Source organism: Candidatus Binataceae bacterium (genome assembly GCA_035308025.1).
Taxonomy (GTDB): Bacteria; Desulfobacterota; Binatia; order Binatales; family Binataceae; genus JAJPHI01.
In genome coordinates, this window is the sequence record DATGHL010000021.1 from 1 (window position 1) to 44,405 (window position 44,405).

General features: G+C 62.8%; 35 protein-coding genes and 1 tRNA gene. 20 read left to right on the forward strand and 16 right to left on the reverse strand.

The window, feature by feature from the left end; translation table 11 throughout:
• From VKS22_05840 to VKS22_05850, 3 genes are all read right to left on the reverse strand, one after another.
• Positions 1 to 183 (reverse strand): bifunctional nuclease domain-containing protein (locus VKS22_05840; protein ID HLW70126.1); only part of this gene is annotated, 183 nt, incomplete at its 3' end.
• Between the two features lie 134 nt (positions 184 to 317).
• Entirely contained in the window at positions 318 to 1,730 is a 1,413-nt protein-coding gene (locus VKS22_05845; GenBank protein HLW70127.1) for a VWA domain-containing protein, read from the reverse strand.
• Between the two features lie 146 nt (positions 1,731 to 1,876).
• Positions 1,877 to 2,866 carry a MoxR family ATPase gene (locus VKS22_05850; protein HLW70128.1) on the reverse strand — a complete coding sequence of 330 codons (990 nt, stop codon included), beginning with the start codon at positions 2,864 to 2,866 and terminating at the stop codon, positions 1,877 to 1,879.
• A gap of 204 nt (positions 2,867 to 3,070) precedes the next feature.
• Between VKS22_05850 and VKS22_05855 the strand changes: the two genes are divergently transcribed.
• Positions 3,071 to 3,874 carry an NRDE family protein gene (locus VKS22_05855; GenBank protein HLW70129.1) on the forward strand — a complete coding sequence of 268 codons (804 nt, stop codon included), beginning with the start codon at positions 3,071 to 3,073 and terminating at the stop codon, positions 3,872 to 3,874.
• Positions 3,875 to 4,050: 176 nt separating this feature from the next.
• The gene (locus VKS22_05860; GenBank protein HLW70130.1) at positions 4,051 to 4,428 is read left to right on the forward strand and encodes a hypothetical protein; all 378 of its coding nucleotides are present in this window, start codon (positions 4,051 to 4,053) and stop codon (positions 4,426 to 4,428) included.
• A gap of 223 nt (positions 4,429 to 4,651) precedes the next feature.
• Here VKS22_05860 and VKS22_05865 read toward each other — a convergent pair whose 3' ends face one another.
• Positions 4,652 to 5,443, reverse strand: coding sequence for a class I SAM-dependent methyltransferase (locus VKS22_05865; GenBank protein HLW70131.1), 792 nt, complete (start codon positions 5,441 to 5,443; stop codon positions 4,652 to 4,654).
• Between the two features lie 125 nt (positions 5,444 to 5,568).
• Here VKS22_05865 and VKS22_05870 point away from each other — a divergent pair, with 125 nt between their 5' ends.
• The 8 genes from VKS22_05870 (at position 5,569) to VKS22_05905 (ending at position 14,045) form a co-directional block, all read left to right on the forward strand.
• Positions 5,569 to 6,258, forward strand: a complete 690-nt coding sequence (locus VKS22_05870; protein HLW70132.1) for a CerR family C-terminal domain-containing protein — start codon at positions 5,569 to 5,571, stop codon at positions 6,256 to 6,258.
• Between the two features lie 4 nt (positions 6,259 to 6,262).
• Positions 6,263 to 7,315 carry an HlyD family secretion protein gene (locus VKS22_05875; protein HLW70133.1) on the forward strand — a complete coding sequence of 351 codons (1,053 nt, stop codon included), beginning with the start codon at positions 6,263 to 6,265 and terminating at the stop codon, positions 7,313 to 7,315.
• Entirely contained in the window at positions 7,312 to 8,907 is a 1,596-nt protein-coding gene (locus VKS22_05880) for a DHA2 family efflux MFS transporter permease subunit (protein HLW70134.1), read from the forward strand. Before VKS22_05875 ends, VKS22_05880 begins: the two co-directional genes overlap by 4 nt.
• An 85-nt stretch (positions 8,908 to 8,992) precedes the next feature.
• Positions 8,993 to 10,201, forward strand: a complete 1,209-nt coding sequence (locus VKS22_05885; protein HLW70135.1) for a CaiB/BaiF CoA-transferase family protein — start codon at positions 8,993 to 8,995, stop codon at positions 10,199 to 10,201.
• 107 nt (positions 10,202 to 10,308) lie between these two features.
• The gene (locus VKS22_05890; protein HLW70136.1) at positions 10,309 to 10,677 is read left to right on the forward strand and encodes a DUF4286 family protein; all 369 of its coding nucleotides are present in this window, start codon (positions 10,309 to 10,311) and stop codon (positions 10,675 to 10,677) included.
• A gap of 129 nt (positions 10,678 to 10,806) precedes the next feature.
• Complete coding sequence (gene purD, locus VKS22_05895) at positions 10,807 to 12,132, forward strand: phosphoribosylamine--glycine ligase (GenBank protein HLW70137.1); 1,326 nt, start codon at positions 10,807 to 10,809, stop codon at positions 12,130 to 12,132.
• Positions 12,133 to 12,135: 3 nt separating this feature from the next.
• On the forward strand, positions 12,136 to 12,762 hold the full coding sequence (locus VKS22_05900) for an L-threonylcarbamoyladenylate synthase (protein ID HLW70138.1): 627 nt from the start codon (positions 12,136 to 12,138) through the stop codon (positions 12,760 to 12,762).
• Positions 12,759 to 14,045: a DUF1015 domain-containing protein gene (locus VKS22_05905; protein HLW70139.1), complete on the forward strand. Its 1,287-nt coding sequence runs from the start codon at positions 12,759 to 12,761 to the stop codon at positions 14,043 to 14,045. The genes VKS22_05900 and VKS22_05905 overlap by 4 nt, the downstream gene beginning before the upstream one ends.
• A 23-nt stretch (positions 14,046 to 14,068) precedes the next feature.
• On the opposite strand, the gene VKS22_05910 is transcribed toward VKS22_05905, so the two are convergent.
• The 6 genes from VKS22_05910 to VKS22_05935 form a co-directional block, all read right to left on the reverse strand.
• A complete protein-coding gene (locus tag VKS22_05910; GenBank protein HLW70140.1) occupies positions 14,069 to 15,085 on the reverse strand; it encodes a zinc-binding dehydrogenase in 1,017 nt (338 codons plus the stop codon).
• 7 nt (positions 15,086 to 15,092) lie between these two features.
• Positions 15,093 to 15,500, reverse strand: coding sequence for a lactoylglutathione lyase (gene gloA, locus VKS22_05915; GenBank protein HLW70141.1), 408 nt, complete (start codon positions 15,498 to 15,500; stop codon positions 15,093 to 15,095).
• Positions 15,501 to 16,214: 714 nt separating this feature from the next.
• Positions 16,215 to 17,312 (reverse strand): GNAT family N-acetyltransferase, encoded by a 1,098-nt coding sequence (locus VKS22_05920; protein ID HLW70142.1) that lies wholly within the window; start codon positions 17,310 to 17,312, stop codon positions 16,215 to 16,217.
• Positions 17,313 to 17,387: 75 nt separating this feature from the next.
• Positions 17,388 to 17,693, reverse strand: a complete 306-nt coding sequence (locus tag VKS22_05925) for a hypothetical protein (GenBank protein ID HLW70143.1) — start codon at positions 17,691 to 17,693, stop codon at positions 17,388 to 17,390.
• A gap of 112 nt (positions 17,694 to 17,805) precedes the next feature.
• Positions 17,806 to 21,456: a UvrD-helicase domain-containing protein gene (locus VKS22_05930; protein HLW70144.1), complete on the reverse strand. Its 3,651-nt coding sequence runs from the start codon at positions 21,454 to 21,456 to the stop codon at positions 17,806 to 17,808.
• Between the two features lie 17 nt (positions 21,457 to 21,473).
• Positions 21,474 to 24,683 carry a PD-(D/E)XK nuclease family protein gene (locus tag VKS22_05935; protein HLW70145.1) on the reverse strand — a complete coding sequence of 1,070 codons (3,210 nt, stop codon included), beginning with the start codon at positions 24,681 to 24,683 and terminating at the stop codon, positions 21,474 to 21,476.
• Positions 24,684 to 25,040: 357 nt separating this feature from the next.
• Between VKS22_05935 and VKS22_05940 the strand changes: the two genes are divergently transcribed.
• On the forward strand, positions 25,041 to 25,508 hold the full coding sequence (locus VKS22_05940; protein ID HLW70146.1) for a response regulator: 468 nt from the start codon (positions 25,041 to 25,043) through the stop codon (positions 25,506 to 25,508).
• Positions 25,509 to 25,532: 24 nt separating this feature from the next.
• On the opposite strand, the gene VKS22_05945 is transcribed toward VKS22_05940, so the two are convergent.
• Positions 25,533 to 26,315, reverse strand: a complete 783-nt coding sequence (locus VKS22_05945) for a DNA repair exonuclease (GenBank protein HLW70147.1) — start codon at positions 26,313 to 26,315, stop codon at positions 25,533 to 25,535.
• Between the two features lie 54 nt (positions 26,316 to 26,369).
• Here VKS22_05945 and aroF point away from each other — a divergent pair, with 54 nt between their 5' ends.
• The 4 genes from aroF (at position 26,370) to VKS22_05965 (ending at position 31,814) form a co-directional block, all read left to right on the forward strand.
• A complete protein-coding gene (gene aroF, locus VKS22_05950; protein HLW70148.1) occupies positions 26,370 to 27,377 on the forward strand; it encodes a 3-deoxy-7-phosphoheptulonate synthase in 1,008 nt (335 codons plus the stop codon).
• Positions 27,378 to 27,671: 294 nt separating this feature from the next.
• Complete coding sequence (locus VKS22_05955) at positions 27,672 to 28,826, forward strand: alanine--glyoxylate aminotransferase family protein (GenBank protein HLW70149.1); 1,155 nt, start codon at positions 27,672 to 27,674, stop codon at positions 28,824 to 28,826.
• A 4-nt stretch (positions 28,827 to 28,830) separates the two neighbouring features.
• Positions 28,831 to 30,438, forward strand: coding sequence for a phosphoglycerate dehydrogenase (gene serA / locus VKS22_05960; protein ID HLW70150.1), 1,608 nt, complete (start codon positions 28,831 to 28,833; stop codon positions 30,436 to 30,438).
• An 80-nt stretch (positions 30,439 to 30,518) separates the two neighbouring features.
• On the forward strand, positions 30,519 to 31,814 hold the full coding sequence (locus VKS22_05965; protein ID HLW70151.1) for an adenylosuccinate synthase: 1,296 nt from the start codon (positions 30,519 to 30,521) through the stop codon (positions 31,812 to 31,814).
• Here VKS22_05965 and VKS22_05970 read toward each other — a convergent pair.
• From VKS22_05970 to VKS22_05980, 3 genes are read right to left on the reverse strand one after another with little or no spacing between them, the layout of a single operon-like run.
• Entirely contained in the window at positions 31,811 to 32,332 is a 522-nt protein-coding gene (locus VKS22_05970) for a nuclear transport factor 2 family protein (GenBank protein ID HLW70152.1), read from the reverse strand. The two genes, VKS22_05965 and VKS22_05970, sit on opposite strands and share 4 nt — an antisense overlap.
• A 50-nt stretch (positions 32,333 to 32,382) precedes the next feature.
• Complete coding sequence (locus tag VKS22_05975) at positions 32,383 to 34,083, reverse strand: amidohydrolase family protein (GenBank protein HLW70153.1); 1,701 nt, start codon at positions 34,081 to 34,083, stop codon at positions 32,383 to 32,385.
• A gap of 14 nt (positions 34,084 to 34,097) precedes the next feature.
• Complete coding sequence (locus tag VKS22_05980; GenBank protein ID HLW70154.1) at positions 34,098 to 35,294, reverse strand: serine hydrolase domain-containing protein; 1,197 nt, start codon at positions 35,292 to 35,294, stop codon at positions 34,098 to 34,100.
• Positions 35,295 to 35,521: 227 nt separating this feature from the next.
• On the opposite strand from VKS22_05980, the gene VKS22_05985 reads away from it, so the two are divergent.
• Positions 35,522 to 36,652: a hypothetical protein gene (locus VKS22_05985; protein HLW70155.1), complete on the forward strand. Its 1,131-nt coding sequence runs from the start codon at positions 35,522 to 35,524 to the stop codon at positions 36,650 to 36,652.
• Between the two features lie 70 nt (positions 36,653 to 36,722).
• On the opposite strand, the gene VKS22_05990 is transcribed toward VKS22_05985, so the two are convergent.
• Complete coding sequence (locus VKS22_05990; protein ID HLW70156.1) at positions 36,723 to 38,417, reverse strand: alkaline phosphatase family protein; 1,695 nt, start codon at positions 38,415 to 38,417, stop codon at positions 36,723 to 36,725.
• Positions 38,418 to 38,536: 119 nt separating this feature from the next.
• Between VKS22_05990 and VKS22_05995 the strand changes: the two genes are divergently transcribed.
• The 3 genes from VKS22_05995 (at position 38,537) to VKS22_06005 (ending at position 40,721) form a co-directional block, all read left to right on the forward strand.
• A complete protein-coding gene (locus VKS22_05995) occupies positions 38,537 to 39,208 on the forward strand; it encodes a CADD family putative folate metabolism protein (GenBank protein HLW70157.1) in 672 nt (223 codons plus the stop codon).
• Between the two features lie 110 nt (positions 39,209 to 39,318).
• A complete protein-coding gene (locus VKS22_06000; GenBank protein ID HLW70158.1) occupies positions 39,319 to 40,431 on the forward strand; it encodes an amidohydrolase family protein in 1,113 nt (370 codons plus the stop codon).
• Between the two features lie 214 nt (positions 40,432 to 40,645).
• Positions 40,646 to 40,721: transfer RNA gene (locus VKS22_06005), tRNA-Phe, on the forward strand.
• Between the two features lie 87 nt (positions 40,722 to 40,808).
• Here the strand turns inward: VKS22_06005 and VKS22_06010 are convergent.
• Positions 40,809 to 41,381 (reverse strand): hypothetical protein, encoded by a 573-nt coding sequence (locus tag VKS22_06010; protein ID HLW70159.1) that lies wholly within the window; start codon positions 41,379 to 41,381, stop codon positions 40,809 to 40,811.
• Positions 41,382 to 41,684: 303 nt separating this feature from the next.
• Here VKS22_06010 and uvrB point away from each other — a divergent pair, with 303 nt between their 5' ends.
• Positions 41,685 to 43,898 (forward strand): excinuclease ABC subunit UvrB, encoded by a 2,214-nt coding sequence (uvrB, locus tag VKS22_06015; protein ID HLW70160.1) that lies wholly within the window; start codon positions 41,685 to 41,687, stop codon positions 43,896 to 43,898.
• The last annotated feature ends 507 nt before the right edge of the window (positions 43,899 to 44,405 follow it).

Consider the following 44,405-nt stretch of genomic DNA (forward strand, 5'->3'; position numbering starts at 1 on the left):
ACGCTGCGGCTTGATGCCTTCGATTTCGGTCGCCATCGAGGCGGCTTCCAGCGGTCCGATCCAGATCGGAAGATTGAGTTTATTGTCGGGATCCTTCAACACCACGATGGGCATTTTGGTATTGGGGTCGAGGGTCAGACCGCCAACCACCATCAGGATAAATTCGTCTTTTGGGCCGGTCATAGGGGCTCTCTGTGGTGTTGGCCTTGGGCGCTCAGCAGAGTGATGGAGCGCGTGCTCCATCACAGCGCCCATTTTGGACGAAAGGTTCCTTACCGTCAACCAGACTTGCCGCGCGCAGGCGCGCACGGCTCGCGTCAGCGCGGCACAAGCTGATCGATAACGCGATAAAGTTGATTGAGGTTGCGGCACTCCTCGACCAGGTCGCAGTGCGGTGCGTACCGCTCCATCTCGCTGTCGCCGAATCCCCACGTGTTGCGGCTTTCCGGATTGAGCCAGATTACGCGGCGGGCCCGTTGCTTGACCTCGCGCAGCGCCCAATCGTGCGGCAGATTATAGTTGTTACGCGCGTCGCCGAGAATGATCACGGTGGTGCGCTTGTTGACGGCGCCCAGATGATCGTTCGCAAAGTTGCGGAACGAACGCCCGAAATCCGAGTGCGCGTACACGTTAATGATGTCGCCCTTGAGCGCGACGTCGAGCGCTTCCTTGACGTCGTTGGTGCGGAAGCTCTCGGTGACTTCGCCGATATCCGAGACAAAGACGAAGCTGCGCACCCGCGAATAAAGGTCCTGCAGTGAATAGACGAACTGCAGCATGAAGCGCGAGGCGTTGCGCACCGAGTCGGAGACGTCGCACATGATCAAAATCTGCGGCTTCTCGCGCTTGCGCCGTTCGAACCAGAGCTTGAAGGGCACGCCGCCGTTGACCAGATTTTTGCGCAGCGTGCGCTTGATGTCGAAGCGGCCCTTTTTCTGGCGCTTGCGCCGGATCGCGATGATATTCTTGAGCCGCTGGGCGAGCCGGGTCACGGCCTCGCGCATCTTGTCGAGTTCTTCATCGCTCAGATAGTAGAAGCTCTTGTCGGCGAGCTGGTTCATCCGCGCTTCTTCGCGCGATTTGAGATCGCGTTTCTCACGTTCCTGGCGCACATACTTGCGGATGATATCGTCGAGCATCTTGAGGCGTCGATCGAGGTATTCCTCCATCTTGGCGCGCATCGCAGAGCCCATGTCGAGCTTGGCGAGCTGGTCGCGCAGCTCCTTGATTTCCTGCTCGAGCTTGTCGAAGCCCAGCGCGCGGGCGAGCGCGCGGGCGAAATAATTCTCCTCGATGGTCCGCTGTATACCCTGCATCCGCACAGCGCGCGCGGCCTCGCGCATCATCCGTTCGAGTTGGCCATCACGATTCTGCAGCAGCTCCTTGGCGAGCTCGGACAATTCGTCGCCATGCTCCTTGAGCATCTTTTCCATCTGATCAAGGAAGTCCTGAAAATCCTGATCGGACATGGCGAGCGCGTCCTGCACAGATTTGCTCGCTCCCTTGATGATTTCACCCAGCCCGGTGAAATAGACGTCAAAGAGTTCCTCGAAGACCGGGATTTCGTGCGAACGCTTGATCATGGTCGAGCGCAAGGCCGAGCGGAACAGCTCGCGCTCGTTGAGTCCGGTCACCTCCGAAGCGCTGATAGCGTCGAGGGTTTCCGCCAGCGACACACGCACGCCGTTCTGCCGCAGCAGGTTGGCAAATTCGACCAGCTTGTCTTCCATCGTTACTCCGCGGCCCAATCGCGATGCCGTCCGCGCAGGCGGTACAGCTTTGGCGGCTTCAGCAGGCTTCTCAAATTTTACGCGGTCGCGCTAACCCAGCAAAGATCACTATTTCAAAAGGTCTTGGTCACCCAAAGATCTCTTGGTCAATTCAAAAGATCTTTGTCACTCGCCGGCTTCCCCAATGGAGCGGCTGCGGCGGCTTCACCGCCACCCCGTTTGGCGCGCACCCGCCGCATATATTCCTTGAGCTCGTCCTGCGCCTTGCGCACGTCGCCTTCGTACTTGACGATCGTGTCGAGCGTCTCGTCGACCAGGGCGCTGTCGAGATTCTGGACGTTGAGCAAGGTCAGCGCCTTGACCCAATCGAGGGTTTCGCTGATCCCGGGGGTTTTCTTGAGATCGAGCTTGCGCAATGACTGCACCAGCAGCACGACGTCCTCGGCCAGCGCGACGGCGGCGTCGGGCACCTTGATCTTGACGATCGCGAGTTCCTGCTCCTTGCTCGGAAAATCGATATAGAGGTGCAGGCAGCGGCGCTTGAGGGCGTCCGACATTTCGCGGGCATTGTTCGAGGTCAGAATCACCAGCGGAATATTTTTCGCCTTGAACGTGCCGATTTCCGGAATCGTCACCTGGAAATCCGAGAGCAGTTCGAGCAGGAAGGCCTCGAACTCGGCGTCGGCCTTGTCGATCTCGTCAATCAGCAGGACGACGCGCTTGTCGGATCGGATCGCCTTCAACAGCGGACGCGGCAGCACGAAGCGCTCCGAGAAGAACACTTCGTCCTCGGCGGCGATCTTGTCGACCGCCTGCGCGAGTCCCTGCGCTCCCACCAGCACTTCGCTGACCTTGTCCTTGAGAATCTGCGTGTAGAGCAGTTGCTTGGCGTACTCCCACTCGTAGAGCGCCTTGCCTTCGTCGAGACCCTCGTAGCACTGGAGACGGATCAGCTCGAGGTCAAGTGAACTCGCGAGCACTTTCGCGAGATCGGTCTTGCCGACGCCTGCCGGGCCTTCGACCAGCACGGGCTTGCCCATCGCGGTGGCCAGATAGATGACGGTCGCGATGCGCCGGCTCGCAATATAGTTGTTCTGCGTAAAGCGCTCGATTACCTCGTCGATCGATGAGAACATTCACCCTCCTCGGCTGCTGCAGCTGGAACTCTCCCTCCCGCGCAATCCATCTTGCATATCACGGCGCGTGCGCGCGGGGGAAGCATTCCGCCACGATCGCCAATTGACCGCACCGCGCGCCGTCGAGTCGGCCTGAGTCGAGCACGAGATTGGTCAACGTACCTCTTGTGATTGGAGGCGACTCTTTGGCAAGTTGAATCCGGTATGTGCACGCTCGCCATCTATTTTCAGGTCTTTGCCGACTATCCGGTTGTCGTGGCTGCGAACCGAGACGAATATCTGGAGCGCCCGACGATCCCGCCAACCATCCTTTCCCAGCAGCCCTTAGTGGTCGGCGGTAAAGACCTGCGGGCGAGCGGCACGTGGCTGGGCATCAATGAGCACGGAATTCTCGCCGGGCTGCTTAATCGCCGCAATGGCGAGGCCGAGAACGATCCGAGGCTGCGCTCGCGCGGGATGCTCTGTCTGGACGCGTTGCGCCACGAGTCCGTCAGGGCCGCGGCGGATTTCGCGGCCAGTCAGCGCGGCGGCGATTACAACCCTTTCAATCTATTGATCGCCGGGCGCGACGAGGCTTTTGTCGCCTACAACCGCTTCGCCCAGATTACGTTGATCAAGCTCACCCCGGGCTTCCATCTTTTGACCAACATCGACATCGACGATTTCGAGTGTCCGCGCATCAGCCGCTCGCACGGCCGTTTCGCCGAGCTGGCGCGGCGCGAAGATTTCGCCGGCGATCCGCTGGGTAATCGCGCCGCTTTGAGCGCGCTGCTGGCCGATCATTCGACCCAGTTGGACCCGCGCTCTGGCCGTCCCAACTCGCTCTGTATGCATCTGGGCGATTACGGCACGCGCTCGTCGAGCCTGATCTTCCTGGCGCGGGAACACGATCGCATCGAGCATTTTTTCGCCCCCGGCGCGCCCTGCGTCGCGACCTACGAACCGGCTCTAGTGCCAAACCGCGCAGCCGAGACCGGCGCTATCTCGCGCCCAATCCAAAACCCTTAGCCGGTCTCCAATTTTTCGACTGCTGGCAGGCAGTCGGCTTCGTGGTTGAACAGCATCAGCGATGATAACGGGTGGGCGAACACCGCGGACCAAAGGGAGCTAAAGCTTGCTGAGCGAAGCCGTTTGGTCTAAAGATGAGTTGAAATCGGTGAATCTTTCTCCAGGAGGTCTTTCATATGGCGACCGGGAAGCTCGTAGGAGAATATTCGGCCAAGTTCAACACGATCACGTTCAGTATTGGCCCGCATGGTAGCACTATTCTGCAAGCCAATACCGAAGGGTCGGTAACAGGAATGGGCACGGTCTTGGGAACTGCAACCTTCGTCGTGGGCGGCGGCAAGAGTGGAACCTATAGTTGGTGTGGCATCGCCTACTTGGACAATGGTGAGCAGGTCGCCAGTAACGGCGTCGGCAGCTACGAGAGTATCGGCAAGCACCGCTGGCGCACACAGGTACCTGAGGTCCGGCAGTCCGATGGACGCACGCTAGCCTTCGAAGGTGAGCTCGAACTGGCCACGCGGTCTTGGATCGGCAAGCTATTCGAGAGAAGCTGAACGCGAGGCCGTCAGGGTCGACCAGCCGTCGCGCCTATTACCTTCTTCCTATCAGAATGACCCGTGGTTGGCTCCCAGAACAACCCGCCCGCGTAGGTTGCAGCGCCTGCGCGCGAAGCTCCTGATAGCCAAACTAGCGAAGTCGGGCGGGCGTAAGGCTCGAATGCGAGGTGCTCGACCCGCGCAGATTCGCGGCCTAGGTCGAAATCCGCATCGAGGCCTTTTATCCGGCATTAGATCTTCTGAGCACTGCTAGCCAGCGGCCGTGACACTCTGTGAGCGGAGTCTCAAAAGAGAGATCGGCGTAAGCCGCGATCATCTCGAAGCAGCCTGAGGCGCGGGCCGCGAGCTCCATCAGCGGCGGCGTGGTGTAGCGCACCGGGATGACGTCGCGCGTGACGACCGTACGCTCAGGAAAATGGATCGTGCATTCCAGCTCGTAGATCGATTGCATCGTGTCAGGCCAGACGATTGGCTGATAGAATTCCCGCACCTCGACGGCGACCCCCCCTACCCTCACTTTGCGCCGCCGCCATGGCCTGCGGCGCGCGGTGAGCTCGACGCCGTGATGGCGATCGATATCGATGCAATACAATCCGCGTGGCCGCAGGCATTTAGCCACCGACTTAAAGTGATACATTAAGTCTTGGTTGCCGTGCAGCACCGGAAAAGTTTCAGACATGAAAAACGCCGCGTCAAAGAGTGGTTCGGGCAGACTGAATTTCACGATCGGCCGCCGATAGAAGCGTACTCGCTCGACGCCGCCGGAGCGCGCCCGTCCCGCCGCGATCATAGTCGCTGAGCGATCGATTCCGACGACGCTGATTTTGTCACCGGCCAAAATCTGCCCATGCGGCGAGTCCCCGCAGGCAATATCGAGGACGCGTCGCACCGGACGCTTGTAGTGTCGCTGCCAGACTTTTTTGAGAAAGCTCACCTCGTCCTCGATATCCCCCGGGCGCTCCATGTGCACCCGCCGGAAGATCGTGGGAAACTCATAGATGCTCGGTTCCATGCGCGCAGCTTAATCACCGGTTGCGCCGAAAGCTTGTCAAATTGTTAAACTGGATTTCATTCAATCGATTGACTTTTATAATCGTATGGCTTAATTTGCTGATGAGCAATGGAGTCCGGATACGAATGCGTGCAGCAGCGGAGCAGGTTCAGGAGCGCGGGCAGGTTCAGGAGCGCGGGCAGGTCACGCGTCAGCGGCTGATCGACGCCGCGCTGGCGGTCTTTGGCGAATACGGCTTCGACGGCGCGAGTACACGGACGTTGGCCGATCGCGCCGGCGCCAATCTGGCGGCAATTCCCTACCACTTCCGCAGCAAGGAAGGGCTTTACCGCGCAGCTGCCCAACACATCGTCGATCGGATGGCGGCGCAGATGGCCTCGTTGCTCGACGAGATCGAGCAGGCCTTGCAGAATCCGCGGCTGCCGCGCGAAGAAGCGCTGGGTCTGCTGCATCGCTACCTCGATGCGCTCGTCACGGTTCTGGTCGGCTGGCGGGAGGCGGATAACTGGTGCGCCTTCATCATGCGGGAACAACTCGCGCCCGGCGCCGCGTTCGACATACTTTATGAGGGCTTCATGCGGCGGCTTGGCGACGTCCTCGCGGGCCTGTTGAGCGCGCTGCTCAAGCCACCGAAGAACGAGCACACGCTTGCTCTGAGCGCGATCGCGATTTTCGGACAAATCCTGGTTTTTCGCACGGGCCGGAACTCGGCGCTGCGGCGCTTGGGCTGGAAGGAGTTCTCCAGTGATCATCTCAAACAGATTCAATCGATGATCCGCAACCACGTCGATCGTATCGTGACGCAAGGGGGATGAAGCCATGGATAGTCCCGCAGCAGGTGGTGAATCACATCTGTCACCGGCAGCGGTGGCGACCTCCACGCCGAGCCTGGTTAGCGCGCGCACGCTCGTAAAGATTCTTATCGCGATTACGATTCTTGCCGGGCTGGCCGTCGCCGGCGTGCCGCTTTGGAACTATCTGCATTCGTACGAAGCGACCGACGATGCGGAAATCGACGGCCATATCGCGCCGATCTCGGCGCGGATCGACGGCACGATCGCGCAGATCTATGTGCAGGAGACCGAGAGCGTCAAAGCCGGACAGTGGTTAGCCGCGGTCGATCCGCGCGATCAACAGGTGGCCGTCGAAAACGCCCGCGCCAACCTCGCGCTGGCCGAGGCGCAGGTCAGCGGCGCGCGCGCCGACTATCGGGCGGCGCTCGACAAGTCACATGAATCCGCGGCAACGGCCGTGAAAGCCACTCGCGACGCTGCGCGCTATACCGATTTGCTCAAGCAGGGAGTCGTCGCGCGGGACGACTACGAGGAAAAAATCCGCCTCGACCGCGTTGCCGCAGCCACGGTCGAGTCCGACCGCGCGTCGGCCGACTCAACCGCCAAGGTCATCGCCGCCCGCGAGGCTGCAGTGCAGGCGGCGCAGGCCGCGCTCGATCAGGCCTTGCTGAATCTGAGTTATACAAAAATCGTGGCGCCGATAAACGGCGTAATCGGCAAAAAAACCGTCGAGGTCGGGCAGCGCGTGCAGCCGGGCGAGCAGATGATGGCGGTCGTGGGACTCGATGACATCTGGGTCACTGCCAATTTCAAGGAAACGCAGGTCCGTCGCATGCACGCGGGCCAGCGCGTCTCTATTCATGTCGATGAACTCGGGCGCGATTATGACGGCTACGTCGAGGGGATGGCCGGGGCCAGCGGTGAAATGTACAGCCTGATCCCGCCGGAAAATGCCACCGGCAACTACGTCAAAGTAGTGCAGCGCCTGCCGATTCGCATCCGCTTCCGGCCGGGCCAGGACGGCGACCATGCGCTCCGTCCCGGACTTTCGGTCGAGCCCACCGTCTGGCTGCGATGAGCGCCGCGCCGCGAGCGATCGCGCCGGTGCGGGTAAAGCCGCGGCATAATCCGTGGGCGATCGCGCTGACGGTCACGATGGCGACCTTCATGGAGATCCTCGACACCAGTATCGCCAACGTCTCGCTGCCGCATATCGCCGGCGGCCTCTCGTCGAGCGTTGACGAGAGCACCTGGATTCTAACCGCCTACCTGGTCGCCAATGCGATCGTGCTGCCGATCAGCGCGTGGATTACCGGTCGGGTCGGGCGCAAGCGCTTCTACATGACTTGCGTGGCGCTGTTCACGGCAAGCTCGTTTCTATGTGGGATCGCGCCCAGCCTGACGGTGCTGATTTGCGCGCGCGTGATGCAGGGCGCGGGCGGCGGTGGTCTGCAGCCGAGCGAGCAGGCAATCCTCTCCGATACCTTCCCGCCCGAAAAGTTCGGGATGGCGTTCGCGGTTTATGGGATGGCGGTCGTGCTGGCGCCGGCGATCGGGCCGACGCTGGGCGGCTTCATCACCGACAATTTCAGTTGGCGCTGGATTTTCTTCATCAATGTGCCGGTGGGCCTAATATCGCTTCTGCTGACCTACCGCATGGTCGATGATCCGCCCTACATGAACGCTGCGAGCCAGGCCGCGGCGCGCAAACAGAGCGTCGATTACATCGGGCTGGGCCTGATCGCGCTCGGCCTCGGCTGCCTGCAGGTCGTGCTCGACAAGGGCCAGGAGGACGATTGGTTTCAATCGCATTTCATTGCGATCCTGAGCGTCATCGCCGTCGCCGCGCTGCTCATCTTCGTGCTCTGGGAGTGGCGTCAGCAGCATCCCATTCTTGATCTCAAGCTCTTCCGCAGCCGTTCATTCGCCATCGCCGCACTGATGATGTTCGTGCTCGGCGTGGTGCTCTACGGCTCGACGACGCTGCTGCCGCTCTTCCTGCAGGAATTGCTCGGCTATACCGCTCAACTCTCAGGCTTTGTATTATCGCCCGGCGCGCTGGCGATCCTCGTCCTGATGCCGGTGGTCGGGACGCTGATCGGCAGGTTCGAGGCGCGCTGGCTCGCCGGAATCGGCTTTGCAATTTCCGCGCTGGCGCTGTTTCACATGTGCGGGCTTGATCTGAAAATCGATTTTCGCACCGCCATGATGTATCGCATTTATCAATCGGTCGGCCTCGCTTTTCTCTTCATCCCGATCAACACTGCAGCCTTCGCCTCGGCCACCGGCGAAAACAGCAATCAGATCTCGAGTCTCGCGAATCTCTTCCGCAATATCGGCGGCAGCGTCGGCATCTCGATGTGTGCGACGCTGGTGGCGCGTCGCAGCCAGATCCATCAGGACACGCTGGCGCGCCACATCACCAACTACGACGGCCAGTTCCGTAGCATGCGTGACGGCCTGAGCACGAATCTCTCGCACTCCGGTTTCAGTCAACCCGATGCGCTGCACCAATCGCTCGGCCGCATCTACGGAATGGTGCAGCAACAGGCCGCGGCGCAGGCTTATATCGATACTTTCTGGCTCCTCGCCGTCGCCTGCCTCTGCATGTTGCCGCTGGTCTTGCTGATGGGCAGAAACGATCCGCACAAAGCGATGACCGCGCATTAATCGCGCCACGCGCCTTGCCCTGCGAGCGGCTGGTGTTATGCTCGACGCGCTTTGATGAGATTATCGGGACGCGGAGGCCGGGAAGATGAGCAAGCCGCTCGAGGGCGTCAGGATTATCGAGATCGCGCAGGAGATTCAGGGACCCTTCGCCGGGCTGTTTCTCGCCGACCTCGGCGCCGAGGTGACCAAGGTCGAAAATCGCGAGATCGGCGATCTGAGCCGCTGGCTGCTGGCGCAGCTAATCGGCGGGCCGAACGTTAAAAATGCGAATGTCTCGCACTACTTCACCGCGATGAATCGCGGCAAGCGCAGCATCACTGCCGATCTCAAAAAGCCCGAGGCGATCGCAATTGTGCGCCGGATGGTGAAGACGCACGACGTCCTGATGACCAATTACCGGCCCGGCGTGCTCGAACGGCTGGGACTCGGTTATGAAGAGCTACTTACGGTGAACCCGCGCATCATCTTTGCGCAGGCGAGTTCGTGGGGTCCGCAGGGCCCGTGGGCGAAGCGCCCGAGCCGCGACACGCTGGCGCAGGCGGCCAGCGGCCTGATGTCCAAGACCGGCATGCCGGACGACAACCCCTTGCCCGCGGGCGCCGCGATCGCGGATCAGGCCGGCGCGCTGACGCTGGCGGGCGGCATCCTCGCTGCGCTCTTCGCGCGCGAACGCACTGGTCAGGGACAGCGGATTGATGCTTCCATTTACGGCACGATGATCGCCGCGCAAGGCTTCGAACTGAACTACGCGTCGATGACCGGCGAGGAACCGCAGCGCGCCGGCCGCTGCCATCCATTTCTGCACGGCATCTGGGGCGCCTTTCGCACCAGTGACGGTCATCTGTGCATTGCCGGGGTCGACGATCAGCGCTGGCCGCGCTTCTGCCGGATCATGGGAATCGAGGAGTTGCTCAACGATTCCGAATGCGACAACGTCACGCGCAATTTCCACGGCGCGAAAATCGAGAAAGTGCTCGACGGCATTTTCCCCCGAAAATCCACCGCTGAATGGCTCAAGGAGCTGACCGACGCGGATATCCTCGTGACCGAGGTCGCGAACTATCAACAGGTGCTCGCGAGCGAACAGGCGCGCATCAACGGCTATCTGCTCGATCTCGAGCATCCGGTCGCCGGCAAAATCACGGTGACCGGATGTCCCGTGACGCTCAACGGCGAGGTCACGCACGAGGCTCAGCCGGCGCCGGAGCACGGGCAGCATACCGAGGAAATCCTGCTCGAGCTCGGCTATTCGTGGGAGGAGATCGGCGCGCTGCGCGATGCTCAAGTGGTCTGACGAATAGTTGAACGATTGGACAGTGGGCGCGCGATCCGACTAGCATCCGTACTGCGGCAGCCGTCGATGGCGCCGCAAAATCTCAGCGCGAATCTCAGGAGGATATCATGGCAAAGTACACCTTCGTCGTCTTGACCAACGCCACCGAAGGCAAGGAGACCGAGTTTAACCGCTGGTACAACGAGCAGCACATCCCCGACGTGCTCAACGTCCCCGGTTTTGTCTGTGCGCAGCGTTTCCGCCTCGCAGATACCCAAGGCGGAAAAGTTGATCAATCACACAAGTATCTGGCGCTCTACGAGATTGAGACCGACGATCTTGAAGCAACGCTCAAAGATCTGCGTTCGCGCGGCGGCACCCCCGATATGATTATGAGCGACGCGATCGATTTGAAGGCTGCCAACGCGAGAATCTTCGCGCCGGTAGCTGACAAAGTTATGGCGCGCGATGTCGCGCGTCCGCGCCGCGCCGCTTAACCCAGCCGAAATTCACGAAATTGCGGCCCGGGCTCGCCTCACGAGCCCGGGCTGCTTCGTGATGAGCCGACCACCCTCCCCTGCCTGATCGCTCCGGCCGCACCTGCTCTGCGTGTATAATGCGCATCGATGAAAGTTCTGGTGATCGGCAAGGGCGGGCGCGAGCATGCGCTCTGCTGGAGGCTCAATCAGAGTCCGACGGTCTGGGGACTTTTCTGCACGAGCGGAAATCCGGGCATTGAGCAGTTGGCCAAGCCGGTTGAGATCCCACCGACCGACACGGGCGCGCTTGCCGCTTTTGCGCTCAAGGAAAAAATCGATCTCACGATCGTCGGACCGGAGGATCCGCTGGCGGACGGCATCGTCGACGCGTTCCACGAGCGCGGCCTCACCATCTTAGGACCCTCGCGCGCGGCGGCGCAGCTAGAAGCCAGCAAGGCTTTCGCCAAATCCGTGATGCTCGCGGCGGGCGTGCGCACCGCCGCCGGCGAGGCTTTTGCCGATCGCGATCACGCTTTCGCTTACATCGAAGATCATCCCGGGCCCCTTGTGGTCAAAGCAGACGGTCTGGCGCTCGGCAAAGGCGTCACCGTTTGCGCGGACGCGACCGAAGCGCGCGCGGCGTTCATAGAAGCGCTCGAGCAGCGGCGTTTCGGCGCCGCCGGCAGCCGCGTCGTAATCGAGGAGCGGCTCGCGGGCGAGGAGGTCTCCTTCTTCGCGCTCTGCCACGGGCACGACGCCGTTGCTCTCGGCTGCGTGCAGGATCACAAGACGGTTTACGACGGCGATCTCGGCCCCAATACGGGCGGGATGGGCGCCTACTCGCCGATCCCTCGTTTCGACCGCGCTTTCGAGAGCCGCGTGATGGCCGAGGTCATACGCCCTACCCTGCGTGAAATGGCGCGCCGCGGGACGCCCTTCAGCGGCGTCCTGTTTGCAGGCCTGATGGTCGCTCGCGACGAAAATACTATGCGCGACAAAATCAACGTCCTCGAATTCAACGTCCGCTTCGGCGATCCGGAATGCGAAGCCTTGATGATGCGTTTCGACGGCGACCTCGCCGCCACTCTGTTGGCAATCGCGCAGGGGCGCGCGCACGAGGCGGTCGTCAGGCTGTCGCCGCGCGTGGCCGTCGCGCTCGTGCTCAGCGCCGGCGGCTATCCGGGCGAATATCGCACCCAGTTGCCGATTGACGGCTTAGCCCGCCTCGACGGCGGCGAGCCCTCCGCGCTCAAGACTCAATGGGCGCTGAAGAAGACCCGCGTGAAGGTCTTCCATGCCGGCACCTCGATTCGCGACGGCCGCCTGGTCACCGCCGGTGGCCGCGTGATGGTCGTAACCGCGCTCGCAGAAACCCTTGCGCAAGCGGTTGCAACCGTTTATCAGGCCGCGGACTTGATCGAGTTCGAGGGCAAGCATTTTCGCCGCGACATCGCTTATCGCGCGCTCAGGTAACAGATGGGTGAGCAGCGATTGAATCGGAATCTGGAAGCGGCGATCGCGGCCTTGCGGGCGGGAGAGTTGGTGGTCTATCCCACCGAGACCTTCTATGGTCTGGCCGCAGATCCGGAATCTTCCGCGTCGATGGAGGCGCTCCTGTCCCTCAAGGGCCGTGATCCCGATAAGCCAATTGCACTGATCGCCGCCGATTCTGAGTCAGCCTTTGCGCTGGCGCGCGAGATTCCGCTCGACGCGCGCCGTCTGGCTGCGGCGTTCTGGCCGGGACCACTCACGCTGGTCTTGCCCGCGCGCCCCGGATTGCATCCGGCCCTGGTTGGCGCCGGCGGCGTCGGCGTGCGTGTGTCGTCGCATCCACTCGCGCGAGCACTGGCGGCAGGATTGGGACGGCCAATCACCGCAACCAGCGCGAATCTGGCCGGACAGCCTCCGATTAGCGCGCCCGATCAGCTTCGCGCCGTCTTCGCCGATAAAATTAAAGTGATACTTGAAGATGGAATCCTGTCCGGAGGCGCACCCTCAACCGTGATCGAATTTGTTCACAACAACTATCGTATCGTCCGGCCCGGCGCGATCGCTGAACCCGTGATCGCCGAGGCGCTGACGGCCACAGGAGCGCCGCGTTGAGTCTGACTCATCGGATCGAGCCGTTCGCGGCGCTCGCGTTCGACCCTACTCAGGTCGGCTCATGGGATCAGGTCGTCGCCCCACCCTACGATTTGATCGACGCCGCCCGACAGAACGAGCTCTACGCGCGCAGTCCGTACAACGTCATTCGACTGGAGCTGAACCGCGAAGCTGACCCCTACGCCGCGGCAGCCGCGACCCTGGCCGAATGGCGCGCCAGCGGCGTAGTGACCCGCGCTTCCCGTCCGGCCATTTATCTTTACGCGCAACGCTTCGCGCATGACGGCCGGAAGCTCGAGCGCCGGGGGCTGATCGCGCGGGTCCGCCTGGAGGCGTTCGGCAGTGGACGAATCCTGCCGCACGAGCGCACCTTTCCCAAGGCCAAAGAGGACCGGCTCAAGCTGCTCGAAGCGACTCGCACGAACATCAGCTCGATTTTTGCACTATATTCTTCTGATAACGCCGCTTTAGAAAAGCTGCTCAGCGAAATCGCGCGCCGCGAGATCACGATCGCCGCCACTGACGAGGCTGGAATCGTCAATGAAATAAGGGCGATCACCACGCCCGAAGAGATTGCAATCGTGCAGCATGCGCTCGCAGACGCACAAATGTTGATCGCCGACGGACACCATCGCTACGAGACCGCCCTAGAATACCGCCGCCGGCGCATAGAGGCAGGCAGCGAGAAATCGGCGCAGCCCTTCGACTACGTGATGATGACGCTGGTCGCCTTTGACGATCCGGGTTTGGTGATTCTGCCGACTCATCGCGTCGTGCGGCAGCTCCCCGCCGACGCATCGATGCGGTTCGCGGCGCGCAGCGGCGACCATTTCGCCATCGAGGAGTTCGCCGACCCAGGCACTTTCCGCGCTGCGCTGACTTCACTGGGACGCGGCGCTCTGGGCGTCGCGCTCAAGGGCGATCCTCAGTTCAAAATTCTGACGCTGCGCGATTCGACGATCCTCGCCCACACGATGCCCGCCGCGCCGCCCGCAGTGCGCGAACTGGAAGTCTCGATCCTGCACGCGCTCGTGTTCGATCGAATTTTCGGGATCACCGCTGAGGAAGTTCGCGCAGGAGGCAGTCTCGAATACACGATCGACGCTCACGCCGCGCTCGCTAAAGTCGCGACGGGCGCCGCTGACGGCGCCTTTCTGATGAATCCGCCGATGGTCGACGACGTCGCGCGCGTGGCGGCCGCCGGCGCGACAATGCCCGAAAAATCGACCTATTTCTTCCCCAAGCTGCTCACCGGCCTGGTGATGAACCCTCTCGACGCTTGACGGTTGCCTGAATTAACTTCGGGCTAGTGCGGGAACTCGACCAGGACCTTGGCGTGCGCGCCGGGTTGCTTCAGGGTGCGGAACATCTCGGGCACCTGATCGACCGCGATGATGTCGGTAACCATCGGCTGCGGTTTGATCCTGCCGCCGGCCAGCGCCTTGATGGTCTCATCGAAATCGGCCGGATCGTAGCCCAGCACAAAGTTGACGCTGACCTCTTTGAAAATGCACTGCACGGGCTGAATCTGATCGGGCTCCATGCAGACGCCGACCACCACGATCTGGCCACGCGGTCCGATCATGTTGATCGCATTGTCGAGCGTCCCCTTCACGCCGATACACTCGAAAATCAAATCGGGGGTGCGTCCCGTCATCTCGCGCACCTGCTCGGCCGGATCCTTTACTTTGGGATTGAGCACGACATCGGCGCCGAGTTTGCGCGCCAGCTCGGCGCGCCCCTCCGCGATCTCGGAGACCACAACCGTGGCACCCTTGCCTTTCGCCCAGGTCAGCGTCGCGAGTCCGATCGGGCCGGCGCCCATGATGATCGCAATCTCGCCCGGCTTGACGCCCGAACGCTTGACCGCATGCAAGCCGACCGCCAGCGGCTCGACCAGCGCGCCGTCGCGCGAGGTCACGTTGTCGGGGAGCTTGAACAGGCTCGTGGTCGCGCATGCGACGAACTCGGCATAGGCGCCGGGGAGTTGGCCGAGACCGAGGCCCTTGAGCTTGAGGCAATGAATCTCCATCCCGCGCTTGCAGCGATCGCATTCCCCGCACATCACGAACGGCAGCCCGGCGACGCGCTGGCCCAGCTCGAAGCCGCGCACGCCCGCGCCAATCTCATGAATTTCGCCGCAGAACTCGTGGCCCATAATCGAATTCGCCGGCATCCCGAAGCCGTACTGACAGGCGTGCAGATCCGAGCCGCAGATCCCGCAGTTGTGAACCTTGAGCACGACTTCCCCCGCGCCCGCGCTCGGTTTCGGCGCGTCGATCACCGTCATTTCATTCTGCTTCTTGAATGCTGCTGCTTTCATCTTTGTCTCACTCAAACTTGAGGGCGTCGCTGTCTTTTTGCTGCACCAGTTCGATCTTGTAGCCGTTGGGATCCTCGACAAAGGCGATCTCCGGGCCGCCGAACTTCATCGGGCCGGGCTCGCGCACGACGTTGACTCCGCGTTGCTTCAGATCGGCGCACTTCGCGTAGATGTCATCGACGCTGATCGCCAGATGGCCGAACGCGGTTCCCTGATCGTAACCCTTCTTGCCCCAGTTGTGGGTGAGTTCGATCACCGCGCCCTCGCGCTCTTCGTTGTAACCGATAAAGGCCAACGTGAATTCGCCGTTGGCGAAGTCCTTCTTGCGCAGCAGCTTCATGCCGAGGCCGTCGCAGTAAAACTTGAGCGTCTCGTCGAGATCGTTGACGCGAATCATCGTGTGCAGTAGGCGCATTAGCCGTAGGTCTCCTTGCAATGAACTTGAGGTCAGCCGGTCGAGTCAATTTCCCGCGATTCATCGCGGCGTGTCAATCGCGATGCGACGAGCCGAATCAGTCATGACGCCGCGCCAACCGCACCGGACCCCTCATCAGCGGCAGTGCGCTCATTTCAGAATGCAATGCAACCGTGTGTTTTGCGTTGGGGCGGTCATCCAGTCGCTCGACGACGAGATCATTTTCACTAGGCTTTCGGCCCGTTTTGCCTCGCGTTCAGTCACCTCGAAGTGGCATCGAGTTTGCGCAAGCTCTTTCGGATGAAGTTCTGGAAAAGCGCCTCGCTGGATCGACTCGAAGTTCGGCACGAGTTCACAATCGGGCCAACCCAACCGACCTCCGGGTTTCCGCCGAGCGCCCGGCTCTACTACTGCCGCCGTTGCGAGGAGAGCTACGTCGTCTTGGGCAGACGCGTCGCCGTGCTCGACAACCGTGGCCGGCCCTTGCGCACCTCTCAAAGCCATAAGCAGTATGCCGCTTTTGCCGCGAATCGCTGTCCGGCACTGACAGATTCCGCAGCGCTAGCGCCCAGCGCTGCTCTCCGCCCGCTCACGCTCGTGGCGCAGCGCAGCGTGAGCGAGTCTCGCGCCTCACGCGTAAATCGTGACGAGCCCGGACGCGAGCGGCTTTCGCCGGATTTGGCTAGCGAAATTTTATCCGGCGGGGCGCGGTCGCTAGAGGGCGCGGCGGTAGGTGACGAAATTCCCGGTGACCTGCGCGCCGAGATTCTCCGCGGTCCGGCGCGAGGGCCAATTATCATCGAGCACCAAGGTATAGCCGGCGAATTTCATCCGGTTACGCGCCATCGCGAGGAATGAGCGCGCCGCCATTGCCGCAGCGATCCCGCGCGACCGCGCCTGCGGCAGCACTCCGACATTGATGAGCGCGCCGCGCGTGCCGCCGCCGCGCTCCGGCCGCAGTTTGACTCCGGGCCGGACCTGCGCAAGCAGTGCGGTGAAGTCGGGTACCGCGAAGACCGCGCCCACCGGAGCGCCATCCAGCTCGGCGATAATCGAGAGCTCTGCGACCAGCATTCCCTGCATCGGCATCAGCATCGGACGAACCTCTTCTCGCGTGATTGGATTCCAGCCCCAATGGCGATCGAACGCGGCGTTGATCACGTCCGTCCAGGCGTCGATCGCAGATAGGAACCCATACTCGCGCCAGCTTTTCAGCCGGACCCCAGCGCGACCGGCTGCGGCTTCGAGAGCGCTGTAACGTTCGAGCAGTTCTGGTGTCAGGCTTGCCGTGTAATCCACCTGCCCCTTCTCTGTGAAGAAGCGCGAGTTCTTGAAGTAGCGATGGTAAAACTCCGGATTACCGCGCAGCAAAAACGAGGAGAGTTCCCCGTAGCCGTCAATCGCGTAAGGGTAATCCAGGAAGGCGGCGAAGCCGCTGCGCGCCCCCGCCATCCCGCGCCGCGCCAGCCAGGTGAGCGCCTCCTCGAGCATCGCGGCAACCGCCTGATCCTCGTTGGGCAACGCTTCGAAATGGATCAGTTGTCCGAGCTTTTCGCGCCAGTGCTCGTTGTAGCGATGGTTGACGACGGCGCTGACGCGCGCGACCAGCTTGCCGTCGCGCCAGGCGCCCAGCGGCTGCAGATCCAGATGGGCCGTGATCAGCGCACGGCCCGCTAGCAGGTCCACTTCGTTCTGCACGTCCGGCGGCCACCAGGCGTCGCGCCCGGCGTAAATCTCGTAGGGTAGTTTCGCGAAGCGCTCGAAGCCCTCGCGCGTGCTGAGCTGCTCGACTCGAACCCGCGCGGCCGTCATGAATTTGACTCTTTCACTGGTTCACGGTTTCATCGGTTGTGCGCTCGCGGTCACGCCAACCAGATACGTTCCGTTCTATTGCGAATCCGAGTCGCTATCGGAGTTCTGATCGTCGTTGGAATCGGAGTCGCCTTGATCGTTCTGATCACTGTCGGAGTTCATGTCGGCGTTCGGATTGTCGGCTTGGGCGCCATCGTCTGACGGTGTCTGTTCCGCATCGGGCTGATCCGCATCGCTGCCCGATGACTGGAGCTGCCCCGCCGCCGGCGGCTGGTCGCTGCCCGTACCTGGATTCGTATCGGCGGGCTGTGCGAAGCTCGGCAGCCGCAAGGTGAGTAGCAGCGCCAGCGCACATCCTATCGCGATCGTCGCGCGTTTCATCGAACAACTACCCCCTCAAGCTTGTTAGCCTTGCGTATGAACAGGCTTTATCGGCGCGCGGTACATGTCAATCTTTGACCATACCGCGTGTGGGTGGCCGAGTCAGCGAGGCTTAGTCAAAGACAAGACTCCGCCGCCCCGGTGCTCGCTCCACTCCGTTCCGCGGGTCCGCCCCCGGCCAGCAGCGGCGCACGTAGGCACATCCGAGCTCACGGCAGGCGCCGGCATGCGGCGGCTTTTTCGGATATTCGCGCTCCCGCCTGGCGCGCTGGAGCTGTTGGGCCAAAGCGGCCAGCCGCACCCGAATCTGCTGGAGCGTAGGCAGGCTCGCCGCGACGGTCTGCGGGCCGTCGCGCAGCGCGACGAGCTCCGCCGCGATCGCGTGTCCGGGCATCGCCGTCGCCGCCGCCAGCGCGTAGCACTCGAGTTGCACCGCATACCGCGCGGCCTCGGCGCCGCGCGAGTACTTATAGTCGCGCACCACGATCGTCGAGCCATCCAGCAGCAAGAGATCGATTTGCCCGCGCACGAACAGCCCGGGCGCCGCATCCAGCATAAAAGGGAGCTCGCGGCCGACGATCGTCTCGCGATCGGAGACCGTCGCCATGTAACGCGAGAGGTCGCGCACGATCGCCGCGCGCTGAGCGGAATCGAGCCCCGCCGCGCCCCCCCGGCTCTCGACCAGTTCGATAATGACCCTATCGGTGTTAGTGCGATTACGGCCGAATTCCAGCCGCTCGAGCACCTGATGGGTCACCGCGCCCATCGCTGTCGCGCCGCCGCCGGATCCTGGTTGCGCCGGCTCCGGCAGTCCGAGGCCGTGACGCAGCCAGTATTGTCGCGGGCAGCGCTCGAAATCCGCGAGCGCCGTCGGACTCACGATCATGGCATCCTGCGCGGCGACGCGCGCCGTGAGCCGGTCGCGCATGATCGGAAGTGGTTCCTCTGACTCCGCGACGCTGCTCGCCGGCGCGCCGTCCGCGAAGCTCAAATCAGCGCGACGCAACACGATCGTCGCCGCCGGATGCTCGATATCGAGAGTCGCAGAACCCGCTCGCGCGAACTCCGCGAAGCGCTCCTCCCCGACGAACTTGCGCAGGAGCTTCGACCAACCCGTCGTATTGGCGCCTTCGCTGACGATCAGCCGGTCGCGGGCGCGGGTCAGCGCGACATAAAGAATCCGCACCGATTCCGCCGCCTCCTCGTCCGCCAGGCGCTCGCGGTAGCGGTCGAGCGCGGCGTTCGGGATCTCATCGCCGCCGCTGCCCGTAGTCGCGCGCAGAAGCAAACCGCCTTCGGGGTCGAGCAGCACGGTGCGAGTCTCGTGGTTGGGGCCGCGCCCGGCGTCGGCCAGGATCACGATCGGAAACTCCAGCCCCTTCGCCTGATGTACCGTCATCAGCCGGATCACGTTCTCGCTCTCGCCGAGAATCTGCGCCTGCGGCTCGTAGGGTTCCTCCTCGAGCAGACGGCGCAGATAAACGACGAAATCGTGAAATGAAAAAAAATGCAGCGCGTCGAAGCGGCGGGCCAGATCAATCAGCTTGCGCAGGTTGGCGACCCGCTGGGCTCCCTGCGGCAGCCCGGCCATCACGCTTTCATAATCAGTCAGTTCGAGCGCGCGCTCGACGATCTCGAGCAGCGGCGCGCGGCCGCGCAGGCGCCGCAGTTCATCGAGCACCCGCCAGGCCTGCTCGGCCTCCTCACGTCCGGTGGCCAGCCGGCCGAAGTCAACGCCTGGCCCGGCAAGCAGGTCGGCCAGCGAGGCCGGGCCGCCGCTCCCTGCGGTCTCATGCAGCCGCAGGCCCATCTCAAGCAACGTATTGTCGGAGAGGGCGAAAAACGGTGAGCGCAGGGTCGCCGCGAGCGCCAGCGAATCGCGTGGATCGTCCACCGCCGCCAGCAGTTCGACGAGATCGATCACCTCGCGCCGCCCATAGAACCCGCGGCCCTTGACCGTGTAGCAGGGGATGGCGGCGGCGATGAAGGCCTGCTCGTAGATCGCGATATCCGCGAAGGCGCGAAAGAGCACCGCGATATCCCGATAAGCCGCTGGTTGCGGTCCGCCATGCGCTGCGATTGTCGGCTCGCCCGCGGCGACGATCGCGCGTATCCGGTTGGCGATTGCGCGTGCTTCGAGCTCGCGCTTCTCGACCGCATTCAGTTTGCCCGCGGCGACTCCGCCGCCAAGCGTGTCGGCATCTGTTGGAGCCGGGATAATCTCGACCGGGTAATCAAATATCGTGCTGCGCGCCGGCGTGAGGGCGTGCGCCGCCTCCCAAACCACGCGATAGGCGGCCGCGGACGCGGCATCGTCGGCGGCCATCGCCGAGGCGCCCAGGCCGTTGACGAAATTCAGGATATTGGGCGTCGAGCGCCGATTTTCAGCCAGCGGTAACGGCATGGGCGCGGAGGCGCGCGCGCGCCGGAAGACGCGCACGTCGGCGCCGCGAAAGCGGTAGATCGATTGTTTTTCGTCGCCGACGATAAACAGTTCGGCTGGCGGCGCAGCGCTCGGCCGCGGCTCCGTGAGCAGTGCAATGATCTCGTCCTGCACGGCGTTAGTGTCCTGGTACTCGTCGACCAGGATCGCGCGCAGTTCAATTCGGTAACGGTTCGCGACGGCCGGCTGATCGCGCAGTAGATCGCGCACCGCGATCAGCAGATCGTCGAAGGTGACGGCGCGCTCGCGGCGCTTGGCTTCATCGAAGTCGCGTTGTGCGCGGAGCAGTAGTTGCGCCACCTCACGCGTCGGCCCAACCGCGCGCCGCTCGCCCCACCCGGCGATCAGATCGCCCTCGAGGCCGAAGCCGGTAGCACTGGCCGCGACCAGATTGCGAATCTGCTGTACGGCGGCGCCCGTCTTTCCACGCGCATCGGGCAGCGCGGCGCAGACCTCGCGCAAGATTTCGATTGCCGCGGGCGCCGCTGCACCGTCAAGCTTGAGCACTGAGGGCCGCGCGGAAGGCCACAAGTAGCGCAGGGGGTCGAGCTTGGCGACACCGGCGTTTCCTCGATAATTCAGCAATTCGTCGATCAGTCTGACCAGCTCCTGCGCGCAGCTTGCGGTTTGATCCGGCGATTGCGCCAGCTGCGCCACGCTCTGTTCGGCTTGCGCAAGGATCCAGGCGGCGTCGCGGCCGCGCCGACCCGTTTCGGTCAGGATTCGCTGTAAGAGATCGAGCGCACCTTCGCGATAGACGCTGCCGCGCAGCCTGCGCGCGCGGATCAGAAAGCGCGCGCCGGGGTCGTCGCGGCGCACCGCCGCGACCAGCGTCTCGCGGCAGCTCCGCTCAAAGAAGGTCGCGCTCTCGTATTCGTCGAGTACCTCGAAGCCGGGATCGAGTCCGGCCGCGACCGGGTTCTCACGCAGGATTCGCGCGCAGAACGCATGAATCGTTGAGATACGCGCGAGCGCCAGCCTGCGCCGCGCCTGCACCAGGACTTCGCATCGCGCCGGCGCGCTCTCGGCGGCCTCGGCGATACGTTCCTCGAGCACGCCGGCGATCCGCGCGCACATATCGAGGGCGGCCTTTTCCGTGAAGGTAATCGCCGCGATCGCCTCCGGCGCCAGCGGCGGACGGCCCGCAAGTCCGCCGGCCTGCGGCGACCCTCCATCAGAATCCCCGGCGAGCAGCGCCACCATCCGTCGCGCCAGCACCTCGGTCTTGCCCGAGCCGGCGCCGGCCCGGATCAGCAGATTCCCGGCCGCGTTGATCGCCGCGGCCTGCTGCACGCCGAGCTGGAGCTTACGTCCGGTCATGCTCGCTTCCGCCCTCGCTACGCCGCGGGTTTTTGAAAGCGGCAGACCGGACGGTACGGGCACCACTCGCTGCATTCGAGCGGATCGACGTCGAAGCGGCCGGCGACGGCGTCGGCGATTAGTTCGCGCACGCGCGCAGCGACCAGCCCATCCGGCGCGTCCGCGAGCAGTTCGCGCGGGACCTGTAGCGGCGCGCTCTCCTTCGTCCGGTTCTGCAGCGCGATATAGCTGGCTTCGAGCGTCGCGTCCGGCGCCAGCCGCTCGCGCCATTGGGTCGCCGCGCCGAGCAGGTAGACCGGCATCTGCATGTCAGTCATGGCGAACCCGGCGGGTTTGAGCAACTCAGCGAGCGACTTGAGGTTGCGCGAGGTTTTGTAATCGACCACGCGCATCCGCGCGATCGTCTCCGTGCCGGGATCCAGATAGCGCTCGAGCCGGTCGATCCAGCCTTCGATCATGATCGGGGAGTCGCTGCCGTCGCCGGTCGCGAAAGGAAAGGCGAGCCGATATTCGAGGTCGAGTCCGTCCGGTTCGCCGCTCTCGCCGCGCCGCGCGATTTCATGGACGACGACCTCGGCGATCATCTCGTCGATAATCGTCCAGCGTAGCGCGAAAAAGGCCGGATCGCGCGCCGCCGCGGCTTCGCTCAGCCGGAAGCGTTCCGCGACCGCATGCGCGGTCTCGCGCGCCGCCGTCGGGTCGGCAAAATTCGGCTGTGCGGCAAAAAAATCTGCGAGAATCCGATGTACCAGGTCGCCGGTTTCGAGCCGCGTCGGTTCGTGTTCGAGCTCATCGGCGTCGCGCAGGCGCAGGATCCGCCGCGCGAAGAAGTTGAAGCCGCACACCGCCATCTCACTCAATTGCCCGGCGCTCCACGGACGCGGCGCGCCGTTCAGCGTCGTGAGCAGGCCCTGAGCCAGGCTCGCGTCGGGCGCGACGCGACCATCGAACTCGCCTGCCCGCGAACTTTTCTCTTCGTCGGCCGCTCGCGCCGCGGCAGTCGTCCAATCTTTGGATTTCCGCGCGAGGCGTTGCCGCCGCGCCAACAGCGTCTCACGCGTCGGCCGCGCGAAATAATCTGCGCGATGGTGTTCGATCTGAATCCGCCGTCTGATCGAGGCGACTCGGGCCTCCGCGATACCGCAGCTTTGCGTTAGCCGCTCGAGGCCTCCTGCCGCTGCGGCGGAATTGAGGACGTCGCGCTCAGTGAAGCAATCTTCCCACGGCGTGAGCATGCCGGCGGCCCGTTTCTCGACCTGGCACTCGACGCCGAGACGGGCGCGGACCTCGGCGAGAAATGGCGAGGACTCGAGCGGCCTGCCGCGCTCATCCTCGCGCGCGAATGAGAGCACGACGGCCCGCGCCGGCATCGAGAGCGCGAGAAAGAACAGGAACGGCTCTTCACTGTTGCGCGCGCTCCGTGATCGCAGGATCGGCCCGGGCGCGTCGGGCATCCTGGCGCCGAAGCGATCCCTGAGCCGCGCCACCAGCTCGCGATTGACGAGGCGCGCGGTCTCGTCGGCGACGAGCGGATTCTCGGGATGGTACTGCGGAAAGCGGCCGTCGTTGAGGCCCAGCACGATCACGAGATCGAAATCGAGGCCGCGCGCTTCAAGAATCGGGAGCGCGCGGACCGTTCCGCCGTTATCGTCGGTCGATTCGAGCGAGGTCTCGCTCAGCATGGTTTCGAGCAAGTCGGCAAATTCCTGCAGCGGCAGGATGCGCTCAGGCGCGACGCGGGCCGCAGCGGCGGCAATCTCGTCGAGCGCTCGCCACACGGGACCCGCGGCGCGCGCCGCGGAATCGCTGAGTGAGGCCGCCGCCGGATCGAATCCGAGCCGCTCCAGTGTCGCGACCAGACGCGCTAGATGACTCGCGACGGTGGCCGGCGTCGCCAGCGCATTCAGAATCTCCAGCAGCTCAGCCCATACATCAGCGCCGCGCTCTAGCGTGGCGAGCCGGCGCGCGAGACGATCACGGTCGTCTCCCTCCGCTGTCGCCAGCGCGTCAGCCAGCGCCCGTCGCCGTTGCGCAAAACACTCCCACAGCGGCCGCGTGCTCTGATCGATATATCCCGCCTCGCGCGGAAGCGCGCGATAACGCGCCGCCGCCAGTGGCATCAAGGCGCTGTGGCACAACGCGATTAGCGACTCGCGTGGAAAACCTTCGAGCGGCAGCCGCAGGATCTCCAGGATCGCGCGCGCCGGAATCGTCCTGCGCAGCGGCGGTCCGAGCTCGCGCCGCAACGGGATCCGATAGCGGCGAAACGCGGCCTCGAGGTAATCGTCATACGGCGTCAGGTCACGCGCGACGATCGCGATCCGCTCCAGCGGAATTTTTCCCCCGGCCTCCTCGAGCCTGCGCCGAATCACTCGCGCCGCGGTCTCAGCTTCCTCGCGCGCGTCGGCGGCTTCGATCACCGTCACGCTGCCGTCCGCTGGCGGAGCCAGCGGATAGATATCGCTGAAGAGGTGTTCGAGGATAAAACCCAACTGCCCGCTGCGGCCGTCGCGCCGCACGAAGTCCGGCAGCACCTGGTTCGCGATCGATTCCTCACCGACAAAACGATTCCACGTCAGCTCGGCAAAGCCGATCGCGTTGACCTTGTGCGGCGCCGCCTGAATCGTCACTTCCGCATCACCAACGACCCGGATCATCGCCGTGATCGTCATGAACTGGAGCAGGCTTAGATCGTAAATCTCCGCTACGAGGAGCTGGCCGACGCCTTCGAGTAATTGCGGACGCCGGCCACTGGCCTCGAGCCGATGGAGAAGCTCGAGCGCTGCGGCCTCGCGGTCGTGACGGTCCGCCAGTCCGCGCTCGCCGAGGAGCGCCTGATACTCGGCAAACACCGCAGTGAAGTCGGCGAGCCGCGCAGCCGCCGCGGCTGGGACGGTCGCGATGACCGTGCGCCAATCCTGAGCACTTATCGCGGCGGCGCTCTTCAAGCGCCGGATCAGCGCGAGCATCTGATCGCTCATCCCGGCCCCGACCGCGCCGACCGCGCCGCGACCTCTCGCCCGCGCCACAGCCTCGTTCAGTGCCAGCCGCTCGCCCATATGACTCAGACTCGCGCGCCGATCACCCGTCTCCAGCCACAGCGCGTCCACCACCTGGGGTAGCGTGATCAAATGATGCCCCAGCACGCATCCGCCGCGGCTCAGCCGCATTAGCTGATCCTCGACCTTGCGTGCAGTCGGGTAGATCGTGAGCCGCGCATCCTTCATTTTGTTGACTGGAAGTTAGCTGTCACCCTCTCAATTGAATTCATGCCCAGACGCGAAAATGCGCTATCGAGTTATATTGCTCCCCACAACTTGCTTTCAGCACCTTTGACTTTAGCCCGAAGTCCCACGATCGCCACAACAATCCGGGGCAAAATGACCCCAAAATTCTCCCAAAATTGCCCATGTCTCATCGTGAAACAAAGTCGCGCCGCCATCGTCATCTCTAATGAGCCACCAGTTATGAAAATCGCGATCCGGTGACGGCCCGCTAGTTGCTTAACTTAATTGCGTAATTGACGAACGTATCGGGCTTTCGCCTGTATACTTGCTGTTACGACGAGGCCGCGGAGGTTGCTTATGAGTTTGCGCGTACTAATCATTGACGACTCGGTCTTCGTTCGCGACGTTTTGCGCCATCACCTCGAGTGCCTCGGATGTTCGGTCGTCGCCGAAGCCGAGAACACCATGCAGGCGCTCGATCTCTTTCGTACGGTGTCGCCCGATCTGGTTACCCTCGACGTCGCGGTTCCGCAAATCGGCGGTCTTGGGGCACTCGCGTTGTTCCGCATCATGCGCAGCGAGAATCCCGACGCCGCCGTCCTGGTAATCAGCGGCCTGGCCTTCCCCGAAGTCAAGAAGTCCTTCCTGCGCGAGGGCGTCCTGGATTATCTGACCAAGCCGTTTACCGCTGAGAGCTTCGAGCGGATGCGCCAGCGACTCGCTGAGACTTTCCCGGCTCTGAGCCAGCCTGCAACCGCGGCGCCGCCGATGCTCACCAGCAATCGCGCCGCCGAGGGTGAGCCGGACTTGCACGGCTACAAGTAGGAAAGATTCTTAGCGTTCCGCATACTACCCCGCGGCAACGATTGATACCGCTGACGGGTCGGTAACCATCACGCGGTCGATCTTGACCGACGCGCCCGGCGTGCAGTTAACCTCCGCCACCCAACCCGCCTCCGATCCAGCATAAAGCGGCGCAGGCGTTCCGCAATAAAATGCCCGTGTCGCCCCGTGTGAGACATCGCCAAACAGATGGACGTGGCCGAGCGCGATGTAATCATAGCCGCTCGCCTCGATCTCCTGCGGCGTGATCGGCGACGACCGATGGGTCTCACCGCCCTCAGTATAGAGGCCGTGCGCCAGCGCGATATTCCAGCGATCGCCGGCCGCCGGTGGAATTCCCAGCAAGGGCCGATAGTCGGGAGAATGTTCGTTCAGAGCCCGGCCCCACAGGCGCGCGCCCAGCTCCGGAAAATCGAGGGTCCTGCCATCAAGTTCAAGTATTAGATGAAGATTCACCGGAAGCGTCTCTGGCGGCATCGCCGCATAGATCGAGCGCTCATCATGCGCGTCGTGATTGCCCGGAATCATCACCACCGGCATCCGCGCCCGTCCGATCGTGCGCATCGCCGAGTCCAGCGCTTCAGCAGTGACGCGGCTGGAATCAAAGAGATCGCCGACGATCAGCAGCAGATCCGCCTGCTTTTGATTCGCTAAATCAACCACGCCGTTGAACGCGCCGCGAACGCGCTCACGAAAGGCGTCGCCGCGCGGCCCGCCGCCGAGCGTATCGCTCTCCAGATGCACATCGGAGGTATGGATCAACCGCAAAGGCTTGAGTGATTCACGCATCGAGTGTCGTCTTCCTCAATTGAAGCATACTACAATGTCTCTATGATCATAGTGATGAAGCCGCACGCGAGCGAGGCTGACGTCGATTACGTCATCGCCGCGGTCGAGGCCCTCGACTACCGCGCCCACGTCATCCGCGGCGTCGAGCGGACCGTCGTGGCCTGCGTCGGCGAGGAGCGCGGCGAGGGCCATTCACTGACTCATCTCGAATCGGTCGCCGGGGTCGATCGCGTGATGCCGGTGCTGCGCACCTTCAAACTCGCCAGCCGCGAGGTCCGTCCCGAAGGCTCGATCGTCAACGTCAACGGCGTGGCGATCGGCGGGCGCCGTCTGGCGATTATCGGCGGTCCGTGCGCGGTCGAAAGCCGCGCTCAGGTTGATGGCGCCGCCGACGCGGTCAAACAATCCGGCGCTCATCTGCTGCGCGGCGGCGCGTACAAGCCGCGCACCTCTCCCTATGCCTTCCAGGGGATGGAGGCCGAGGGCCTCACCCTGCTCGAGGATGCGGGCCGGCGCGTCGGCTTGCCGGTCGTCACCGAGATCATGGACGCCCACGATATCGAGAATGTCGCCGCGCACGCCGATATGCTCCAGGTCGGCGCGCGCAACGCCCAGAATTACTCCTTGCTGCGCAGTCTCGGACGGCTGCGCAAACCGATTCTGCTCAAGCGCGGGATGTCCACGCGGCTCGAGGAATTTCTGATGGCGGCCGAATATATCCTCTCCGAGGGCAATCCCGACGTCGTGCTCTGCGAACGTGGTATTCGCACCTTCGAAACAGCGACCCGCAATACGCTCGATCTCAACGCCATCCCGCTGCTCAAGGAGTGGACCCATCTGCCGGTGATCGTCGATCCGAGCCACGGCACCGGCATCTGGTCGCTGGTCACCCCGATGGCTCTGGCGGCGGTCGCGGCCGGCGCCGACGGTCTCCTCATCGAGGTCCATCCCGATCCGCGCGCGGCCTTCTCGGACGGCCCGCAGCAGCTCACGCCCGCCAGCTTCGCCGCCCTGATGGCCGCGCTCAAACCGGTCGCCGAAGCGGTCGGCCGATCGCTTTGATGGGTCTCGCACAGGGAGCGAGGCCCACCAAGGAGTTTGACGGCACCACGGGTGCTGCTCACAGGAGTGCAGCGTTGAACCTAAGACCGTAGAAATGGCTGGCGCTTATCGGTGGCCTCTAAGCCCGCGACGGCACCGAATCTCAGCTTGACTCGCGCGCGGCGATTACCCATTATCAATCAGCAGCCTTGGGGGCTTTAAGATGCATTGGGGTCTGGCGCTTCGCGATAGCGGGCACCAGGCTTTTTTTTGGCCGCCGCGGCTTCATATAATCAGTCCAAACTATCTAAAGTATTGGCGACGCTGAAGAAATATCTATTCACGCCCGGACCGGTTCCGGCGCCGCCCGAAGTTCTGCTCGAGATGGCGCGGCCGCTGATTCATCATCGGACGCCCGAATTCAGCGCCGTGCTGGACGCGGTGCGTGACCGCCTCAAACCGCTTTTCGGCACCCAGCAGGAGGTGATCCTGCTGGCGTCGAGCGGCACCGGCGCGATGGAGGCCGCGGTCACCAATCTGCTCGAAGCAGGCGACGAGGCAATCTTCGTCAATGGCGGCAAGTTCGGCGAACGCTGGGGCAAAATGATCGAGGCATATGGTGCTCGTCCGCGCGAAGTGAAGGTCGAATGGGGACGCGCGCTGCGGCCGGAGCAGATCGAAGAGGCGCTGAAGGCGTGGCCAGCGGCGCGCGCGGTGTATCTCCAGGCCAGTGAAACTTCGACCTGCGCGCTCCATCCGGTGGCCGCGATCGGCGCGCTCACCCGCACCCGCGACGCGATGCTGGTGGTCGACGGGATCACTTCGGTCGGAGTCTTTGAGCAGCGCATGGACGATTGGGGCGTCGATGCGTTCGTGACCGGCAGCCAGAAGGCTCTGATGATCCCGCCGGGGCTGGGCATGATCGCGTTATCTGCGCGGGCGGTGGAGCGCGCGAAGGCGAATCATGCGCCGCGCTATTATTTCGATCTGATGCGCGAGCTCAAGGCTCAGCGCGACGACCATCTTACGGCCTACACCCCAGCCGTCTCGCTCATCTTTGGCCTGAACAAGGCGCTTGAAATGATCCACGCTGAAACCCTGCCGAGTGTCTTCGCGCGTCACGAATTGATGGCGCGAGCGACCCGCGCGGCGGGTGCGGCGCTCGGGCTCGGATTGCTCGCAGCGGACAGCCCCGCGCCGGGGGTGACCGGACTGTTGACTCCTTCCGGCTTCGACAGCGGCAGGCTCGTGCGCCTGATGCGCGACGAGCTCGGCGTCTCAGTCCAGGGCGGGCAGGATCATCTGAAAGGCAAGCTCGTGCGCATTGGCCACATGGGCTATGTCGGTCCGTTCGACATGCTCGTGGTGATAAGCGCGCTCGAACTGGGACTCCAACGCCTGGGCTATGGAATCGCGCTGGGCACGGGCGTCGCCGCCGCCCAGCAGATAATTGGACAGGGCCTTAAGTAGCGTCATGGCGGAGGGGAGCGTAGAAAAATTCCGCGTGCTGCTGAGTGATTCCCTCGCGCCGCAAGGGATCGAAATCCTCCAACGCGAGCCGCGCATAACTTTCGACCTGAAGACTGGGCTGAGTCCGGCTGAATTGGCCGAGGTCATAGAACCATACGAGGCCCTGGTCATTCGCAGCGCGACGCGCGTCACACGCGAGCTCCTTGATCGCGCCAAATCCCTTAAGGTCATCGGGCGGGCGGGCGTCGGCGTCGACAACGTTGACCTCGACGCCGCCACGCGGCGCGGAATCGTCGTGATGAACAGCCCGATGGGCAATAGCGTCACGACCGCCGAACACACGATCTCGATGATGATGGCGCTGGCGCGGCATATCCCGGCGGCCAATGCCGCGCTGCGCGCCGGCCTGTGGGAGCGCGGCAAGTTTGTCGGCACCGAGGTCTGCAACAAGACCCTTGGCGTCATCGGGCTCGGCAATATCGGCCGGATTGTCGGGGAGCGCGCGAGCGGGCTGAAGATGCAGGTTATCGGCTTCGATCCGATTCTCACGGCGGAAGCCGCGGCTCGAATGAATATCGAAAAGGTTGAACTCGATGAGCTGCTGCGACGCGCAGATTTCGTCACCGTGCACGCGCCGCTAACCGACGAGACGCGCGGGCTGATCGGAGCGGCGGCCTTCGCCAGGATGAAGACGGGAGTGCGCGTGATCAACTGTGCGCGCGGCGGCATCGTGGACGAGGCGGCGCTGCTCGCAGCGCTCGATACGGGCAAGGTGGCGGGTGCGGCGCTGGACGTTTTCGTCGAGGAACCACCACCAAAAGATCATCCACTAATCCATCATCCGCACGTGATCGCAACGCCTCATCTGGGCGCGGCGACCGACGAGGCGCAGGTCCAGGTTGCGATCGATATCGCGAGGCAAATCACGGAGTTTCTCACCGAAGGAACGATTCGCTACGCAGTCAATATTCCGGCGCTGAGCGTCAAGGAGCTCGCAGTCCTCGGTCCGCATCTCAATCTCGGAGAGAAACTTGGGCAACTCGTCGCGCAGTTGATTAATGCGACGCCGGCCCAGGTGACGGTTGGTTTCGCGGGCGAGGCGGCAAACCTTCGCGGCGAGCCGATCGTCGCGGCAGTGCTCAAGGGTCTGCTCGGCGGCTTTTTGGATCAGGCGCTGAATTACGTCAACGCGCCTTTTTTTGCCCGCGAGCGGGGCATCACGGTGACCGAGACGCGGTCGCGCGAAACTGCCGATTACATAAATACCCTGACGATCACCGTGCGCACGGAGAACGGCGTGCATGAGGTGGCCGGCGCGGTCTTCGGCAGCCGCGCGATTCGGATCATCCGGATCGACGGCTACCGCATCGAAGCGCCGCCGGAAGGCTACTTCCTGATGCTGCATAATCGCGACGTACCGGGCGTGGTCGGGGCGGTAGGTACGATGCTCGGTGAGGCCGGCATCAATATCGCCGGGCTGGAACTGGGACGCGATCGCGCCGGCGGGATGGCGCTCAGCCTGCTCCAGATAGATGGACCGGTGCCGGTGGCAGTGCTCGAACAGCTCAAGACGCATCCGGCGATTGTCTCGGCAGCGACCATCCGGCTCTGATCGATGAACTTCGGGAGTCGGAAACATGCGCGGCGGCACGCGGCGCGATCACGCTCGCAAACGGCAGGCATGCAGGAGAAATGAAGAGCGTCGCAGTGGTCGGTGCGCAGTGGGGCGACGAGGGCAAGGGCAAAATCGTTGATTTGCTCGCCATCGACGCCGACGCGGTCGTACGTTTTCAAGGCGGGAACAACGCCGCACATACCCTCGTGGTCGGCGGCGAGAAATTCATTCTGCGGCTGATCCCGGCCGGCGCGCTCCATCCGGGCAAAGTGTGCGTGATCGGCACCGGCACGGTCGTTGATCCGATCGCGCTGGTCGAAGAGATCGACGCCTTAAAGCGGCGCGGACGGACGCTCGGCCCTGACGATCTGAAGCTCAGCTACGACGCGCATTTAGTCCTGCCGTATCATCGCGCAATCGACCGCGCACGCGAGGCGCGGCTCGGCAGCCGCGCGATCGGCACGACCGGATTCGGCATCGGCCCGGCCTACGAAGACAAGATGGCGCGGGTCGGTTTGCGTTTCGACGAGATGGATAATCTCGCGGCTTTCACGGAAAAGCTTGAACGCAATATCGCCGAGAAGAACGCGTACCTGAAGAGTGTCCTTAAAGCGAAGCCACTCGAGGCGCGCGCGATCGTCGATGCGGTCGGCAAAGCGCGACGCCGCTTGCGTCCTTATCTGTGCGATACGCCGGCCTTCCTGCACGACGCCATCACGGCCGGCAAGCGCATCCTGTTCGAAGGCGCGCATGGCGTGATGCTCGACATCGATCATGGCAGCTATCCGTTCGTCACCTCGTCGAACTGCGGCGCGAGTGCGGTCTTTGGCGGGGCGGGAGTGCCGGCCGGCGGCCTGGACGCTGTGCTCGGAATCACCAAGGCCTATGCGACGCGGGTCGGCGGCGGGCCGTTCCCCTCGGAGATCAGCGGGCGCTTGGCCGACGCCCTGCGCGAGGAAGGCGCGGAATTCGGCAGTGCGACCGGCCGCCCGCGCCGCATCGGATGGTTCGACGCCGTCCTCGCGCGCCACGCCATTCGGCTCAACGGCATGTGGGGTTTGGCGGTGACCAAGCTCGATGTGCTGACCGGAATCGACCCGATCCGCATCTGCATCGGCTATCAAAGCGGCGGCAAACGTTTCGGCGAAATTCCGCCAAACCGCCGCATCCTCGACCGCGTCAAGCCGGTTTATGAAGAGCTCCCGGGTTGGAGCGAAGACTTGAGCGCCGCCCGCAGTCTCAGTGAACTGCCGGCTAATGCGCGCGGTTATCTCGATCGCATCCGCGAGCTCTGCGGCGTGCAGCTCGCGATTATCGGCGTCGGCGCCGCGCGCGACGCCACGATCGTGCTCGAAAACCCGTTCCGCGTCTAACGCGCTGCGACCTTCACCGGCAGGTTCATTTGTGCCTGCCCGGTCGCGGGATCGATCGGAAACGAGGTATGCATGTGGAAGATTTTCCACTGCCCATCGACCTTGTGGTAGCAATTGGTCACGCGGAACGTCGCCTCGTGCCCTACCCCGTTCTTGTCCTTCCAGGTGAAATGCTGGAGGCTGTGCGCGACGCCCATCGTGCCGTCGGTCTCGACCCGTAGATCTGCGAAGGCGCCCTTGACCTCCGTCGTGCCGCCGAAGAATTTCTCCAGATCGCCGTGAACCGCCTTGTAGCCGACGTATTCGAGACCCGGGATGTAATCGTAGGTCGTGATGTCGTTGGGGTCGTAGAACGCGATCAGCTCGTCGGCGGTATTGGCGGCCAGCGCCTTGGTTTCTATGTCAGTGATTTCCGCCTTCGCATCGGTGCTGGCGCGGGCGTTGAAGCCATAACTCCAGAACAGCATCATCGCGCCGGCTAGCGCTGCGATCGTCAATCCGATTGTTCTCACTTTCATTTCTGTCCCTCCTGGTGCATCGGGCCCATGACCCGGTGATCGGACGCGGACTACTGACCGCGGACGACCTTACCCGGCATCGCGCCGGTGGGCTCGCCATCTTCGAAAGTCACCTCGCCGCTGACGATTGTGAATTTGTAGCCGTCCGCGCGTTGCACGAATCTGCGGCCATTCGCCGGCAAATCGAAAACCATTTCGGGCGGATGCAGCCGTAAGCGATCAAATTCGATCAGGTTGATGTCCGCCTTCATACCCGGCGCAAGGGTTCCACGATCGCGCAGGCCATAGAGTTGTGCGGTGTCGTGAGTCTGACGCTTGACCGCGAATTCAAGCGGGATGCGCGCGCCGCGGCTGCGATCGCGCACCCAATGCGTCAACAGATAGGTCGGCATGCTCGCGTCGCAGATCACGCCGCAATGCGCGCCGCCATCGCTCAAGGAGAGGATCGTATGCGGGTTCGTTAGCTGCGGCAGAATCGAATCGAACGAATAGTTCTTGTAGGCCAGCGGCATATAGATGATTTCGCGGCCGTCGCGTTCCAGCAAAGTGTCGTACGCGACCTCCTGCGGCGTCCGATGCGAGCGCTGGGCGCGCTCCAGGATGCTGCGGTCGGCAGTCGGCTCGTAGTCCGGCGGATCGCCCAGCGAGAAATGATGCTTGAAGCCGGCGACCATTCCGAGGGTCTGTTCTTCCTTGACTGCCGGCGCGTCATTGAGAATCTGTGCGCGGACGTCAGGGTCGCGCATCCGCGCAACACGCTCCTGGAGGCTGAGCCCGGCCATCAGTTGGCGATAGCTGCGATGGGTGCTGAACGGATGCACGGAGCTTTGCAGACTCATCAGCGTTCCCGCCGGCCGCGCAGCCACTTGCGCCACCATCCGCGCGCCACGCGCATTGCTGCGCTCGATGAAATCGAGAACCTCGCGCATCTTCATTCCAGAGCGGCGCGAAATCAGGGCGGCCAGAGAAATTGGGCGTTGGGTTTCGGTTGACAGCCGCGCCATCCATTCGAGATCGGCGTCATCGCCGGTGATATCCGAGATTATCTCAAAGACGCCGTGGCCCGTTTCGCCCATCGCGCGTCCCAGCGCCACGACCTCTTCAACTGCCGCGAAGGTGCCGGGCACGAAAGCCTTGTCGCGTGTGCGATGGATCAGCGTGCGCGAGGTGCTGACGCCGAGCGCGCCGGCCTTGACACCGTCACGGACGACCGCGGCCATCTGCCGCATATCCTCGGCCGTAGCAGCCTGATTATCCGCCCCACGCTCGCCCATGACGTAGGCGCGTACGGCGCAGTGCGGCACATGGGTTCCGACATCCAGCACGCGGCGCATCCGCGATAGTGCGTCGAGGTATTCCGGGAAAGTCTCCCACTCGAAATTGATCCCGGCCGTCAAAGTCTCGGTCGGGATATCCTCGACGCCGTCCATCATGCGGATGAGAAATTCCTCTTTGCCGCGCGCGACCGGAGCAAAGCCGACGCCGCAATTTCCCATGACGAGAGTCGTGACGCCGTGCCAACTCGACGGCGACAGATAGGGGTCCCAGGCAACCTGACCGTCATAATGCGTGTGGATATCGACCCAGCCGGGCGTGATCAGCAAGCCGTTCGCGTCAATTTCGCGACGACCCGGACCGGCCTTGCCGCCGACACTGACAATCTTGCCGTCGGCGAGAGCGAGGTCGCCGTGGAAAGCAGGCGCGCCGCTACCGTCAACAATTCGGCCATTGCGAATTACTAAATCGTTCATGGGGGTTTCTCCTTTCAGGCGGCGCAGACGGCGGCCAGACTCGAGATCGCGACGCCGCGCCGACCCTGGCGAATTTCGTTGCGATCGTAACCATTGGTGCAGTAGCCGATAGAAATTCCGCTCACTGGATCGCCCCATCCGAGTTGACCGCCTGCGCCGCCGTGGCCGAAGGCCTCAGGGGAGGTGGCGCGGCCGAATCCGCGATAGTTCGCGAAGCCGTCGTCGCCGGCGACGATAACACCCAGCGCGCGATTGCATTTGTATTTGAAAATCGGATCGAAATAATCGCCGGAGCGCACGCGCAAAGCCTCTTTGAGCACCGCGGGCTTCCAGATCGGCGCACCGCCGGCCACCGGCGGATTGTGCAGCAGCCCCTGATAGAACATGGCGAGCTCGGCCGCGGTCATGATGCCGCCGCCACCGGGCGCGCCCGACTCGCGTACTATCGGATGGTTGAAGCCAATTATCGCGTCCTCGGTAACTATGGTTTCCGCTGGAGGCGGCGGAAAGCCCATCTTCGCATAATCTGCGGGCGCCAAGGGTTCGCCGATGCAGACGACCTCGGCGATGCGACCCTGTTCAGCCGGCGGACGTCCGAGGCGCAGCTCGGGCAGGCCCAACGGCGCCGCGATGCGCTCGCGCACGAAGTCGCGAAAATCCATTCCGGAGCGGCGGCGGATGATTTCGCCCAGTACCCAAAAGGCCGAGAGGCCATGATAGACGAAGCGCTGGCCGACCGGGAATTGCAGCCGCCACTCCTTGAACCGCTCAAGCATCCGCTTGCGATCGAGCCACTCCGGCTGTGCGTAAGGGGCGAACGGGAAGCCGCCGGTATGGATCAGCAACTGCTCGACCGTGATGGCGTCCTTACCGTTGGTGGCGAACTCGGGCACGATACTCGCCGCGCTTTCACGGACGTCGAGTTTGTCGTCACCGATCAAAATCCAGATGGCGGCGGAGATGATCGCTTTGGTGCAACTGAAGACAAAAAAGAGCGTGTCGTCGGTTACGGGCCGATCGGCGCCGCCTTGCACGGCGTGGCCGAAGGATTTCATTGCGGCGATCTTACCGTTGCGCGCGATCGCGATTTGGCACGATGGCAGCAGACCTTCGGCAACCTCGCGCTCGGCGCGTTGCAGAAGCAGATCAATTTTGGCCGGGTCAAGACCGACCGCGCGAGGATCCTCGGCGAAGAAATTCTTGCTTGGCAAAGCTAATCTCGCTCCCTGATCAGATTAGGTGGATTGATAACACGAAAGCGGGTCGGACCGACAGTCACGGCTGGGCTAAAATTTGCCGGGCGGGGACTGCTTCGTCTATAATGAGTCTCGCTCGATTCTCAAACCCGCAACCCCAGATCACTTGACTGCCGCGAGAATCGCGCGTCCGGTCTGGGCGAACGACACACCCACTTTCTTAACTCGGAGGCACTAAACCAATGAATTCGACGAACCAGCTTTTTAACCCGCGCTACGGCCATCGCGGCCGCAGCGCACTCTATTCATTGACGATCATCCTCGCAGCCGTGATCGCATACCCGCAAATCTCGGCGGCCAAGCCTAAGCCCAAGATTACCGTCGCGCTGTGGGTAGCGAATGGCACGAACGTGCTCGAATTCGATCCGGGCGATTTCAAAAAAGGCACGCACAACACCAAGCCCCATCTGACCCTCAATAGCGCCGCCGGGTTCGGCGCGCCACAGGGTGTAAACTTCGACACGGCGGGCGATCTTTGGGTGATCGACGGCGGCACGACCTTCGTTGGCGGCACTTCCGCGCCGGCGCTCGACGAGTTTACACCCACTCAGCTCAATGACCTGAAAAAGAAAAAGGACAAGACGCCTGCGCCGAACGTGACGCTGACTTCGACCTCTTTCGTCTTTCCGCAGCAGGCGGTGTTCGACACACTGGGGAATCTGTGGGTGAGCGACAATGGCGCCAACTCGGTTTTCGCCTTCACCGCCGCACAACTACTGGCCGGCGGCGCGCAGACGCCGACCGTCACCATCACCTCGAATCCAACTTTCACGGGACCGCTGGGCATCACCTTCGGCGCCAACGGGAATCTGTGGGTTGCGAACAACGGCACGACGACTATTTTCGAATTCAACGCCGGGGATCTACCCCCGCTAACCAGTGTCTCCTCAGTGACTTTAACGCCTAACGTCATTCTGTCTGACGACGGGGCTAATTCGATTCAGGGACCGTGGGCACTCGCCTTCGACGCCACGGGCAATTTATGGTCCAGCAACGCCAACACGCCCTTCACCGTGGTCGAATTTGCGCATGCGGTGCTCGGGGCGTCGGGCAGTCCGACGCCGGCCGTGACGCTCAGCCCGACGACCGACAAGAAGGGCAACGACACGCTCGCGGCGCCGAACGGGATCGCGTTCGACAATCTCGGTAATCTCGCGACCGTCAGTTCAGCGACGCCGTTTGGCGTTGGGAGCTTCGCCGTTAGTCAGCTTACCGCTGGTGGAGCGGTAGTGCCGAATACGTTGCTGGTCGGTAAGCACACGACGCTTAGTGCCCCGGCCGGATGTAACTTCGGACCCAACGTGAAGAAGTAGATACCGCCTGTCTCCGCGGTCACGCGCATCATTCAACGGATGCGCGTGACCGCATCTCCAGAGCCGGGGTCTATTGCTGCGCCGCTGAATGTGGCGCGGAACTCGTCGTTGACTGAAACAATGAGCGGACGAGCGGGGTGATATCAAGCTCGGAGGGCGGATTACCCTGTGCCTGCCGGACGACTTGGCGCAATTCTTCGCCGGTCGAGGACTCACGCGCGAGAATCAGCGGGATGTTGCCGTCGAGAAACTCGGCGCTGCCGTGCCATGAGTAATGGCTCTCGGAGGCGAAGTAATAACGTTGCGCGATCGGAACCCTCGGCCCGGTGCGCGCAAGCAGGATGATATCGCCGGCGCGATTACCGAACTTCCCGTTTCCCAGCCAATTCATCCGCCGCTCGAGATCAATGAGATCGTTGCGCGGATGGCGTTCCAGGTAATCCGAAATCGGCACGAGCCGATGGCCGTTGAAAATCTCAAACGGGTTGGCGTCGACGCCTGCGCCCACCGGCTTGCGCGAGAAGATCAGATCGATCGTGCCCTTGAGCCGCGGAATCGGTTTGCCCCAGCGGTTACTGCGGTAGAGCGCGCGCAAGACCGGCCGCACGTCCTGGTCGAAACGCGGCGGCTGGCCCCAACGGCATTGATCGTCGTCGTGCGGACAAGTCGAGCGGTCGGCGAGATAGATGTATTCCATGAAGCCCTGCGAGGCGACGACGGCCTGGTAGTCCTTGTCCGGATCCTCGAGTAACGGCCGGCGCACGCGAAATCCGACCTGCTTGAGCAAGCCGAACGGGGTGTCTGCGCCGGTTCCGATCGCGTGAGCATCATCCTTCATGACCGGCGTATGGCCGTGGTCGGCGATGATCAAGACGTACGTGTCCTTCAGCGCGTTATTTTGCCGATAAGCTTCGAGAATTTGACCGACGGCCGGATCGACGACGTGCTTGTAATAGTAGAGTTGTGAGTGCAGGGGATTTTCCGCCTCGTGCGTGTAGATATCGAGACCCGGAAAATAGACCACCTGCAGATTGGGCAAGCCATGCTCCTTGATCGCCTCGGTAACCTTTTGCACTGACGACAGATCGAGCGAACCCGCCACCGACTTCTCCGCGTCCTCGCCGACCAGTGCGCCTTTGAGCAGGTCGATGGTCATGCCCGTGAAGGCCGAAGGATCGATTGTTGTGAACAGGGTTGCGCCCCGATAGACCATCAGCATCGAGACGTAACTGCGTTGCGTGGCTTCGAGATCATAGAGCGTGGGCACCGCGAGTTGCCGGCCGACCAGATCGTCGGTGACCATCTTGGTGAAGTCTCCGGTGTCTCTCACGGTGACCGGCACCGGCGCGTAGAACTTTCGCGTCAGACGATCGAACCACTCGTCACCAGCGATACCGTCGTCGGCCGGCGGCGCGCCGGTGAAGATCGCCGACCACGCGGCGACGGTGCTCGACGGCAGGATGGTCTCGACGTCGGGCGCGGAATAAGCGTGTGCGAAGAGGTCCGGGCTCTGCTGCTGTCCCATCAGCGCAGCGATAAAAGGCGCATCGCCTGACCGGATCGCTTGCATCAAGACGTCGTGGCCGCCGCCATCTAAGGCCAGGATCAGCACATGCGGACCGGCGGGCGCGACCGCAGGCGGGGCCTTGGTCAACTGCTCCTCGCCGCCGTGGCGTAAAACTCGGCCGATCAGCGTGCAACCGGTTTGGGTGATGAGAATGGATAGTACGCCCAATGCCAGTATGGCGTGCTTCAGTTTTTCCACGATAGGTTCGCTCGATTTTTGGGTCATTAGGCGCGCAGCTTAGCGGATTTCCAGCCGTTACTCGACCGCGAGTTGCTCGCCGGATAGACTTTGGCCGTTTGCCCCGCTAGGAAGTAATTATGAGTATCAACAACAACGGCATCATCGCAGAGCTTGATCGAATCGTAGCTGGCCGCCATCTGCTCCAGCATCCTTTTTATCGGGAGTGGACGGCGGGAACGCTCGAGCTTGACGCCCTGCGCGAATATGCGCGGCAATATTACCGGCACGTCGAGGCCTTTCCACGCTATCTGAGCGCGATCCATTCGCGCTGCGACGATCTCGGGACGCGCCAGGCGCTGCTGGAGAATCTGATCGAGGAGGAGCGCGGCGAGCGCAACCATCCGGAACTCTGGACGCGTTTTGCGCAGGCTTTCGGCGTCACCCGTGACGAGCTGTCGAAGAGCGCCCCGCTCCCGACGACGGAGAATCTGGTCGAGACGTTCTATCGCCTCAGCCGCAACACGCCGATCGCCGCTGGGCTCGCGGCGCTCTACGCTTACGAATCGCAGATGCCGACGATCGCAGACGCCAAAATCGACGGGCTCAGGCGCTTTTACGGCGTTACCGACGAGGATGCGTATTCATTCTTCAGCGTCCATCGCGAGGCCGACGCCGATCATGCGCGGACCGGGGGCGCGTTGATCGAAAAGTTGGTCGAAACTTCGAACGATCGTGACGCCGTTATCGCGGCGGCGAGAGCAGCCGTCGATGCCCTCTGGACGATGCTCGACGGCATCCATCGGGGATGACCCTCGCGGCGGTTGCGCCTGAGGTCAAGTCGGCGCTAGTAGAGAGGCAAGCGTGACCGAGACGAATCGCTAACGGTTTGGCGGCGCGCATTGTTTAGGAGGCAATCACGATGGCCGATGACACCCTGATTTCAGCCGATTCCCATTTTGTCGAACCGCCCACGATGTGGGCCGAGCGCGTCGATAAACAATTCCGCGATCGCGCGCCCCATACGGTCAAAGGACTCAACGGCCGCGACGGCGAATGGTTCGTCTGCGAGAATATCACGCCGATGGCGGTGGCTGGGTTTTTCGGCGCCGGCGTACCCTCGCCGGATTTGCCGGCGCACAATAAAAAAACTTTTGACGAAGCGCCGAAGAGCGTCTGGGACGCGGCCTATCGGATCGCCGATCAGGATCGCGACGGCGTGCGCGCCGAAGTCATCTACACCTCGATGGGGATGCCGCTGTTCGGACTCGACGATGCCGGGCTACGCGCGGCTCTGTTCCGCGCCTTCAACGACTGGGCCTGCGAGTATTGCAGTCACGATCTCAAGCGACTGGTCCCGCTCGGGCTGATCACGCTCGAGGATATCCCGGGCGCAGTCGCGGAACTCGGCCGGATCGCCAAAAAGGGGATGCGCGGCGCGATGATCTGGGCGGAGCCGCCGAGCGACAAGCCCTATAGCGATCCCGCCTACGAGCCTTTTTGGGCGGCTGCAGCCGACCTCAACATGCCGCTCTCGCTGCACATCCTGACGGCGCGCGGCGGCACCGGCGCGAATCCGACGGCGGGCGGCAATTTCTTGCTCTCGCTCGCCAATCTGCATCATCAGATCGAGCGTTCGATCTCCGTTTTGGTCTTTGGCGGCGTTCTCGATAAATTTCCCAAGCTGCGGATCGTCTCGGCCGAGAACGACGTCGGCTGGATGGCCTATTTCATGTACCGGCTCGATACCGTGCAGAACCGCCTCGGCGCGCTTGGCGGACTCAAGTTGCCGCTGCGCGCGAGCGAGTACATCAAGCGGCAGGTATTTGCGACCTTCATCGCGGACCCGGTCTTCATCGATTCACTCCATCGCTACGGCGCCGACAACATCATGTGGTCGTCGGATTATCCGCACACAGCGGCGACCTTCCCGCGTTCGCGCGAGATCGTCGCGAAGCGATTCGGTACGCTGCCGCCGGAGCAGCTCTCGAAGATCGTCCGCGGCACAGCGGAGCGGGTGTACGGCCTGGGCTGACGCTCCCACGCGCGCAGCTGCCGCTGCGCGTACGCATATAGCGGGTCGGCACCTTCGACTCCCCTTTGTCATTCCCGGGCGTGGCTGCCGCGCGAGGAATCCCGGAGCGGTGTCTGGGGTCATCCTCCTCAGCCTGCATAGCGGGTTGCAACGTTTCGGCGCGATCTATAGCTTCGTTAGCTTGCCGCGGAACGCGGCAGCTTCGCGTCGCGGTGGGCAGGTAGCTCAGTCGGTAGAGCAGAAGACTGAAAATCTTCGTGTCGGCAGTTCGATTCTGCCCCTGCCCACCAGATAACACTGACCACTTAAATATAGGACCCCCCGGGACTCGCTGAGCAGTCCCGGGGGCCCTTATCGACGTGCTCGCTGGACTTCAATCAGTAGGTAACTGAACCCGATTCAGTGAATTGTTCGGCGCCGAAGATGCCCAACTCGCCCGGTGGAGTGCCGGGTGCGGCGAGCACCGCATTCGTAAAAGTAATAGTGATGGTGCCCGTCGCTGCCGCGAACTTTCCGCTTCCGGCGGTAACCGTGTACGTCAGCGCGCCACCCTGCGAACCGGTCGTGAGGCTAGCGCAAAAAGTGTCCGACGACGACGGCGTCGCCAGCAGAAAAACTTGTCCCTTGGCGAAGGTCGTCACCGCGTTCGACTGAACCAGAGTGTATTCGACGCCCGCAGTTGTGTCGGGCGCCGTGCAAGTGGTCGTCGTCGGCGACCATTCCGCAACGGTCTGACCTGTGTACGAGCCGCCCACGTTGTCTTTGCCGGAGTACGTTACGATGTCCGCGTCAGCGAGGCCGTCATAGCTGAAGACGGCAAAGGTAAATGATCCGTTGCCGGAGCCTTTGACAGTCTTCACGGTTTTCGCGGACGCCGAAGAAACCGCGAATATCGCTACCATCATTCCTGCTACGAGTGCGTAGCTCAGTCGTCCAACCCCTGTTTTCATACTCTCCTCCGTGGAATGGCTAGTGCAGCAAACGGCTGCTGCGGACCTGCATTCATTCGCGCTGACATTTAGATTCATCCGGATTGAATGCTGTTGGCGAAGCATCCTATAGATTGGCGTGGGAGTGCGCAAGCCGGTCGTGCTTCGGAAAGAGAAGCACTGCGCCGACGACTTGAAATCGTAATCAAAGCTAAAAATGCTCGTTCGGATAACGCCCAAGTCCGCGCTTGGACCGGACGGCGAAACAGTGACTGAAAACGTTCTCTGGACGCGATTTCTGCCCGCGAGACCTGGAATGCTAGAATGCCGTTCATGCTGTCGTTGGCGCGCGGACGCGAGGGGGTCTTCAAACTGGTCTCGGGCTATCGGCCCGAGGGCGACCAGCCGGCGGCGATCGAGGCGCTCGCACGCAACGTCACCGATGGCGTGAAGCAGCAGGTGCTGCTCGGCGTCACCGGATCGGGCAAGACCTTCACGATGGCGAACGTGGTCGCGCAGGTGAACCGGCCCACGCTCGTGATGGCGCCGAACAAAACCCTCGCCGCCCAACTCTACAACGAGTTCAAGAGCCTCTTTCCAGAGAACGCGGTCCGCTACTTCGTCTCCTACTACGACTACTACCAGCCCGAGGCCTACGTCCCCTCGACCGACACCTTTATCGAGAAGGACGCGAGCATCAACGACGAAATCGACAAACTCCGCCACTCCGCGACCAAAGCGCTGCTCGAGCGCAACGACGTCCTGATCGTGGCGTCGGTCTCATGCATCTACGGGCTGGGCGAGCCGGAAGTCTATTTCGAGATGCTGGTGTTCCTCGAAGAGGGACAGACGCTCGATCGCGATCGGGTGTTGCGCAAGCTGGTCGAAATCCAGTATCAGCGCAACGATTACGATTTCCATCGCGGGACCTTCCGCGTGCGCGGCGACACGGTCGAAATCTTTCCGGCCTACGAGGAGAGCCGCGCGGTGCGCGTCGAGTTCTTCGGCGACCAGGTCGAAGCGCTCTATGAGATCGATCCGCTGCGCGGCAAGGTGATTCGCAAGCTGCAGGCGGTCGCGATATATCCGGCCTCGCATTACGTGACGACCTCCGATCGGATGGAGATTGCGGTCCGCGATATCAAGGAAGAATTGCGCGAGCGGTTGGAATACTTCCGCCATGAGAATCGTCTGCTCGAAGCCCAGCGGCTCGAGCAGCGCACGCTCTATGATCTCGAACTACTGGCGGAGATGGGCTTCTGCCCCGGGATCGAGAACTACTCGCGCCATCTGACCGGGCGGGCGCCGGGTGAGCATCCCCCCACCCTGCTCGAATATTTTCCCAAGGACTATCTCTGCTTTGTCGACGAAAGCCATGTAACGATCCCGCAGATCGGCGGGATGTATCGCGGCGATCGTTCGCGCAAGAGCACGCTGGTCGAGTACGGATTCCGGCTGCCCTCGGCGCTCGACAATCGGCCGCTCAATTTCGAGGAATGGGAGGGGATGACCAATCAGGTCGTCCACGTCTCGGCGACACCCGGCGACTACGAACTCACCAAGTCAGGAGGCCTCGTCGTCGAGCAGCTCATCCGGCCGACTGGCCTCATCGATCCCGCGATCGAAGTGCGGCGTGCGGGCACGCAGGTAGACGATCTCCTCGACGAGATCCGCAAGCGGGTCGCGATGAACGAGCGCGTCCTCGCCACCTGCCTGACCAAGAAGATGGCCGAAGACCTGACCGACTACTATCACGATCTCGGCGTGCGGGTGCGCTATCTGCATTCGGATATCGAGACGATCGAGCGCGTCGAGATTATCCGCAGCCTGCGCAAAGGCGACTTCGACGTGCTGGTCGGGATCAATCTGTTGCGGGAGGGACTCGACCTACCCGAGGTTTCACTGGTCGCGATCCTCGACGCGGATAAAGAAGGCTATCTCCGCTCAGCCCGCTCATTGATTCAGACCATCGGGCGCGCCGCGCGCAACCTGAACGGCCGCGTCATCATGTACGCCGATACCGTCACGCGCTCGATGCGCAATGCGATCGACGAGACCGATCGGCGCCGGGCAAAACAGGTCGCCTACAACGAAGCCCACGGCATCACGCCCGCGACCATCGTCAAGGCGATCGACGCCTCGCTGGTCGAGATGTACTCGCCCGAATGGGCGGTCGTGCCCGAGATCGACGCCGCCGCGAAATCCCGCAACGACGACAAGTCGGTGCCGGCGCACGAATTGCCGGATCATATCAGCCGCCTGCGGCGCGAAATGATGGACGCGGCCGAGAAGCTCGATTACGAACGCGCCGCCGAGCTGCGTGACCGGATCAAGCGGCTCGAACGCCAGGTCTTCGGGATGGACGCGCCACCTCCTCCGCCCGCTCAGCCCCCCGGAAGCGCTCGTTCGAAAGTCGATGGCAAGTCCGGCCGCGTGGAAAACGCTGTCGGACCGCGCCGACCGGGTCGCGGCCGTACACGGCAAAATACCCCGACACCACCGCGAGCAGGTCGTCTCAAGCTGACGCCGGACCATTGAGCTAACGCCAGATCGTTAGTTTCCCTCGCCCTCCTCAGCTCACCGGGCCTCCTGCTCGGGTTTTGATTCAATCTGGGACACTTTCTCTCTTGAGTCAGTAGCCCAGAGCTAGTATCGTTACCAGCTACCAGAACATGTCAGTGACAAACATAGGAATAACAAACAATGAGCCGCCCAAGACGGAGCATCGATTCCTAGGCTTTTATCGGCGCATCGTCGAGGGCGTCGCCTACTACGTCTATCGATGCGTTTGTGGGTACACGGAGGGCGTACCGCTCCATGGCGGTCCCGGGCGACCGCTCGATCGGCAATTCTGTCTTCGTCCTGACGCGCGCAACGTCGCGAGGCATCGTGATCTGGAGCGGGCTCACGAAGTGAACTGAATCTTTGACAGATTGCGCCCTACGCGCTGCGCCCCCGGACTCGCCCCCGCTCGGCACGCCCTACGACCTCGCAATGCACCCCTAACTAGAATCTTGACGCAGCTCGCAGACTCGCCTGCTCGCT

Bases quoted from the DNA above. Each gene is read 5' to 3' on its own strand.
- VKS22_05845 (HLW70127.1), bottom strand. From the start codon at position 1,730: ATGGAAGACAAGCTGGTCGAATTTGCCAACCTGCTGCGGCAGAACGGC.
- VKS22_05850 (HLW70128.1), bottom strand. From the start codon at position 2,866: ATGTTCTCATCGATCGACGAGGTAATCGAGCGCTTTACGCAGAACAAC.
- VKS22_05855 (HLW70129.1), top strand. From the start codon at position 3,071: ATGTGCACGCTCGCCATCTATTTTCAGGTCTTTGCCGACTATCCGGTT.
- VKS22_05860 (HLW70130.1), top strand. From the start codon at position 4,051: ATGGCGACCGGGAAGCTCGTAGGAGAATATTCGGCCAAGTTCAACACG.
- VKS22_05865 (HLW70131.1), bottom strand. From the start codon at position 5,443: ATGGAACCGAGCATCTATGAGTTTCCCACGATCTTCCGGCGGGTGCAC.
- VKS22_05870 (HLW70132.1), top strand. From the start codon at position 5,569: ATGCGTGCAGCAGCGGAGCAGGTTCAGGAGCGCGGGCAGGTTCAGGAG.
- VKS22_05875 (HLW70133.1), top strand. From the start codon at position 6,263: ATGGATAGTCCCGCAGCAGGTGGTGAATCACATCTGTCACCGGCAGCG.
- VKS22_05880 (HLW70134.1), top strand. From the start codon at position 7,312: ATGAGCGCCGCGCCGCGAGCGATCGCGCCGGTGCGGGTAAAGCCGCGG.
- VKS22_05885 (HLW70135.1), top strand. From the start codon at position 8,993: ATGAGCAAGCCGCTCGAGGGCGTCAGGATTATCGAGATCGCGCAGGAG.
- VKS22_05890 (HLW70136.1), top strand. From the start codon at position 10,309: ATGGCAAAGTACACCTTCGTCGTCTTGACCAACGCCACCGAAGGCAAG.
- purD (HLW70137.1), top strand. From the start codon at position 10,807: ATGAAAGTTCTGGTGATCGGCAAGGGCGGGCGCGAGCATGCGCTCTGC.
- VKS22_05900 (HLW70138.1), top strand. From the start codon at position 12,136: ATGGGTGAGCAGCGATTGAATCGGAATCTGGAAGCGGCGATCGCGGCC.
- VKS22_05910 (HLW70140.1), bottom strand. From the start codon at position 15,085: ATGAAAGCAGCAGCATTCAAGAAGCAGAATGAAATGACGGTGATCGAC.
- gloA (HLW70141.1), bottom strand. From the start codon at position 15,500: ATGCGCCTACTGCACACGATGATTCGCGTCAACGATCTCGACGAGACG.
- VKS22_05920 (HLW70142.1), bottom strand. From the start codon at position 17,312: ATGACGGCCGCGCGGGTTCGAGTCGAGCAGCTCAGCACGCGCGAGGGC.
- VKS22_05925 (HLW70143.1), bottom strand. From the start codon at position 17,693: ATGAAACGCGCGACGATCGCGATAGGATGTGCGCTGGCGCTGCTACTC.
- VKS22_05930 (HLW70144.1), bottom strand. From the start codon at position 21,456: ATGACCGGACGTAAGCTCCAGCTCGGCGTGCAGCAGGCCGCGGCGATC.
- VKS22_05935 (HLW70145.1), bottom strand. From the start codon at position 24,683: ATGAAGGATGCGCGGCTCACGATCTACCCGACTGCACGCAAGGTCGAG.
- VKS22_05940 (HLW70146.1), top strand. From the start codon at position 25,041: ATGAGTTTGCGCGTACTAATCATTGACGACTCGGTCTTCGTTCGCGAC.
- VKS22_05945 (HLW70147.1), bottom strand. From the start codon at position 26,315: ATGCGTGAATCACTCAAGCCTTTGCGGTTGATCCATACCTCCGATGTG.
- aroF (HLW70148.1), top strand. From the start codon at position 26,370: ATGAAGCCGCACGCGAGCGAGGCTGACGTCGATTACGTCATCGCCGCG.
- serA (HLW70150.1), top strand. From the start codon at position 28,831: ATGGCGGAGGGGAGCGTAGAAAAATTCCGCGTGCTGCTGAGTGATTCC.
- VKS22_05965 (HLW70151.1), top strand. From the start codon at position 30,519: ATGAAGAGCGTCGCAGTGGTCGGTGCGCAGTGGGGCGACGAGGGCAAG.
- VKS22_05970 (HLW70152.1), bottom strand. From the start codon at position 32,332: ATGAAAGTGAGAACAATCGGATTGACGATCGCAGCGCTAGCCGGCGCG.
- VKS22_05975 (HLW70153.1), bottom strand. From the start codon at position 34,083: ATGAACGATTTAGTAATTCGCAATGGCCGAATTGTTGACGGTAGCGGC.
- VKS22_05985 (HLW70155.1), top strand. From the start codon at position 35,522: ATGAATTCGACGAACCAGCTTTTTAACCCGCGCTACGGCCATCGCGGC.
- VKS22_05995 (HLW70157.1), top strand. From the start codon at position 38,537: ATGAGTATCAACAACAACGGCATCATCGCAGAGCTTGATCGAATCGTA.
- VKS22_06000 (HLW70158.1), top strand. From the start codon at position 39,319: ATGGCCGATGACACCCTGATTTCAGCCGATTCCCATTTTGTCGAACCG.
- VKS22_06010 (HLW70159.1), bottom strand. From the start codon at position 41,381: ATGAAAACAGGGGTTGGACGACTGAGCTACGCACTCGTAGCAGGAATG.
- uvrB (HLW70160.1), top strand. From the start codon at position 41,685: ATGCCGTTCATGCTGTCGTTGGCGCGCGGACGCGAGGGGGTCTTCAAA.